The organism is Streptomyces sp. S07_1.15 (assembly GCF_020739505.1).
GTDB classification, from domain to species: Bacteria; Actinomycetota; Actinomycetes; order Streptomycetales; family Streptomycetaceae; genus Streptomyces; species Streptomyces xinghaiensis.
On the sequence record NZ_JAJBZK010000001.1, the window covers coordinates 6832029 to 6887918 of the forward strand.

Annotated in this window: 51 protein-coding genes and 2 pseudogenes (2 of these 53 running past the window's edge); 28 read left to right on the plus strand and 25 right to left on the minus strand. The window is 73.6% G+C overall.

The window, feature by feature from the left end; genetic code table 11:
* Both LIX60_RS29355 and LIX60_RS29360 read left to right on the plus strand, forming a co-directional pair.
* Positions 1-75 carry the end of a transglycosylase family protein gene (locus LIX60_RS29355; protein WP_227962236.1) on the plus strand. Its footprint begins 1140 nt before the window's first position, so 75 of the gene's 1215 nt are visible here — the last part of the coding sequence; its start codon lies off the left edge, out of view; the stop codon is at positions 73-75.
* A 383-nt stretch (positions 76-458) separates the two neighbouring features.
* The gene (locus LIX60_RS29360; protein ID WP_227962237.1) at positions 459-1850 is read left to right on the plus strand and encodes a transglycosylase family protein; all 1392 of its coding nucleotides are present in this window, start codon (positions 459-461) and stop codon (positions 1848-1850) included.
* Between the two features lie 77 nt (positions 1851-1927).
* On the opposite strand, the gene LIX60_RS29365 is transcribed toward LIX60_RS29360, so the two are convergent.
* From LIX60_RS29365 to LIX60_RS29380, 4 genes are all read right to left on the minus strand, one after another.
* Positions 1928-4165 (minus strand): xanthine dehydrogenase family protein molybdopterin-binding subunit, encoded by a 2238-nt coding sequence (locus tag LIX60_RS29365; protein WP_227962238.1) that lies wholly within the window; start codon positions 4163-4165, stop codon positions 1928-1930.
* Entirely contained in the window at positions 4162-5211 is a 1050-nt protein-coding gene (locus LIX60_RS29370) for a xanthine dehydrogenase family protein subunit M (RefSeq protein WP_227962239.1), read from the minus strand. Before LIX60_RS29370 ends, LIX60_RS29365 begins: the two co-directional genes overlap by 4 nt.
* Positions 5208-5792 (minus strand): 2Fe-2S iron-sulfur cluster-binding protein, encoded by a 585-nt coding sequence (locus LIX60_RS29375; protein ID WP_227962240.1) that lies wholly within the window; start codon positions 5790-5792, stop codon positions 5208-5210. The genes LIX60_RS29370 and LIX60_RS29375 overlap by 4 nt, the downstream gene beginning before the upstream one ends.
* A gap of 244 nt (positions 5793-6036) precedes the next feature.
* Positions 6037-7062, minus strand: coding sequence for a PHP domain-containing protein (locus tag LIX60_RS29380; RefSeq protein WP_227962242.1), 1026 nt, complete (start codon positions 7060-7062; stop codon positions 6037-6039).
* A 156-nt stretch (positions 7063-7218) separates the two neighbouring features.
* Between LIX60_RS29380 and LIX60_RS29385 the strand changes: the two genes are divergently transcribed.
* On the plus strand, positions 7219-7755 hold the full coding sequence (locus LIX60_RS29385; RefSeq protein WP_227962244.1) for a cysteine hydrolase family protein: 537 nt from the start codon (positions 7219-7221) through the stop codon (positions 7753-7755).
* A gap of 62 nt (positions 7756-7817) precedes the next feature.
* The gene (locus LIX60_RS29390; RefSeq protein ID WP_227962246.1) at positions 7818-8636 is read left to right on the plus strand and encodes an SDR family oxidoreductase; all 819 of its coding nucleotides are present in this window, start codon (positions 7818-7820) and stop codon (positions 8634-8636) included.
* A gap of 22 nt (positions 8637-8658) precedes the next feature.
* Here LIX60_RS29390 and LIX60_RS29395 read toward each other — a convergent pair whose 3' ends face one another.
* Positions 8659-9441, minus strand: a complete 783-nt coding sequence (locus tag LIX60_RS29395) for a VOC family protein (RefSeq protein ID WP_227962248.1) — start codon at positions 9439-9441, stop codon at positions 8659-8661.
* Between the two features lie 227 nt (positions 9442-9668).
* Positions 9669-10673, minus strand: coding sequence for a non-homologous end-joining DNA ligase (ligD, locus tag LIX60_RS29400; protein ID WP_019706187.1), 1005 nt, complete (start codon positions 10671-10673; stop codon positions 9669-9671).
* Between the two features lie 113 nt (positions 10674-10786).
* On the opposite strand from ligD, the gene LIX60_RS29405 reads away from it, so the two are divergent.
* A complete protein-coding gene (locus LIX60_RS29405; protein WP_227962255.1) occupies positions 10787-11860 on the plus strand; it encodes an ATP-dependent DNA ligase in 1074 nt (357 codons plus the stop codon).
* On the opposite strand, the gene LIX60_RS29410 is transcribed toward LIX60_RS29405, so the two are convergent.
* Entirely contained in the window at positions 11818-12873 is a 1056-nt protein-coding gene (locus tag LIX60_RS29410) for a YihY/virulence factor BrkB family protein (protein ID WP_227962260.1), read from the minus strand. The genes LIX60_RS29405 and LIX60_RS29410 overlap by 43 nt on opposite strands.
* Positions 12874-13417: 544 nt before the next feature.
* The gene (locus LIX60_RS29415; RefSeq protein WP_227962261.1) at positions 13418-13975 is read right to left on the minus strand and encodes a DUF1990 family protein; all 558 of its coding nucleotides are present in this window, start codon (positions 13973-13975) and stop codon (positions 13418-13420) included.
* A gap of 263 nt (positions 13976-14238) precedes the next feature.
* Here LIX60_RS29415 and LIX60_RS29420 point away from each other — a divergent pair, with 263 nt between their 5' ends.
* The 8 genes and pseudogenes from LIX60_RS29420 (at position 14239) to LIX60_RS29455 (ending at position 21878) form a co-directional block, all read left to right on the plus strand.
* Positions 14239-15012 (plus strand): SDR family oxidoreductase, encoded by a 774-nt coding sequence (locus LIX60_RS29420; RefSeq protein ID WP_227962262.1) that lies wholly within the window; start codon positions 14239-14241, stop codon positions 15010-15012.
* A 238-nt stretch (positions 15013-15250) separates the two neighbouring features.
* A pseudogene (locus tag LIX60_RS29425) lies at positions 15251-15988 on the plus strand (nucleotidyltransferase family protein); the annotation flags it as partial.
* A gap of 143 nt (positions 15989-16131) precedes the next feature.
* The gene (locus LIX60_RS29430; RefSeq protein WP_227962264.1) at positions 16132-16431 is read left to right on the plus strand and encodes a BON domain-containing protein; all 300 of its coding nucleotides are present in this window, start codon (positions 16132-16134) and stop codon (positions 16429-16431) included.
* A complete protein-coding gene (locus LIX60_RS29435; protein ID WP_227962266.1) occupies positions 16428-17213 on the plus strand; it encodes a metallophosphoesterase in 786 nt (261 codons plus the stop codon). The genes LIX60_RS29430 and LIX60_RS29435 overlap by 4 nt, the downstream gene beginning before the upstream one ends.
* Before the next feature lie 90 nt (positions 17214-17303).
* The gene (locus LIX60_RS29440; RefSeq protein ID WP_019708501.1) at positions 17304-17501 is read left to right on the plus strand and encodes a DUF2795 domain-containing protein; all 198 of its coding nucleotides are present in this window, start codon (positions 17304-17306) and stop codon (positions 17499-17501) included.
* Positions 17502-17530: 29 nt separating this feature from the next.
* Positions 17531-18646 carry an NAD-dependent epimerase/dehydratase family protein gene (locus tag LIX60_RS29445; RefSeq protein ID WP_227962268.1) on the plus strand — a complete coding sequence of 372 codons (1116 nt, stop codon included), beginning with the start codon at positions 17531-17533 and terminating at the stop codon, positions 18644-18646.
* Positions 18647-18858: 212 nt separating this feature from the next.
* On the plus strand, positions 18859-20787 hold the full coding sequence (locus tag LIX60_RS29450; protein WP_227962270.1) for a carbamoyltransferase C-terminal domain-containing protein: 1929 nt from the start codon (positions 18859-18861) through the stop codon (positions 20785-20787).
* Positions 20784-21878, plus strand: a complete 1095-nt coding sequence (locus tag LIX60_RS29455; protein WP_227962272.1) for a glycosyltransferase family 2 protein — start codon at positions 20784-20786, stop codon at positions 21876-21878. Before LIX60_RS29450 ends, LIX60_RS29455 begins: the two co-directional genes overlap by 4 nt.
* A 190-nt stretch (positions 21879-22068) precedes the next feature.
* Here the strand turns inward: LIX60_RS29455 and LIX60_RS29460 are convergent, their stop codons facing one another.
* Genes LIX60_RS29460 through LIX60_RS29475 form a run of 4 tightly spaced genes read right to left on the minus strand, consistent with a single transcriptional unit; the run spans position 22069 to position 26447 of the window.
* The gene (locus LIX60_RS29460) at positions 22069-23100 is read right to left on the minus strand and encodes a tripartite tricarboxylate transporter substrate binding protein (RefSeq protein WP_227962274.1); all 1032 of its coding nucleotides are present in this window, start codon (positions 23098-23100) and stop codon (positions 22069-22071) included.
* Entirely contained in the window at positions 23097-24815 is a 1719-nt protein-coding gene (locus tag LIX60_RS29465; RefSeq protein WP_227962277.1) for a tripartite tricarboxylate transporter permease, read from the minus strand. The genes LIX60_RS29460 and LIX60_RS29465 overlap by 4 nt, the downstream gene beginning before the upstream one ends.
* Positions 24816-24829: 14 nt before the next feature.
* Complete coding sequence (locus LIX60_RS29470; protein ID WP_227962279.1) at positions 24830-25423, minus strand: tripartite tricarboxylate transporter TctB family protein; 594 nt, start codon at positions 25421-25423, stop codon at positions 24830-24832.
* Between the two features lie 16 nt (positions 25424-25439).
* Positions 25440-26447, minus strand: a complete 1008-nt coding sequence (locus LIX60_RS29475; protein ID WP_227962281.1) for a tripartite tricarboxylate transporter substrate binding protein — start codon at positions 26445-26447, stop codon at positions 25440-25442.
* Positions 26448-26666: 219 nt separating this feature from the next.
* Here LIX60_RS29475 and LIX60_RS29480 point away from each other — a divergent pair, with 219 nt between their 5' ends.
* Complete coding sequence (locus tag LIX60_RS29480; RefSeq protein ID WP_227962282.1) at positions 26667-28295, plus strand: sensor histidine kinase; 1629 nt, start codon at positions 26667-26669, stop codon at positions 28293-28295.
* A complete protein-coding gene (locus LIX60_RS29485) occupies positions 28292-29059 on the plus strand; it encodes a response regulator (protein WP_227962284.1) in 768 nt (255 codons plus the stop codon). The genes LIX60_RS29480 and LIX60_RS29485 overlap by 4 nt, the downstream gene beginning before the upstream one ends.
* A gap of 114 nt (positions 29060-29173) precedes the next feature.
* On the opposite strand, the gene LIX60_RS29490 is transcribed toward LIX60_RS29485, so the two are convergent.
* The gene (locus LIX60_RS29490) at positions 29174-30115 is read right to left on the minus strand and encodes a DUF5996 family protein (RefSeq protein ID WP_227962286.1); all 942 of its coding nucleotides are present in this window, start codon (positions 30113-30115) and stop codon (positions 29174-29176) included.
* A 168-nt stretch (positions 30116-30283) separates the two neighbouring features.
* Between LIX60_RS29490 and LIX60_RS31645 the strand changes: the two genes are divergently transcribed.
* On the plus strand, positions 30284-30412 hold the full coding sequence (locus LIX60_RS31645; RefSeq protein WP_265584958.1) for a hypothetical protein: 129 nt from the start codon (positions 30284-30286) through the stop codon (positions 30410-30412).
* Positions 30413-30459: 47 nt separating this feature from the next.
* Here LIX60_RS31645 and LIX60_RS29495 read toward each other — a convergent pair whose 3' ends face one another.
* Positions 30460-31248, minus strand: a complete 789-nt coding sequence (locus tag LIX60_RS29495; RefSeq protein WP_227962288.1) for a helix-turn-helix domain-containing protein — start codon at positions 31246-31248, stop codon at positions 30460-30462.
* Positions 31249-31428: 180 nt separating this feature from the next.
* On the opposite strand from LIX60_RS29495, the gene LIX60_RS29500 reads away from it, so the two are divergent.
* Positions 31429-32184 carry an SDR family NAD(P)-dependent oxidoreductase gene (locus LIX60_RS29500; protein WP_227962290.1) on the plus strand — a complete coding sequence of 252 codons (756 nt, stop codon included), beginning with the start codon at positions 31429-31431 and terminating at the stop codon, positions 32182-32184.
* Between the two features lie 35 nt (positions 32185-32219).
* Here the strand turns inward: LIX60_RS29500 and LIX60_RS29505 are convergent, their stop codons facing one another.
* Positions 32220-33212, minus strand: a complete 993-nt coding sequence (locus LIX60_RS29505; RefSeq protein WP_227962291.1) for a helix-turn-helix transcriptional regulator — start codon at positions 33210-33212, stop codon at positions 32220-32222.
* Between the two features lie 548 nt (positions 33213-33760).
* Entirely contained in the window at positions 33761-34564 is an 804-nt protein-coding gene (locus tag LIX60_RS29510; RefSeq protein ID WP_227962294.1) for a M23 family metallopeptidase, read from the minus strand.
* A 372-nt stretch (positions 34565-34936) separates the two neighbouring features.
* On the opposite strand from LIX60_RS29510, the gene LIX60_RS29515 reads away from it, so the two are divergent.
* The 3 genes from LIX60_RS29515 to LIX60_RS29520 all read left to right on the plus strand — a co-directional run bounded on the left by LIX60_RS29515 (position 34937) and on the right by LIX60_RS29520 (position 37934).
* Entirely contained in the window at positions 34937-36178 is a 1242-nt protein-coding gene (locus LIX60_RS29515; protein ID WP_227962296.1) for a hypothetical protein, read from the plus strand.
* Positions 36179-36204: 26 nt separating this feature from the next.
* Positions 36205-36333, plus strand: coding sequence for a hypothetical protein (locus LIX60_RS31650; RefSeq protein ID WP_265584959.1), 129 nt, complete (start codon positions 36205-36207; stop codon positions 36331-36333).
* Positions 36334-36545: 212 nt separating this feature from the next.
* Positions 36546-37934, plus strand: coding sequence for an N-acetylmuramoyl-L-alanine amidase (locus LIX60_RS29520; RefSeq protein WP_227962298.1), 1389 nt, complete (start codon positions 36546-36548; stop codon positions 37932-37934).
* A gap of 217 nt (positions 37935-38151) precedes the next feature.
* On the opposite strand, the gene LIX60_RS29525 is transcribed toward LIX60_RS29520, so the two are convergent.
* The gene (locus LIX60_RS29525; RefSeq protein ID WP_308102113.1) at positions 38152-38373 is read right to left on the minus strand and encodes a PIN domain-containing protein; all 222 of its coding nucleotides are present in this window, start codon (positions 38371-38373) and stop codon (positions 38152-38154) included.
* A 163-nt stretch (positions 38374-38536) separates the two neighbouring features.
* On the opposite strand from LIX60_RS29525, the gene LIX60_RS29530 reads away from it, so the two are divergent.
* Positions 38537-39832, plus strand: coding sequence for an aminotransferase class I/II-fold pyridoxal phosphate-dependent enzyme (locus LIX60_RS29530; RefSeq protein WP_227962300.1), 1296 nt, complete (start codon positions 38537-38539; stop codon positions 39830-39832).
* A 196-nt stretch (positions 39833-40028) separates the two neighbouring features.
* Here LIX60_RS29530 and LIX60_RS29535 read toward each other — a convergent pair whose 3' ends face one another.
* Entirely contained in the window at positions 40029-40673 is a 645-nt protein-coding gene (locus LIX60_RS29535; RefSeq protein WP_265584960.1) for a DUF4396 domain-containing protein, read from the minus strand.
* 440 nt (positions 40674-41113) lie between these two features.
* Here LIX60_RS29535 and LIX60_RS29540 point away from each other — a divergent pair, with 440 nt between their 5' ends.
* Complete coding sequence (locus LIX60_RS29540) at positions 41114-42406, plus strand: Ig-like domain repeat protein (RefSeq protein WP_227962302.1); 1293 nt, start codon at positions 41114-41116, stop codon at positions 42404-42406.
* A 189-nt stretch (positions 42407-42595) separates the two neighbouring features.
* Here the strand turns inward: LIX60_RS29540 and LIX60_RS29545 are convergent, their stop codons facing one another.
* Positions 42596-43510 carry an AraC family transcriptional regulator gene (locus LIX60_RS29545; protein WP_227962303.1) on the minus strand — a complete coding sequence of 305 codons (915 nt, stop codon included), beginning with the start codon at positions 43508-43510 and terminating at the stop codon, positions 42596-42598.
* A 110-nt stretch (positions 43511-43620) separates the two neighbouring features.
* Positions 43621-45066: an aldehyde dehydrogenase family protein gene (locus LIX60_RS29550; protein WP_227962304.1), complete on the minus strand. Its 1446-nt coding sequence runs from the start codon at positions 45064-45066 to the stop codon at positions 43621-43623.
* Positions 45067-45208: 142 nt separating this feature from the next.
* On the opposite strand from LIX60_RS29550, the gene betA reads away from it, so the two are divergent.
* The 4 genes from betA to LIX60_RS31865 all read left to right on the plus strand — a co-directional run bounded on the left by betA (position 45209) and on the right by LIX60_RS31865 (position 49451).
* A complete protein-coding gene (gene betA, locus LIX60_RS29555; RefSeq protein ID WP_227962305.1) occupies positions 45209-46867 on the plus strand; it encodes a choline dehydrogenase in 1659 nt (552 codons plus the stop codon).
* 3 nt (positions 46868-46870) lie between these two features.
* A complete protein-coding gene (gene betT / locus LIX60_RS29560; protein WP_227962306.1) occupies positions 46871-48997 on the plus strand; it encodes a choline BCCT transporter BetT in 2127 nt (708 codons plus the stop codon).
* Between the two features lie 104 nt (positions 48998-49101).
* The gene (locus tag LIX60_RS31860) at positions 49102-49287 is read left to right on the plus strand and encodes a hypothetical protein (protein ID WP_308101943.1); all 186 of its coding nucleotides are present in this window, start codon (positions 49102-49104) and stop codon (positions 49285-49287) included.
* On the plus strand, positions 49287-49451 hold the full coding sequence (locus LIX60_RS31865) for a hypothetical protein (protein ID WP_308101945.1): 165 nt from the start codon (positions 49287-49289) through the stop codon (positions 49449-49451). The genes LIX60_RS31860 and LIX60_RS31865 overlap by 1 nt, the downstream gene beginning before the upstream one ends.
* A gap of 45 nt (positions 49452-49496) precedes the next feature.
* Here LIX60_RS31865 and LIX60_RS29570 read toward each other — a convergent pair whose 3' ends face one another.
* The 5 genes from LIX60_RS29570 to LIX60_RS31990 form a co-directional block, all read right to left on the minus strand.
* On the minus strand, positions 49497-49715 hold the full coding sequence (locus LIX60_RS29570) for a hypothetical protein (RefSeq protein ID WP_227962308.1): 219 nt from the start codon (positions 49713-49715) through the stop codon (positions 49497-49499).
* A gap of 277 nt (positions 49716-49992) precedes the next feature.
* Positions 49993-50736, minus strand: a complete 744-nt coding sequence (locus LIX60_RS29575) for a bifunctional 2-polyprenyl-6-hydroxyphenol methylase/3-demethylubiquinol 3-O-methyltransferase UbiG (protein ID WP_227962310.1) — start codon at positions 50734-50736, stop codon at positions 49993-49995.
* Between the two features lie 327 nt (positions 50737-51063).
* On the minus strand, positions 51064-52581 hold the full coding sequence (locus LIX60_RS29580; protein WP_227962311.1) for an ATP-binding protein: 1518 nt from the start codon (positions 52579-52581) through the stop codon (positions 51064-51066).
* 346 nt (positions 52582-52927) lie between these two features.
* Positions 52928-53323: a GDSL-type esterase/lipase family protein gene (locus LIX60_RS31985; protein ID WP_374117998.1), complete on the minus strand. Its 396-nt coding sequence runs from the start codon at positions 53321-53323 to the stop codon at positions 52928-52930.
* A gap of 5 nt (positions 53324-53328) precedes the next feature.
* The gene (locus LIX60_RS31990) at positions 53329-54360 is read right to left on the minus strand and encodes a hypothetical protein (protein ID WP_374117943.1); all 1032 of its coding nucleotides are present in this window, start codon (positions 54358-54360) and stop codon (positions 53329-53331) included.
* A 719-nt stretch (positions 54361-55079) separates the two neighbouring features.
* Between LIX60_RS31990 and LIX60_RS29590 the strand changes: the two genes are divergently transcribed.
* Together LIX60_RS29590 and LIX60_RS29595 are read left to right on the plus strand one after the other, a co-directional pair.
* Positions 55080-55769 carry a D-glycero-alpha-D-manno-heptose-1,7-bisphosphate 7-phosphatase gene (locus LIX60_RS29590; protein WP_374117999.1) on the plus strand — a complete coding sequence of 230 codons (690 nt, stop codon included), beginning with the start codon at positions 55080-55082 and terminating at the stop codon, positions 55767-55769.
* Positions 55769-55890: pseudogene (locus LIX60_RS29595) on the plus strand (glycosyltransferase family 9 protein) (its annotated part continues 874 nt past the right edge of the window); the annotation flags it as partial. The gene LIX60_RS29590 and the pseudogene LIX60_RS29595, both read left to right, overlap by 1 nt.

Consider the following 55890-nt stretch of genomic DNA (forward strand, 5'->3'; position numbering starts at 1 on the left):
GTCCGGACCGGCCAGGGCTACGGCTCCGACGTGGACCCGCTGGCCTACCTGCGGGGCAAGGGCGTCTCCATCTGACCTCCCCGCACCGCACAGCACCATCCGAGGTGCCCGTTCCCGCCCCGCGGGAACGGGCACCTCGCCCGTTTCCGGCCGGGCGCGCGGGCCGGTGGCCGGAAAAGGAGGGGAAGCCGCCGCGGAATTCGATCTTCCGGGGCGAAGAGCGGACGGCCGGCCGGCAGCTGCCGGCGCACCAGGGATCAGCAGGGGTTACACCGGGAAACAGGCCTTCCCCCGCAGCGCTCCTTTTCAAGATTCACTTCTTCGAAATCCGATAATCGTCCCGCAGATTCCCGGAATCGGTTGTGACGCGGAATGCGCCCGCCTATCTTGGGCACGGCCCGCGAACTCCCTTGCGCGGCCGCCTTTTTCGGCCCCAGCGCAGGAGAGGACCCCAGCCGATGCCCCCCACCCGCGGACGGCACCGCCGGCACCAGCCGAGCCGTATCTCCCAGGCGTCGTTGACCGTCACCGCCGGAGGCGCGGGCATCGCCCTCCCGCTGGTGGCCGCCGCGAGCGCGAGCGCCGCCTCCGCCGACACCTGGGAGCGGGTCGCCGAGTGCGAGAGCGGCAACGACTGGGACATCAACACGGGCAACGGCTACTACGGCGGCCTCCAGTTCTCGCAGAGCACCTGGGAGGCGTTCGGCGGCACCCGGTACGCGCCGCGCGCCGACCTCGCCACCCGGGCGGAGCAGCTCGCGACAGCCGAGAAGGTCCTCGACGGCCAGGGCCCCGGCGCATGGCCGAACTGCGGGCCGCGGGCCGGCCTCGCCCGCGGCGGCGACGGTCCGGACACCGCGCCGGCCGCGGACCGGTCCGGCCCGCGCGCCGAGGACGCGCGGCAGAAGGAGAAGGCCGCCGGAGCGGCCGGGGCGGAGCAGCGGCAGCAGCAGCGTGCGGAACGGAAGGCGAAGGACCCGGCCCAGGCCGCCTCCGCCACCCGTGCCCCCGGCTCCCGCACCACCGACTCGTACCGCGTCGTCAGCGGTGACACGCTCTTCGGCATCGCCCGCGGGAACGACGTCGACGGCGGCTGGCAGCGGCTCTACGAGGCCAACCGCGAGGTCATCGGCGAGGACCCGGACCTGATCCTCCCCGGCCAGCGGCTCTCCCTGCGCGGGCAGGCGTCCGGTGCCGGGAGCCCTCCGGAGACTTCGGAACGCGAGACCTCCGAACGCCGGGCGGCCCCCGCCCCGGCCCCGGAGAAGAAGGCCGGGAAGCACAAGGCCGACAAGAAGGCCGACAAGAAGGCGGAGAAGAAGGCGGAGAAGAAGGCCGAGAAGGCCGAGAAGGCCGAGAAGAAGAAGGCCGCCCCGGAGAAGAAGAGGGCCGAGCGGAAGCAGGAGCGCTCCGGCGAGCAGCGGAGCTCCCGCTCCGGCTCCGGCGCCTTCTCCGCGCCCGTCCCGGGCGTCTCGCCGAGCACCCCGTACCGGGCCTCGGGCGGCAGCTGGTCCAGCGGTTACCACACGGGCGTCGACTTCCCCGTCGCCACCGGCACCTCGGTCCGGGCCGTGGCCTCCGGCCAGGTCGTCTCCGCGGGCTGGGCCGGCGCCTACGGCTACCAGGTCGTCCTGCGGCACAGCGACGGCCGGTACAGCCAGTACGCCCACCTCTCCCAGCTCTCCGTACGGGCCGGACAGCAGGTCCCCGCCGGGCAGCAGCTCGGCCGCTCCGGCTCCACCGGCAACAGCACCGGGCCGCACCTGCACTTCGAGGTCCGTACGGGACCGGGCTACGGCTCCGACATCGACCCGCTGGCCTATCTGCGGGGGCGCGGGGTCGCGATCTGATCCGGGGCGGGCGGGGGCCCGTAGGCCCGTCCCCCGCCTGCCCCGGCGTCGCGCCGCCCCGCCGCGACGGCCCGCCGTTACGGAGGAGTCGTTCCCTCCGCGCCCCGGACCTCCGCGTCCCGCGGCCGTGCGGCCAGGCCCGGCAGCAGCTTCTCCGGGAGGACGGGCAGGGCGCGGACCCGCACCCCCGTGGCGTGGTGCACGGCGTTCGCCACCGCCGCCGCCGTGCCCACCGCGCCGATCTCCCCGATGCCCTTGGAGCCCATCGGGTTGAGCCGGCTGTCCTCCTCCGCCAGCCAGCGCACCTCGATGTCGGGCACGTCGGCGCAGGTCGCCACGGGGTACATCGCCAGGTCCCGTTCCGCGAAGTCCCCGAAGTCCGGGTCCAGGGTGCTGTGTTCCATCAGCCCCATCGACAGGCCCATGACCATCCCGCCGGTGAGCTGTGAGCGCGCCGTGCGCGGATTGAGGACGCGCCCGGCCGCGAACACCCCGAGCAGCCGCCGCACCCGGGTCTCCCCGGTGTCCCTGTCCACCTGCACCTCGGCGAACTGGGCCCCGAAGGCCCGCCGCGCGTACTCCCGCGTGCGGGCCGCGACCTCCTCCGCCGTATCGGCGTACACCGACAGACCGGTCTCCGGCGGTGTCCCGCCGTGCCGCGCCAGCTCGTACAGCAGTTCCCGGCAGGCCTTGTGCACCGCCCAGCCCCAGGACGCGGTGCCCGAGGAGCCGCCCGCGACCGGGGCCTGCGGCAGATCGCTGCTGCCGATCTCGATCCGCACCCGGTCCAGCGGCGCGCCCAGGGCGTCGGCCGCGATCTGCGCCAGCACCGTTCGGGCCCCGGTGCCGATGTCCGTCGCGTTGATCCGCACCCGGTAGCCGTCCGCGCCCGCGTGGGCCTCCGCCGCCGCGGGGGAGACGCTCGCCGGATGGCCGGATGCGGCGACCCCGGTGCCGATGAGCAGCCGCCCCTCGGCGCGCGTGCCCGGCCGCGGATCGCGGTCCCGCCAGCCGAACCGGTCCGCGCCCTCGCGCAGGCACTCGGCGAGCATCCGGCTGCTGAACGGGCGCCCGGAGTCCGGCTCCTTCGCGGTCTCGTTGCGGAGCCGGAGCTCCACGGGGTCCAGCCCGCAGGCGATCGCCAGTTCGTCCATCGCCGACTCCAGGGCGAACATGCCGGGGCACTCGCCGGGGGCGCGCATCCACGACGGCGTCGGCACGTCGAGACGGGTGAGCCGGTGCGTCGTACGGCTGTGCGGACTGGCGTACATGAAGCGGCCCGGGGTCGCGGCCTGCTCGGTGAACTCCTCCAGGGTGGAGCTGTAGGTGAACACCTCGTGCGAGAGCGCCGAGATCCGCCCCATGCCGTCGGCACCGAGGCGCACCCGGTGCTCCGTCGCCGGCCGGTGGCCCACGACGGCCGCCAGCTGGTTCCGGGGGAGCGCCAGTTTGACGGGGCGGCCGGTCTCCCGCGCGGCCATCGCCGCCAGGACGGCGTGCGGGCGCGGTGACCCCTTGGAGCCGAAGCCGCCGCCGACGTGTTCGGAGACGACCGTGATCAGCTCCTCGTCCGTCCCGAACAGAGCGGCGAGGGCCTGCCGCACCGGGGCCGCGCCCTGGCTGGAGTCGTAGACGCGCAGCCGCGGGCCGATCCAGAGCGCGGTGGCGGCGTGCGGCTCCAGCGGATGGTTGTGCAGCGGCGGTACGCGGTACGCGGCGGCGAACCGGACCTCCGAGGCGGCGAACGCCATGCCGACGTCGCCGCGCACCCGGTCGGACGGGAGGCCGCCGTTGACCCGCTCCGGCGTGTACATCCCCGGATGGTCCGCGGTGAAGCGCGCGTCGTGCCGCTCCGGCGCGTACTCCACGCGGACCGCGGCGGCCGCCTCCCGCGCCGCCTCCAGCGTCTCGGCCACGGCGAGCGCCACGTACTGCCCGCGGTGCGCGATCCGCGGCGACTGGAGGACGAGCAGGGTCGCGTCCCCCGGATCTCCGAGCCGGGGCGCGTTCTCGTGGGTGAGCACGGCCAGCACACCGGGACCGGCCAGCGCGGCGGCCGTGTCGACCGCCGTGATCTCGCCCCGGGCGACGGCCGCGGGCACCGGCCAGGCGTACGCACAGCCCTCGACCGGGTGTTCGGTGGCGTACCGGGCGGCACCGGTGACCTTCTCGCGCCCCTCCAGCCGGACCACGGGCTCACCGAGCGCGCTGCCGTGCCCGCGCCGCGCCCCGCCGCGGGTGCCGGGGCCGGGGGCGTCCCCGTTCCCGGGGCCGGGCCCGTCTCCGTAGCCGTCTCCGCAGCTGTCTCCGCTCATGGCGTCTCCCACGGCCCCTCCGGATGCGGGCCGCCGTCCCCGGTCCGGCGGCCGGCCGGTTCGGCCGGTTCGGCCAGCTCGGTCAGGGTGCGCACGGTCAGCGAGCGCAGCAACGGCACCTTGAAGGCGTTGTCGCGCAGCGGCTCGGCCGGGGCGAGCTCGGCGTCGACGGCCCGCGCGAAGGACTCGGCGGTGGCCGGTGCCCCCAGCAGCCGCTCCTCGGCGGTCCGGGCGCGCCACGGCCGGGCGGCGACCCCGCCGAACGCCAGCCGCACCCGGCGGACGTACCCTCCGTCCACGAGGAGGGCCGCGGCCACCGAGACCAGCGCGAAGCTGTACGAGGCCCGGTCGCGCACCTTGCGGTAGACCGAGTCCGCCGCCTCCGGCACGGCACCCAGCTCCACATGGGTGATCAGATCGCCGGGGGCCAGCACGGTGTCGCGCTCCGGGCTGCCGCCCGGCAGCCGGTGCAGCTCGGTCACCGGGACGGTCCGCGTCCCCGACCGGGTCAGCACGTGCACCCCGGCGTCCAGCGCGGCCAGGGCGACGGCCATGTCGGAGGGGTGGGTGGCCACGCAGGACGGCGAGGCGCCGAGCACCGCCAGCTCGCGGTGCACTCCCTCGCGCGCCGGGCATCCCGTCCCCGGCTCCCGCTTGTTGCAGGGCTTGCCGGGATCCTGGAAGTACGGGCAGCGGGTGCGCTGCAGCAGATTCCCGCCGACCGTGGCCGCGTTGCGCAGCTGACCGGACGCGCCGGCCAGCAGGGCCTGGGACAGGACGGGATAGCGGGTGCGCACGGCGTGGTCGGCGGCCAGCTCGCTGTTGCGGACGGCGGCGCCGACCAGGAGGCCGCCGGCGGAGGTGTGTTCGATGGCGGTGTGCGGCAGCGCGGTCACGTCCACCAGCAGGTCGGGCTGCTCCACCCCGAGCTTCATCAGGTCCACGAGGTTGGTGCCGCCGCCCAGGTAGCGGGCGCGGGGCGAGGAGCCCAGCGCGGTGACGGCCGCCCCGGCCTCGGTCGCGCGTTCGTAGCGGAACGGCTTCACCAGGCGCCGCCCTCGGCGGTACGGCCGCCGGGCGCGGTTCCGGTGTGCGCCACGTCGCCCACCGCGCGGACGATGTTCCCGTACGCGCCGCAGCGGCAGAGGTTGCCGCTCATCCGCTCCCGGATCTCCGCGTCGTCCGCCGGCACCGGCAGACCCGACGGATGGTCCGCCGGGGTCACGGCGCTCGGCAGGCCCGCGCCCATCTCCTGGAGCGCGCCGATCGCGGAGCAGAGCTGGCCGGGGGTGCAGTAGCCGCACTGGTAGGCGTCCCGGTCGAGGAACGCCTCCTGCAGCGGGTGGAGCGGGCCGCTCCGGGCGGGCCCCCCGGCCAGCCCTTCGACGGTGGTGATCCGGGCCCCGTCGTGGGCGACGGCCAGCAGCAGGCAGCTGTTCATCCGCGTGCCGCCGACGAGCACCGTGCAGGCACCGCACTGCCCGTGGTCACAGCCCTTCTTGGTGCCCGTCAGATCCAGCTCCTCGCGCAGGACGTCGAGCACGGTGGCCCGGTTGTCGACCACCAGTTCCCGCAACTCCGCGTTGACGTGGAGGGTGACGGGGGTGGTGTGCGCCGGTGCGGTCATGGGGCCTCCCGGTCGCCCGGCCGGAGGGGCGGGGCCGGGCGGACGGCGTCGGACGGAAAGGGGCGGAACGGATCAGCCGAACGGAGCAGCCGAACGGAGCAGCGGGTGGATCGGCGGAACGGGCCGGGCAACGGACCACCGGACCGGGCGGGCCCGCGAGCCCGGCACCCCGGCCGCACCGGCCCGCCCCGGACAGGGAGTCGGTAACCGCGAACGCCCCGTCCGAAACAGCGGCCGCCGCCCGTCACCCGCCGGGCGGCCGCCGGGTGCGGGTCCACTCCAGCAGGCCGTCCGCCGTCCAGGTGTTGACGACCCGTCCGGCGGGGACGCCGCACTCCTCGGCCCGGGCGCAGCCGTAGGGCTGCCAGTCGAGCTGGCCGGGCGCGTGGGCGTCGGTGTCGATCGAGAAGAGCACCCCGGCGTCCACCGCCCGGCGGAGCAGCGCGCGCGGCGGGTCCAGCCGTTCCGGGCGGCAGTTGATCTCGACGGCGGTGCCCGACTCGGCGCAGGCGGCGAAAACCTTCTCCGCGTCGAAGCGCGAGGGCGGGCGGCCCCGGCCGGAGAGCAGCCGCCCGGTGCAGTGGCCGAGCACGTCGACGAGCGGGTTCCGCACCGCGCGGACCATCCGGCGGGTCATCGCGGCCTCGTCCATGGCCAGTTTGGAGTGGACGGAGGCCACCACCAGATCCAGCCGCTCCAGCAGCTCCGGCTCCTGGTCGAGCGAACCGTCGGTGAGGATGTCGCACTCGATGCCCGTCAGCAGCCGGAACGGCGCCAGCCGCTCGTTCAGCTCCGCGACCACACCGAGCTGTTCGCGCAGCCGTTCGGCGGACAGGCCGCGGGCGACCGTCAGCCGGGGGGAGTGGTCGGTGAGCACCGCCCACGCGTGGCCGAGGGCGGCCGCGGTGAGCGCCATGTCCTCGATCGGGCTGCCCCCGTCGGACCAGTCGGAGTGCAGATGGCAGTCGCCGCGCAGCGCCGCCCGCAGCTCCGCGCCGCCCTCGGCGAGCGGGCCGCCCGACTCCGCTTCCAGCCGCTCCAGATAGCCCGGCACCCCGCCGGCGAGCGCCTCCCGCACGACCTTCGCGGTCTTGGGCCCGATGCCCCTGACCGTCTCCAGCGAACCGGCCGCCGCCCGCCGCGCCACGTCCTCGCCGGGCATCTCCGCGAGGACGGCCGATGCGGTGCGGAACGCGCGTACCCGGTAGGTGGGGGCCTGCGCCCGCTCCAGCAGGAAGGCGATCCGGTCCAGTGCCGCCACCGGTTCCATACCGTGTTCCCTTCCGTCTTCCGGCTTCCCGCGTCCGCCCGCTCTCCGTCCACCGTCGCGCACCCGGGGCCCGTTCGCGCGCCGAGCGGTTGCCCGCCATGAGCCGGGGAATACGCTGATCCGCACCGGCCGCACGACAGGAATCGGGACGCGCGTATGCGGAAATCGGCCCTCGTGGTCATCGACATGGTGAACACCTACGACCATCCGGACGCGGACCGGCTCATTTCCTCGGTACGGGAAACCCTGCCCGCGATGAGGGAGCTGATCGAACGGGCCCGGGACGAGGACGTCGACGTCATCTATGTCAATGACAATTTCGGCCGGTGGCGTTCCCACCACGACGAAATCCTGGACACGGCGCTCTCCGGCCCGTACGCCGATCTGGTGGAACCGGTCCGGCCCGACAAACAGTCGCTCTTCGTCCTCAAGGCACGGCACTCGGTTTTCTTCCAGACACCGCTGGAATATCTGCTCACCCAGTACGGCATCGGCCGTATCGTGCTCTGCGGCCAGGTCACCGAGCAGTGCGTGCTGTATTCCGCGCTCGACGCGCACATCCGTCATCTCACCGTGGCCGTTCCCCGGGACGCTGTCGCCCATATCCACCCCGATCTCGCGGACGCCGCGCTGCGCATGATGGAGCGCAATATGGGGGCCGAGATCTGCGACGCCGCGAGTGTCCGTTTCTGACGGCCCGCCGGGCCCTTCTTTCTCCCGCCGTGTTCCACGGCACCGCCCGAGGAGGTCCTTCCTTGACAGCGCAGAGCAGTTCCGAGAACACCGCCCGCCCGGTCGCCGTGATCACCGGCGCCGACTCCGGGATCGGCCGCGCCACCGCCGCACGCCTGGCCGCGCAGGGCATGGACATCGGCATCACCTGGCACGAGGACGAGGAGGGGGCGCGGGAGACGGCCGGGGAGGTGCGCGGCCTCGGCCGCCGCGCCGCCGTGCGGCAGGCCGATCTGACCCGGCTGCCGGAGGCCGCCGGCGTCATCGACGAACTCGCCGGGGAACTGGGGCGGATCGACGTCCTCGTCAACAACGCCGGCACCGGCACCGCCACCCCCTACCTCGACATCGACCTCGCCACGGTGCGGCAGGTCCTCGACGTCGACCTGGTGGGGCCGTTCCTGTGCGGGCAGCGCGCCGCGCGCCGGATGATCGGTCAGGGCGGGGGCGGCCGGATCGTCAACGTCACCAGCGTCCACGAGCACCAGCCGCGGGTCGGCGCCGCCCCGTACTGCGCCGCCAAGGGCGGGCTCGGCCTGCTCACCCAGGTGATGGCGCTCGAACTCGCCGAGCACGGGATCACCGTCAACTCCGTGGCGCCCGGGGAGATCGCCACCCCGATGACCGGCCAGGAGGACACCGACGTGCGCACCGAATCCCGTCCGGGGGTGCCGCTGGGCCGGCCCGGGGACGCCCGTGAGGTGGCCGCGGTGATCGCCTTCCTCGCCGGGCCGGACTCCGGCTACGTCACCGGCGCCTCCTGGGCCGTGGACGGCGGGATGCTGCGGATGGGCCCGATGGCCGGCTCGCACCTGGAGAGCGACGCCTGGCGCCGGGGCTGAACCCCGCCGCGTCGGCCGGGCGTCAGTTCTCCCGCGACATCACCGTGAACAGCCCGCCCTGCCGGTCCCGCAGCGTCGACTCCCACCCGTGGTGCGTCTCCTCCGGCGGGGTGACGATCTCCCCGCCGGACGCCGCCGCCTGCTCCGCCGCGGCGGGCACGTCCTCCACGCAGAAGTACACGTGCCAGCGCGGCCGGATGCGCGGGTCCGGCGCGGACTCCAGCGCCCCGCCGCGCAGGCTGCCCACCGAGCGCCCCTCGATCCGGACGAGCACCTGCTCGTCCGTGTACCGCACGTCGCAGCGCTCGGGCGGCTCGGTGTCCCAGCCCAGCACCTCGCTGTAGAAGATCGTCGCGGCGAATATGTCCCGGGTGCGCAGCTCGATCCAGGACGGGAAGCCCGGCCCGCGCCGGACCGGCCACTCCGGTTCGGTGTACCCCTCCCAGATGCCGAAGGGGGCGCCCATCGGGTCGGCCGCCCACGCGACCCGCCCTGGGCCGAACGGGATCGGGCCGACGGCGACCGTCGCCCCCCGCTCCCGGATGCGGTCGGAGACCTTGTCGGCGCTCTCCACCGCGAAGTACGGGGACCAGGCCACGGGGAAGCCCATGGAGCGGGCCAGCGCCCCGATGCCGGCGACGGGTGCGCCGTCCTTGTACGCGACCACGTACTCCTTGCGGTGGAAGGCGGGCCGGAACTCCCAGCCCAGCAGCCCGTGGTAGAAGTCCTGCGCAAGCCGGAGATCACTCGTGATCAGGCTCACCCAGCAGGGTGCGCCCTGCACCACGGGGGTTGTGGCCGACATTCCGGCTCGCCTCGCTCTCTCGGGGTGCCGTCGGTGCCGCCGGGGACACCTGCCGTCTGCCACTGTGCCATCCGTTCCGGCACGGCGCTCCGTGGCGCACGCGGGGACACCGGCGGCCCGGAGACGCGCCGCGCGCGGCAGGAGCACGGCAGGCGAGGGGCACGCGGCCCGGAGGCGGGCGGCGGTCCCGGCGGGCCCGCCCGGACGGCGGGCCGCCCGCCCGGGGTTCACCGCCGGGCCCGGCTGGGCTGGACCCGCTTCGGCTCTCCCGCCATCTTGGGGTGGTCCGGCGGATACGGCAGGTCCTCCAGGCCGTGGTCGCGCTCGTCCCGCTCGGCGAGTTCCAGCGCGGCCTCCAGCCGGCAGGGGTGCTTCTCCATGTCCGCGTGCACATCGCCCAGGTCCGCGTACCGCACCGGCATGGTCGCCAGGTCGAAGTCCTCCGGCACGGCGTGCGGCAGCTCCTCCCACAGCAGCGGTGCGGAGACCGGCGCGTGCGGCCGGGGACGGACGGAGTAGGCGCCGGCGATGGTGCGGTCGCGGGCGGTCTGGTTGTAGTCGACGAAGATCTTCGGGCCGCGCTCCTCCTTCCACCAGGCGGTGGTGATCCGGTCCGGCGCACGCCGCTCCAGCTCCCGGCCCACCGCGATGGCGGCGCGGCGGACCTGCGTGAACGTCCAGCGCGGCTCGATGGGCACGAAGACGTGCAGCCCGCGCCCGCCCGAGGTCTTCGGCCAGCCGCGCAGGCCCAGCCCGTCCAGGACGTCCCGCAGCTCCTGCGCCGCGCGGACCGCCTCCCGGTAGCCGGTGCCCGGCTGCGGGTCGAGGTCGATCCGCAGCTCGTCCGGGTGATCGGTGTTCCCGCGCCGCACCGGCCACGGGTGGAACGTCAGACAGCCGAGGTTGGCCGCCCACAGCACGGCGGCCGGCTCGGTGGGGCAGATCTCGTCCGCGTGCCGGCCGCTGGGGAAGGAGATGCGCGCCGTGGGAATCCAGTCGGGGAGGTTGGCGGGGGCCCGCTTCTGGAAGAACGACTCGCCCGTCACCCCGTCGGGGTAGCGCTCCAGGGTGGTGGGCCGGTTCCGCAGGGCCCGGGTGATGCCCTCGCCGACCGCCAGGTAGTAGCGGGCGACGTCGAGCTTGGTGAAGCCGCGCTCCGGGAAGTACACCTTGTCCGGATGGGACAGCTGTACGACCCGGCCGCCGACCGTGAGCTGCGCCGTCTCTGCCATGCCGCCACGGTAGGCCGGGGCGGCGCGCCCCGCCTCCCGGCGGGCTCCGCCCCGGGTGCCCCGGGTGCCCGTTCCGGCGCGCGGGGGACCGCGGACGGCCGCAGAATCGGCTCATGGACCTCCCGGTGATGCCGCCCGTGCGCCCGATGCTGGCGAAGAGCGCGGCCCGCATCCCGGCGGACATGCTGTACGAGGCCAAATGGGACGGCTTCCGCGCCCTGGTCTTCCGCGACGGCGGCGAGATCGAGATCGCCAGCCGCTCCGGAAGACCGTTCAACCGCTACTTCCCCGAACTGGTGGCGGCCTTCCGGGAACGGCTCCCGGAGCGCTGCGTCCTCGACGGGGAGATCGTCGTCGCCCGCGGCCCGCGGCTGGACTTCGACGCCCTGCTGGAGCGCATCCATCCGGCCGACTCGCGGGTGCGGCTGCTCGCGGAGCGGACCCCGGCGGGCTATGTGGCCTTCGACCTGCTGGCCCTCGGCGACCGCTCGTTGCTCGAAACCCCGCAGCGGGAGCGGCGCGACGCACTGGTCGCCGCCCTGGAGCAGGCCGGCGACCCCGTCTTCACGGCCCCGGCGACCTACGACATCGACCTCGCGCGCCGCTGGTTCGAGCAGTTCGAGGGCGCGGGCCTGGACGGCGTCGTCGCCAAGCCGCCCGGCCTCGGCTACCGGCCGGGGGAACGGGTCATGGTCAAGGTGAAGCACGAGCGGACCGCCGACTGCGTGCTGGCCGGTCTCCGCCCGCACAAGAGCGGCCCCGTCGTCGGCTCCCTGCTGCTCGGCCTGTACGACGACGCGGGGCGGCTCCAGCACGTCGGCGTCTGCGCGGCCTTCACCATGCGGCGGCGGGAGGAGCTGATGGCGGAGCTGGCGCCGCTGCGGATGGAGTCGGCGGAGGGCCACCCCTGGGCGGACTGGGCCGAGGAGGAGGCGCACGAACGGAGCCGGATGCCGGGCGCGCCCAGCCGCTGGACGGGGACGAAGGACCTCTCCTGGGTGCCGCTGCGCCCCGAGCGGGTCTGCGAGGTGGCGTACGACCACATGCAGGCCGGGCGGTTCCGGCACACGGCCCGGTTCCGCCGCTGGCGGCCGGACCGCGTCCCGGAGTCGTGCACGTACGCGCAGCTGGAGGAGCCGGTCCGCTACGACCTGTCGTCGGTGCTGTCGGGCCGGCCCTCCGGGTGACGGCCCTCGTGCTCGCGCTGGAGGTCGTCCGGCCACTTCCGGGTGTCGCGCGGCTCCACGTACGGCTCCACGTCCTCGGGGTGGCCGGCCTGGACGGCCCGCTCCCGGGACAGCTCGGCGTCGAGCTCCAGGCCGAGCAGAATGGCCAGATTGGAGATCCAGAGCCAGACCAGGAAGATGATGACACCGGCCAGGGTGCCGTACGTCTTGTTGTACGAGCCGAAGTTGGCCACGTAGAACGCGAAACCGGCCGAGGCCAGCAGCCACACCACCACCGCGATCAGGCTGCCCGGGGTCACCCAGCGGAAGCCGCGGCCCCGGACGTTGGGCGCGGCCCAGTAGAGCAGGGCGATCATCAGCACGACGAGGATCAGCAGGACGGGCCACTTGGCGATGGACCACACGGTCATCGCCGTGTCGCCCAGGCCGACCATGTCCCCCGCGCGCTGGGCGAGCGGCCCGGTGAAGACCACGATGAGCGCGCTCGCCGCGAGCATCACCATCAGGGCCACGGTCAGCACCAGCCGCAGCGGGGTGATCTTCCAGGCGGGACGGCCCTCCGGCAGGTCGTAGACCGCGTTCGAGGTGCGGATGAACGCCGCGATGTAGCCGGACGCCGACCACACCGCGGCCGCCAGGCCGATGAGGGCGAAGACGCCGCTGGTCGAGCTGTTGTCCTGGAGCTGGGTCACGGCCCGGTCGAGGATGTCGCGGGCCGCGCCGGGGGCCAGGGACTGCACATTCTCCAGGATCTTGTCCGTGGCCGACTTGCCGACCACCCCGAGCAGCGAGACGAGGACCAGCAGCGCCGGGAAGATCGACAGCACCCCGAAGTAGGTCAGGGCGGCCGCCCGGTCCTGGAGGTCGTCCTCCTTGAACTCCTTCAGGGTCCGGCGCAGCACCCCCTTCCAGGAGCGGGAGGGCAGTTCGCCCGGCCCCTCCGGGGCGGCGGATCCCTGCGGACCGCCCGTGGCGGCCCCGCGGGCCTCTTCGTGATCGTTCGTGGGTCGCATGTCCTCCGGGTCCCCCGGTCCGCCGCTGTCAACCCGGCCGGTTCGCGGAGCGCACGTCGTACGGGGCGGGCCGGCGGGCGTCCGCGCAGGTCACGGAGGGTGTCCGGGCCCGGGCTCCGCGTGCGGACGCCCGGGAGGCGAACGCCTGTCCACCGTGGCCGTGTGAGCAAAGCCACCGCCGCCGCCGCGGGCCGGGCGCCCGGCGGGAGTTGGGCGGCCCGTGCCCCGCGGCGGCGCCGGCGCGGGTGCCGGGGGGCGGCGCCGTCTGTGAGGATGGCCGCCGTCGGCTCCGCCCCGCGGGCCGCCTCCGGGCGGGCCCGGCGGCCGGGGCCACATGCCGGACACCTCTCCCCGGCATCCCGGACCGGGGCCCGGCACCGCGAGAGCCGGGCCCCGGCCCGGGGATCACACCCCGGAGCGCACGGCCGCCCCGTCCGGGCCCGCCCCGCCCGTACGGCGGTGGCCCGGGCACGGCGGTGGGAGCGGCCGCCCCGCAACAGGTGCCCGCGGTTCACCCCTCACGCGCCGCCCGGACGCCGGCGGCTCACCCCTCACGTGCCGCCCGGGCGATGGAGCGCAGATAGCGGCCCAGGGCCAGCCGCTGGGCCGCCCGGGCGACCGGCCCGGCGAGCCGGGTGTACCGGGCCGCGGCGCGGGAGAACACGGCGATTTCGACCCGCACCGCGCCGCCGGCGTCCCGGATCACCGTGAAGGACTCCTCCCCGCACTCCGGATGCCCCGGCAGCGATCCGTACGCGAAGCCGGCCCGGTCCGGCCCGCGCTCCGTCCAGACCACCCGGCAGGGGATGAGCGGTCCCGGCAGCCGCAGCCCGCCGGGCCGGGGGACCAGCAGCACGGTGCCGCCCTCCTCGACCGGTGTACCGGGGTGGGGCGCCAGGCCGGCGGCGCGCTGCGGCCCCCAGTCCAGGACGAAGGCGGCGGCCCGTCCGAAGACCTCCGGGCCGCGGCCGACCGGCAGGGAGCGCCGGACGCGCAGCGGGTATCCGGCGGGCAGCGGACCCTCCCGGGTGGCCCCGGTCTCCGCGTATGTGGGCTCGGCGGCGCACGCCGCTCGGTACACCTGCTCGAGGTCACGGGCCATGGACCGGACTATAGGACCGCCCGGACACCCGCAGGACCGCCCGGAGACCCGCACCGGCCGGCGGCGCCCGCCGCGGAGACGGCGGGGCATCCCCGGTGGGAGGCGGCGGCCCGCGGCCACGCGCCGTGACGTCCGCCCGTCATATCGGTGATATTCGGTTTGTCCTGTTCTGCGAGGGTTACCGCGACACCGCAGGCCCCACGAGCCGGGCCCGGCGGACACCCCGGCCGGGCAGGCCGCCGAGCACATCCGGGAGGACCCCGATGGGCAGCACAGTGCAGAAGACCGCGACGCACGGCACAGCACAGGTGGATCTGGCGGGGAAGAACGCCATGGTGACCGGCGGCGCCCGCGGCCTGGGCGCCTCGATCAGCCGGGCCCTGGCGCGGGCGGGGGCCGCCGTCGACGTGGCGGACGTCCGGCGCGAACTCGCCCAGGACCTGTGCCGCGAACTCAAGGCCGAGGGCCACCAGGCCCGCTACACCGAACTCGACGTCCGCGAACCGGCCGTGGCGGCACGGTTCTTCCGCGACCTCGACCAGGTGGAACGGCCTCTCGACATCCTCGTCAACAACGCCGCCGTGGACGTCTCCAAGCCGATCGAGCATCTGTCGGCCGAGGAGGTCACCCGGGTCGTCGGCACCAATCTCCTCGGCCCCATGTACCTGTGCCTGGAGGTCTACCGGCGGATGGTCGCCCGCGGCAGCGGCCACATCGTGAACATCCTGTCCACGGCCTCCAACCGCACCTGGACCGAGGCCGGCCCCTACGCGGCGGGCAAGTCGGGGCTGCGCGCCTTCACCCACACCCTCTTCAAGGAGGCGCAGCGCGACTGCCTCGGGATCGGCGTCACTGGCGTCATCGCGGGCGGTATGGAGACCCCGTTCGTCCTCGACCGCTTCCCGGACGCGGACACCACCAAGCTGCAGAGCCCCGACATCGTCGCCGACGCGGTGCTCTACGCCCTGTCGGTGCCGCACGGCAGCGTCATCCCCGAACTCGTGGTGGTCCCGCGCTGCGAGACGTCCTGGCCGTGACCCGCGGCGGCCGGGCCGGCCATCGGCACGGGAACCGGGACGACGGGCGGGACGACGGGCGAGGAGAGGCGGAGTGACGGTGGACCGGAAACCGCGGAGCGCCCCGCGCACGGGCCGCGCCGGCGCGGACCCCCGGCCCGGCCCCGGCGCCGGGCCCGGGACCCCGCCGGCTCCCGACGCGCCCGCCGCTCCGGGGGCGCGGGCCGGGCCCGGCGGCGATCCGCCGTGGAGCGGGCCGCTGCCGGGCGGCGGCGACCCCTCGGGGTACGGCGGCTGGTACCGGCACGGCGGAGGCCCCGGCCGGGAGGCGCCGTACGGGCAGGACGGGCAGGACGGGTCGTACGGCCACGGCAGCCACGGCGGACCGTACGGGCACCTCCACGAGTACGGGGAGTCCCGCGGCCACGAGGCCCCGGCCCCGGACCGCATGCAGGCGATCCTGGAGGCCACCAAGCAGGTGGCCGGGCTGCTGAAGGCGGCCGGCCACCCCTTCGCCCTGGCCGGCGGCGTGGCCGCGTACGCGCACGGCAACATGGCACGGCTCGAACACGACGCCGACTTCTGCGTGCTGCCCGAGGACGCCGGGGCGGTCGCGGGCACGCTGCGGAAGGCCGGCATCCCGGTCTACGACCCGCCCGAGGACTGGCTGTTCAAGGCCCGCTGCCGGGGCCAGGACGTCGACCTCATCTACGAACTCAAGCAGCAGCCGGTGACCAGGGAACTCCTGGACCGCGCCGAGATCCTGCCGGTGGACTCGGTCGTGATGCCCGTGCTGGCACCGACGGACCTCCTCATCGGGCTGCTCAACGCCCTCTCCGAACACCACTGCGACTTCAGCGGAGTGCTGCCGCTGGCCCGCACCCTGCGGGAGAAGATCGACTGGGACCGGGTGCGCCGCGTCTGCGGGGACGCGCCCATGCCCGACGCCTTCCTCTTCCTCCTCGAACGCCTCGGCGTCATCGCCCCCCGCGGCCCGGGCACACCGGGCGGGGCCGGAGGGGCGGACGGGCACGGGGGCGCACCCACCGCACACGGACAGCCGCACGCGACGCCGCCCGCACCCCAGCCCGGGACGGCGGCACCGGGCGGACGGCGGCAACGGCCGGAAGGACACCGGGCATGACGGACCACCACACGGGGCCGGCCACCGGCGGCGACCGGGACCCCGGCGCCACCGCGACCACCGAGTACCGCCTCGCCCATCTCCAGGAGCGGCTCGCCCGGGAGGGCAGCGGCGACATGGGCATCCGCCTGGAGATGCGCGGCGGCAGCCTGCTGCTGACCGGCACCGTCCCCTCGGCCGCCAACCGGGAGGAGATCCTCCGCATCGTGGCGGAGGTCCTGCCGGACGTCCCGGTGCGCAGCGACATCGGCCTGACCGACCACAGCGCGCCCGACCGCCCGGAGGAACTGTCATGATCCGCGTCGCGGCCGTCGGCGACATCCACATGGCCCCGGACAGCCGCGGGCTGCTCCGCCCGGCCTTCGAAACCCTCGGCGACCGCGCCGACCTGTTCCTGCTCGCGGGTGACCTCACCCGGCACGGCACCCCGGAGGAGGCCCGCGTCGTCGCGGAGGAGATCACCGGTCTCCCCGTACCGGTCGTCGCCGTCCTCGGCAACCACGACTACCAGGACGACCGGCCGGAGGAGGTCGCGGACATCCTCCGCTCCGCCGGCGCGACGGTGCTGGAGGGCGGCAGCACCGTGCTCCGCGTCAACGGGACGGCCGTCGGGATCGCCGGCGTGAAGGGCTTCTGCGGCGGCTTCGCGGGGCGCAGCGCGGGGGAGTTCGGCGAGCCGGAGATGAAGGCGTTCGTCCGCTCCACCCGGCTCAGCGCGGACAGCCTGCACCGGGAGCTGGAGGCCCTGGCCGGGCGGGAGTGCCTGCTGCGGATCGCGCTCACCCACTTCTCGCCCGTCCGCGACACGCTCGCCGGGGAGCCCGAGGAGATCTACCCGTTCCTCGGCAGCTACCAGCTCGCCGAGGCCATCGACGGTGCCGGTGCCGACCTGGCCGTGCACGGCCACGCCCATCTGGGCACCGAGCACGGCATGACGGGCGGCGGGGTGCTGGTGCGCAACGTCGCCCAGCCCGTGATCCGGCGCGCCTTCGCGGTCTACCACCTGGCGTGCTCCACGGACGCCGGGGCAGCCGTGGAGGAGGGACGGCCCGCGTACGCCGACCGGGGTATGTCCTGAGAATCGCTGATTGGTCCGTTCCGGTCCGGGTACTGCGGACGGGCGGCCGTCACCCATGACGCCGCGCACTCCGTACCACCAGGAGGAGACATGGCCGAGAAGGTCAACCCGATCGAACTGCAGAAGGCCCTCAAGGGCGCCGACTACCCGGCGGACCGCAAGTCCCTCGCCTCCCTGGCCGAGAGCAACGGGGCCGACCGCAAGATCGTCGAGAAGATCGAGAGTCTCGGGCAGAAGAAGTTCACCGGCCCCGACCAGGTCGAGAAGGCCGTGGCGCAGGAGCAGTGAGCAGGCCGGTGCGGAAAGGAGACCTCCCCATGGACGCCGCCGACAAGGCAGCGATACCCGGATCCGGCGGGCCCGCCGGGCCCGCCGGCCCTTCCGGACCGGGCGCCGCCGCGCCGCCCGCGGAGAGGGCCGCCGCACGGCCCGCGACACCGGCCGGGGCCGTGCCGGGTGACGGCGGCCGCCGCTGGGACCACGCCGTCGTCACCGGTGGGGCCGGCTTCGTCGGTTCCCACCTGTGCACGGCCCTGCTGGCGGAGGGCACCGCCGTCACCTGTGTGGACGACTTCTCCACCGGAACGCCCGGCAACATCGCGCACCTGCGGGACCACCCCGGGTTCACACTGCTGCGGGCCGATGTCAGCGAACCGTTCGCCGGGCACGTCCCCGGACCGGTGGATCTCGTCCTGCACTTCGCTTCTCCCGCCTCGCCCGCCGACTACCTCCGGCTGCCGCTGCACACCCTGGACACCGGCAGCCTCGGCACCCGGAACGCGCTGGCGCTCGCCCGCGAACGGGAGGCCCGCCTCGTCCTCGCCTCCACGTCGGAGGTCTACGGCGACCCGCTCCAGCATCCGCAGAACGAGCGCTACTGGGGCAACGTCAACCCGGTCGGCCCGCGCAGCGTCTACGACGAGGCCAAGCGCTTCAGCGAGGCGCTGACCACCGCGGAGGCCGCGGCCCGCGGCACGGACGCCGGCATCGTCCGGCTCTTCAACACCTACGGCCCGCGGATGCGCGGTCACGACGGGCGCGCCGTGCCCACGTTCATCCGCCAGGCGCTGGCGGGTGAACCGCTGACGGTCACCGGCGACGGCCGGCAGACCCGCTCCCTCGCCTACGTCGACGACACCGTCCGGGGCATCCTCGCCATGGCCGCGTCCGACCTGCTCGGGCCGGTCAACCTCGGCAACCCGGACGAGATCACCATGCTCGACCTGGCGCACCAGGTCATCGACCTCGCCGGCTCCCCGTCCACGGTCCGCTTCATCGAGCGGCCGACGGACGACCCGGCCGTGCGCTGCCCGGACATCACCCTGGCCCGCGGCAAGCTCCAGTGGGCGCCGCTCGTCGACGCCCGGGAGGGGCTGGCCCGCACGATCGAGTGGTACCGGCAGCGGGCCCGGCCCGGGGCGGAGGCCGCCTGAGCGGCGCGGCACCGGCGCCGGCCGCGGGGCGCGGCGCCCGCCGCGCCCGGGTTCGCCGCGGCAGCTGCCGGTCCGAGCCGGTCCAGGAGCTCAACTCCCCGAGCCCACGCGGCCCTTGAGCCCCGCAGGGCCTCCTTCCGTCCCGCACCCGGTGCCCTTCCCCCTGTCCACCGAGACCTTCGCGGCCCCGGCCGCCGAAAGAGCGGAAACCCATGCGCATCCTCGGAATCAACGCTCTCTTCCACGATCCCGCCGCGGCGCTCGTCATCGACGGTCACACCGTCGCCGCCGCCGAGGAGGAACGCTTCTCGCGGCGCAAGCACGGCAAACGACCGCTCCCCTTCTCCGCCTGGGAACTTCCGGAGAAGGCCGCCGCCTGGTGCCTGGCCGAGGCCGGGCTGCGCCCGCAGGACCTGGACGCGGTCGCGTACTCCTTCGACCCCCGGCTCGCCCGGCCCGCCGACACCATGGGCCTGGACGACCCCTGGGACCATCTGCGCCTCGCCTACGCCCGCGAGGCCCCCAACTTCCTGCACGCCGCGCTCCCCGGACTCGACCCGGAGAAGGTGCGGTTCGTCCCGCACCACATGGCGCACGCCGCCTCCAGCGCGCTGGCGGCGCCGGGCGCCGAGACCTCCTCCGTGCTCGTCCTCGACGGCCGCGGCGAGGCCACGTCCCACCTGGCCGGACGGCGTGTCGGCGACCGCATCGAGCCGCTGTGCGGGCAGGAGCTGCCGCACTCGCTCGGCCTCGTCTACGAGGAGCTGACGGAGCATCTGGGCTTCCTGCGCTCCTCCGACGAGTACAAGGTGATGGCCCTCGCCTCCTACGGGACCCCCCGCATGCTCGGCGAACTGCGGAAGCACGTGTACGCGACCGGCGACGGCGGCTTCCGTGCCGCCGGGGTTCCCTGGGCCGAGCTGTGCCCCCCGCTCCGCCCGGGTGAGGCGTGGACGCAGGACCACGCCGACCTGGCCGCCAGCGCGCAGGCGTGCCTGGAGGAGACGCTGCTCGACCTGGTGCGCTGGCTGCACGGCCGGACGCACGACTCCCTGCTGACGATGGCCGGGGGAGTGGCGCTCAACTGCGTCGCCAACTCCCGCATCGCCCGCGAGGGCCCCTTCGACCGGGTGTGGGTGCAGCCCGCCTCCGGCGACGCCGGTACGGCCCTGGGCGGCGCGCTGTACCTCGCGGCGAGCGGCGGCGACCGCACCGAGCCCCTAGCCGGGGCCGACCTCGGCCGCCGCTGGTCCGACGCCGAACTGGAGGGCCGGCTGAAGACCGCCGCCGTCCCGTACGAGCGGCCCGCCGACGTCGCGGAGACGGTGGCCGAGGCGCTGGCGGACGACCAGATCGTCGCCTGGTTCCAGGGACGCTCCGAATACGGGCCGCGGGCTCTCGGGCACCGCTCCCTGCTGGCCCACCCGGGCCGCTCCGGCAATCTGGAGCGGCTGAACGACGTCAAGGGCCGCGAACAGTTCCGCCCGGTGGCGCCGATGGTCCTCGCCGACCGCGCCCCCGAGATCTTCGACGGGCCGATGCCCAGCCCGTACATGCTCTTCGTGCACGAGGTGGCCGAGGAGTGGCGGGACCGCATCCCGGCCGTCGTGCACGTCGACGGCACCGCCCGCATCCAGACCGTCGACCCGGTGAACGAACCCCTGGTCGCCCGGATGCTGGGCTCCTTCGAACGGCGGACCGGACTGCCCGTCGTCGTCAACACCAGCCTCAACACGGCCGGCCGCCCCATGGTGGACGACCCGCGCGACGCCCTGGAGTGCTTCGGCTCCTCCCCGGTCGACCTGCTCGCCATCGGCCCCTTCGTGGTCCGGCGCGGCACGTTCTTCGCGGGCGGGCAGCCGGACGCGACGGGCGCGGCGGAGCCGCTGTCCGCGACGGACGCCGAGGGCTTCGCAGCCGTGGGCTCCGTCCCCTCCTACGGCACGCCGGACGGCGTGTCGGCCCGGCCGGTCCGCACGGCTCCGGTCCGCGAGCCGGTGGCCGGCAGCGGGGCCGCCGCGGCGGGCATCGCCGGTACCGGACCGGGTCTCCCCGGAGCCGGACCGGGCGGAGTCACCGGGGCGGCCGGCCCGGAGGGGGCACCGGGCGGCGGCGCGGACACCCCGGGGGTGCCCCGGTGAGCGGCCCCGACGCGAGGAACACGGGGAGCCCGGGGGACCCGGAGTACGCGGTCGTCATCCCCACTCTCGGCCGGCCCAGCCTCGGCGCCTGCCTGCGCGCGCTCGCCGCGGCCGTCGACGCCGGCGGGCCGGCCCCCCGGCGGATCGTCCTCGTCGACGACCGGCCCCCGTACGACTGCACCCCCCTGACCGTCGACATCCCGGACCGGTTCCTGGAACTCGTGCGGAGCATCCCCGGCAGCGGGAGCGGGCCGGCCGCCGCCCGCAACACCGGCTGGGCGACCGCCCCCGAGCCATGGATCGTCTTCCTGGACGACGACGTCCTGCCCGGTCCCCGCTGGGCGGCGGACCTCGCGGCCGACCTGGCCGCCGCCGGCCCGGCGACGGCCGGAATCCAGGCCCGGATCACCGTCCCGCTCCCGCGGGACCGCCCGCCGACCGACTGGGAGCGCAACACCGCCGGGCTCGCCACCTCCCAGTGGATCACCGCCGACATGGCCTACCGGCGCGCCGCCCTCGAAGCCCTCGGCGGCTTCGACGAGCGCTTCCCGCGCGCCTTCCGCGAGGACGCCGACCTGGCCCTGCGCGCGCTGGACGCCGGCTGGACCCTGACGATGGGCAGCCGCCGCACCACCCACCCGGTGCGCCCGGCCGACCGCTGGGTCTCCGTGCGCACCCAGGCCGGCAACGCCGACGACGTCCTGATGAACCGGCTGCACGGCCGCGCCTGGTGGGCCCGCGCCGGAGCGCCGCGCGGCCGGCTGCCCCGGCATCTGGCGGTGACCGCCGCCGGCGCGGGCGCCCTGGCCCTCACCGCCGCGGGACGGCCCCGCGCGGCGGCGGTGTCCGCGGCGCTGTGGCTGGCCGGCACGGCGGAGTTCGCCGCCGCCCGCGTCCTGCCCGGGCCGCGCACCCCGGACGAGATCACCACCATGGCGCTCACCAGCACCGTGATCCCACCGGTCGCCGCCTGGCACTGGGCGAGGGGCCTGCTGCGCCACCGCCGGGAGCAGCCGCGCGAGCGGGGCGCGCCCCCGCCCAACGGCGCCGGACACGCGGACCGGAAGCGGATGGACGGCCCCGTCCGCTGACCGGCCGGTGCGGGCTGGGCACACCAGGCGGGCACACAGGCGGGGGAGAGACCCCGGGCTCGGTGAACCCGGTGGCAAGGGTGAGAGCCGGGTGCGGCGACAACGGCGCCGCCGCACCCGGCCTCGGCCGTACCGCCGCACCCGGCCTCGGCCGTACTCCGGCCTCGCACACCGCCGGGGAGCGGGCCCGTCACCCCCCGGCGCCGTCCGCTTCCCCGGCCAGGCCCAGCCGGTCGATGACCCTGCCGACCCGCCGGTTCTCCGCGGCGAGGAACGCGGAGAACCGGTCGCCGGTCAGATAGGCGTCCGTCCACCCGTTCTCCCGGAGGGCGCGCTGCCACTGGGGTGTCGCCCGCAGCCGGTCCAGCAGCCGTGTGACCTCGGTGCGCTGCCGCTCCGTGAGGCCGGGCGGTGCCAGGAGCCCGCGCCAGTTGACGACTTCCAGGGGGTACCCGGCCCGGCGCAGGGTCGGGGCATCGACGCCGCTCACCGGGCGCGGGCCCGTCACGGCCAGCACCCTGAGCTGCCCGGCGGCGATCGCGTGCCGGTATTCGCCGACCCCGGTGAGCGCGAAGTCCACCCGGTGGCCGAGCAGAGGGGCCAGCATCTGGCCGCCGCCGTCGTAGCGGTCGAAACCGACCTCCGCCGGGGCCAGCCCGACGGCCTCGGCGATCAGCATCAGGGCCAGGTGGTCGGGGCCGCCGACACGGGAGCCGATTCCGGCGACCAGACCTCCGGAGCCGCTCCCTTCGCTCTTCTTCCAGGCCCGCACCAGCTCCCCGAAGGACGCGTAGGGGGAGTCGGCCGGCACCACCACCGCCTCCGGTTCCGCGATCAGCCTGGCCACCGGCGTGGCCTCGTCGATGCCGTGCGGAACCCCCTGGGACAGGACGCTGCCGACCAGCCCCAGACCCATCTGCAGCAGCATCCGGTCGTTGCCGGTCTCGTGGAGGAGCCGGGTCAGTGCCACCGTGCCGGAGGAGCCGGGGAGGTTGAAGACCTCGACCTCGCCGGCGAGACCGGTGTCCCGCAGGGTCACCGCGACCGTGCGGGCCGTGTAGTCGTACCCGCCGCCGGCGGGAACGGGCACCATGAGACGGAGCGGCTCCGGTGCCGGCGCCCCCGGGGCGCAGCCCCCGACCGGCAGCAGGCAGGCCGCCGCCAGCGCGGCGGCCAGTCCCGGCCGCCGCGCCCGCCGCGCTCCGCCCGCTCTCGTGATCATCCGTCCCGGTCTGTCCCGCTGCTGGTGACGCCGCCCATGAAAGCATCCGGGTCCCGTGCCGCACCATCGCCGGGAGCCGCCGGGCGGTCCCCGGATTCCGCGCTCCCCGGTTCCGGGACGGCCTCCGCGCCCTCGGCGTCCGCGCCCCCGGCCGCGGGGCCCGCCGCGGGGCCACCGCTCTCCCCGGGCGGGCCGCTGGCCGGAAGCGGCGCCCCGCCGGCCGCCGCCCGGCGCGCCGCCGCCCGGCGGCGCCACGGGCCCGCCACCGAGCCCAGCAGCGACAGCGCCGCCACCGCCAGCAGCGCGGCGGAGATCGGCTTCGTCAGGAAGGTGCCGAAGTCTCCCGAGGAGATCAGCAGCGCCTGCCGCATCGAGCGCTCCATCAGGCCGCCCAGAATCAGCCCGAGGATCAGCGGGGCCGCGGGGAAGCCGTTGCTCCGCATCAGGAAGCCCAGCACGCCGAACCCGGTCAGCAGCCACAGGTCGAAGACGCTGAAGCTCTGCCCGTACACGCCGACGACGCAGAAGACCACGATCAGCGGCACCAGCAGCGTCTGCGGGGTCCTGAGCACCTTGGCGAACAGCGGGATCAGGGGGAGGTTGAGGATCAGCAGGACGAGGTTGCCGACGTACATGCTGGCGACCACGCCCCAGAAGATCTCCGGCCGCTCCTCCAGCATCAGCGGGCCGGGCTGGACCCCCAGGACGAGCAGTGCCCCGAGGAGGACCGCCGTGGTCCCGGAGCCGGGCACGCCCAGCGTCATGAGCGGGACGAACGAGCCTACGGCCGCCCCGTTGTTGGCGGACTCCGGCGCGGCGACCCCCTTGATGTTGCCCTTGCCGAAGGTGTCGCCGTCCTTGGCGATGCGCTTCTCGAAGGAGTACGCCAGGAACGAGGCCACCGTGGCGCCGGCGCCGGGAAGGACCCCGACGAGGAAGCCGAGCACGGAGCCGCGCCCGGTGGGCCCGCTCATCCGCCGGATCTCGCGCCGGTTCAGCCGCAGCGAGGTGAGCGTTCCGCTCCGGGCGTCCCGCCCCCGCCGCAGGACCATCACGAAGACCTCGGCGAGTGCGAACACGCCGAGCGCCACGATGAGGAACTGCACGCCCTCGTACAGTTCCGGGCGGCCGAAGGTGAAGCGGAGGGTCGACGTCTGGGAGTCGATGCCGACCAGGGCGATCATCACGCCCACCGTGGCGGAGACGAGGCCCTTGGTCAGATTCTGCCCGGAGAGCGAGACGACGGCGGTCAGCCCGAGCACCATCAGGGCGAAGTACTCGGCGGGCCCGAAGCTCACCGTGAGCGCGGAGAGGGAGGGCGCCACCAGCATGAGCCCGATGACACCCACGGTGCCGCCGGTGAAGGAGGCGAACGCGGCGATGGCGAGCGCCTTCCCCGCGGCCCCCTTGCGGGCCATCGGGTACCCGTCGAAGGAGGTGGCCACCGTTCCGGCCACGCCCGGTGCGTTGAGCAGGATGGACGAGGTCGAGCCACCGAAGATGGCTCCGTAGTAGACCCCGGCCAGCATGATGATGGCCGAGGCGGGGTCGAGGGTGAAGGCGACCGGGATCATCAGCGAGATGGCGCTGATCGGGCCGAGGCCGGGCAGCATGCCGATGACCGTGCCGATGAGGCATCCGAGGAAGACGAAGGCCAGGTTCTCGGGGGAGAGGGCGACGCCGAACCCGTAGAGCAGTTGGTCGAAGGTGTCCATGGAGACTCCGGGGGTCAGAAGGGCAGCGGCCCGGTGGGCAGGGCGACGCCGAGCCCTTCGGACATGCCGAGGTACAGGCCGGCGGCCAGGCCCGTGCCGGTCAGCGCGTTGGCCCAGTGCCGGCGGTAGCCCAGGTACCAGGCGGTGCCGGTCACGTACAGCGCGGTGGACAGAACGAAGCCGAGCGGCACGAACAGCACCACGTAGAGGCAGATCGAGCCGAGCAGGGCCAGCAGCTCCAGCCGGTCGTCGGCGAGCCGGCCCAGCGTCGCCGCCGGCGGGGCCGGCCGGCGGGGACCGGCCCCGCCGGCCTCACCGGCCATGGCGTCCTCACCGGTGCTCCCGCCGGCGCCGGCGCCGTCCGCCCCGGCCTCCTCCGCCCCCGCGTCCGGCGGGCCGTCCCCGGCCGGCCCGGAACCGGACTGGAAGAAGAGCGCCACGGAGAGCACCAGCAGGAGCAGTCCCAGGGCACGGGGCAGCGTGCCGGGCTGCACCGGCACCTGCACCGCGGCGAATTCGGGGATGCGGAAGGCCAGCACGGTGTACGCGGCGGCCGGCAGTCCGATGGCACAGGCAACTGTGCGGTGGGAGAAACGAAAGTGATGCATGACCGGAACCGACCGCCTACTTCTTGATACCGACGTCGGAGAGGATCTCGGTGAATTCCTGCTCCTGGGCGTCGAGGAACTCGCCGAATTCGGCACTGCCCATCCAGGCGTCCGTCCAGCCGAGCCGGTCGCGCTCCTTCTTCCAGCCGTCCAGGTCCAGCATGTCGGCATAGGCCTTCTCGTAGTAGGCGACCTGCTCGTCCGTCAGCCCCGCCGGTCCCATGACCCCCCGCCAGATGTCGAACTGGTAGTCGGTGCCGGATTCCCGCAGGGTCGGTGCGTCGGGCAGCGTCGCCACCCGCTCCTCGGAGGAAACGGCCAGGACGCGGACATCCCCGGACCGCACCAGCCCCTGGGCCTCCGAGGCCCCCGCGACCGCGACGTCGACGTGGCCGCCGAGCAGTGCGGTGATCGCTTCGCCGCCGCCGTCGAACGGCACGTACTTCACCTTCGCCGGCTCGGCGCCCGCCGCCTGCACCGCGCCCGCCAGGCCCACGTGGTCCAGGCTTCCCGGGCCGGAACCTCCGGCCACGCTGAGCTTCTCCGGGTCGGCCTTCAGTTCGTCCGCGAAGTCGCCGAAGGTCTTGAGCGGCGAGTCGTCCTTGACCACGTAGGCGAGCGGTTCGCTGATCAGCCTGGCGATGGGCGTGAAGTCCCGGTGGGAGTGGCGGGACTCGCCGGCCAGGGGCACGAGGACGATCGGCGGGCTGGTGACGAAGAGCTTGTGCGGGTCCTTCGCGTGACCGGCGACATAGGCCCAGCCGATGGCGCCGCCGCCGCCCGGCTTGTTCACCACCCGCATCGGCCGGTCCACGACCTCGCCCTCCTCCATGACCCGGGCGGTACTGCGGGCCAGGGTGTCCCAGCCGCCGCCGGTGTTGGCCGGGGCCACGTACTCGATGGGCTTCGTCGGCTTCCAGGGGCCGCCGGCGGCCGCGCCGGTGCCGCCGCCGCACGCGGTGAGCAGCAGAGCCGCGGTCGTGGCGGCGGCCGCGGTGAGCAGCCCGGGACGTCTGCGGGACATGTTTCCTCCAGGGGGTTCTCGGGGGGAGCCCACAGGGAAACAGCGCGGGAAGCGGGGGGAAAGGCGGTGCGGGGGTTGTGCGCGTATTGGCTGAAAGGAAAGTTTTGGCCATAGTGTTCACGGCCGGGAAACGGCATTCCGGCAGCACAATGGCTCGCACGCCGGCGGACGGGATCTCCGGGCCCGGCGGGCGGAAGCCGGAACGAGGAGGGCGGTCCTGTGCGCCGCACGGCTCCCGTTCTCCGGCCCGGATTCCCCCGCCTGTCGCTCACGGGCCAGTTCCTCGCGCTCCAGCTCGGCCTCGTCGTGGTCGTCCTGGCCGTGGTGGCCGCCGTCTCCGTGGCCCAGTCGGACGCGGAGTTCCGCCGGACCGAGGGCCGCCGGCTGCTGAGCATCGCCGAGACCGTGGCGTCCCTCGACGCGGTACGGGCCGGGCTCGCCGACGGGGAGCGGGCGGACATCCTCCAGCCGACGGCGGAGAGCGTGCGCAGTGTCTCCGGGGCGTCGTACGTCATGATCACGGCAGCGGACCGGCGCATCCTGACCTCCGCCGACCCGCGGCGGATGGGCGAGCTGCTGCCGCTGGGCGACAGCGAGGTGCTCGACGGCCGGTCGTGGATCGGCACCACCGCCTCCGGCGGGTCCCCTTCTCTCGTGGCGCATGTGCCGGTCTTCGGCGAACAGGGCCGGATGCTCGGTGTGGTCGCCGCCGGGCGCGAGTACCGGGGGATGCGGGAACGGCTCGCCACCGCGACCCCCAATCTGCTGCTGTACCTCGGACTCGCCAGCGCTCTGGGAACGGCCGGATCGGTGCTGCTGGCCCGCAGGATCAAGCGCCAGACGCTCGGCCTGGAGCCGGAGGAGATCACCGCGCTGGTCGAGCACCGGGAGGCCATGCTGCACGGCATCAAGGAGGGCGTCGTCGGCCTGGATCCGGCGGGCCGGCTGACGCTGGCCAACGAGACCGCCATGGAGTTGCTGCGGCTGCCCGATGACGCGGTCGGCCGGACGCTGGAGTCCTGTGCGGTGGAGCCGCGGCTCCACGACGTCCTCACCGGCCGGGTGCAGGGCCGTGACCAGGTCGTGTTCACCGGCGACCGGATGGTGACCCTCAACCGGATGCCGCTGCTCACCCACGGGCGGGCCGTGGGTTCGGTGACCACCATGCGCGACCTGACCGAACTCGTCGCCCTCCAGCACGAACTCGACACCACCCGCAGCGCGACCGACACCCTGCGGGCGCAGGCCCACGAGTTCAGCAACCAGCTCCACGTGATCGCCGGGCTGATCGAACTGGAGGAGTACCCGGAGGTGGCGCGCTATGTGCGCGGTATCAGCGGAGCGCGGTCCCTGCGGACGGACGAGGTCGTCTCCCGGGTCGCCGACCCCTCCCTCGCCGCACTGCTGATCGCCAAGACGAGCCTCGCCGCCGAACAGGGCTCCGCCCTGCGGATCGGCCGGGGCAGCAGTCTGCGGCCGGTCGGGGAATCCCTCTCCTCCGACCTGGTGACCGTCGTCGGCAACCTGGTGGACAATGCGCTCGACGCGGTCCGCGGCGGCGGACCCGGCGGATGGGTGGAGGTCCACCTCTCCGAGGAGGCGACGGAGGTCCGGGTCCGGGTGCGCGACTCGGGGCCCGGAGTGGCCCCGGACCTCGCCGAGGAGGTCTTCCGGTACGGCTTCACCACCAAGGCCGCCGCCCCGCAGAGCTCCTCGCGCGGGCTCGGCCTGGCGATCACCCGCCTGGTCTGCACCCGGCGGGGAGGCAGTGTGAGCGCGGACGGCGCGGTCTTCACGGCCCGGCTGCCGCGGAACGAGAACGAACGGAACAACGGGACCCAGGCATGATCCGCGTACTCGTCGTCGACGACGACTTCATGGTGGCCCGGCTGCACGGCAGGCAGGTCGAGCAACTGTCCGGCTTCACGGTCGTCGGAGAGGCCCGCAGTGGCGCGGAGGCGCTGGCGGCGGTCCGGGAGCTGCGGCCGGACCTGGTCCTGCTGGACATCTACCTGCCCGACATGGGCGGGCTGGACGTGCTGCGCGCACTGCGGCAGGGCGGCTCCCCCGGTTCGGAGACGGACGTGCTCGTCGTCACCGCGGCCAGGGACGCGGAGACGGTGCGGGGCGCCCTGCGGGGCGGGGCGGTGCACTACATCATCAAGCCCTTCGAAGCCGGTGTGCTGCACGAGCGGCTGCTGCACTACGCCCGGCGGAACCGGGAACTGCGGACGTTCACGGCCCCGGGCCAGGACGACGTGGACCGGGTCTTCGCCGTGGGCCCGGCCGCACCGGCCACCGGGCCGGCGCCGCCGGGAGCCGCGCCGGCGGGAGGAGCGCCGCCGGCGGTTCCGGGGGCCGGCAGGACCCGCCCGGTGGCCGGTGCCGCGCGGCTGCCCAAGGGGGTCACCGAGCAGACGGCCGCCCTCGTACGGGAGGCCGTCACCGACGCCGGGGACGGTCTGTCCGCCTCGGAGTGCGCGGCCCTCACCGGCCTGTCCCGGGTCAGCGCCCGGCGGTACCTCGAGTACTTCGTCACCGCGGGCCACGCCGAGGTCAGGCTCCGCTACGGCACCGCGGGCCGCCCCGAGCGCCGTTACCACTGGCTCTGAGCGGCCCCCGCCGCGCGGATGGTCACCCACGGAGGGGCCGGGACCGGGTGTGCGACAACGGCGTCCCCGCCCCGGACCCCGGCTGCTTCCGGCCGGGGCTTCCCGGGCTTCCCGTCACGGGCGGTGCAGCTGCGGGTCGGTGATCCCCCCGGGGCAGGCGAGCCCGTCGAGGTCCCAGCCGGCCCGGCCCGCTCCGGCCCGGTACGCGCTCTCGTAGAAGGCGAGCACGGCGGCGCGCGGATCGCCCTCGGCGCGGGCGTCGTCGTAACGGAGCACCGCCAGATGGCTGTCCCCGCGCTCGACCCACCGGGCCGGAGCCGGAGCGAGCGGTTCCCCGGCCAGTCCGGCGGGCTCCGGCGTGGTGTAGGAGTAGAACGCGGGTTCGGCGAAGCTCTCGTCCCCGAACCAGAAGCCGAAGCTGACCACTTCCCGCGAGTACGCCTCCCGGGTCACCGGGTCGTTCTCGGGCGGCTGCTCGACACGGCGCTCGGAGAACCGGGTGTGGGCGATGTCGAAGGTGTGCCAGAAGTGGTGCACGGGGCTGGCCTTGCCGGAGAACCGCGCCGCGAACTCCTCCAGGACGAGCGCCACTTGACTGAGGACGCACCAGTAGCGATGGGCCTGCACGGGGTCATACCGCGCGTGCTCGGTGTCCTCGCTGAACAGCCGGGCCGAGTCGGGAAGGTCGAACGGCCGGGGGATGCGGATCTCCGTCCGGACGCCGAGCGCGTCCAGGGCGGCCAGGGTCCGGTCGTGGAACGACGCCACGGACTGGCCGTAGAGGGGGAACGACGACGCCCGGCCGTCCAGCGCCGCGACGACCAGCTGATGGTCCACGAAGTCGAAGTCGATGGTGAAGACCGGATTGCCGTCGGCCTGCCCCATCGGACGGGTGGTGATCCCGCGCCCGGTCAGATGGAACGGGACGTTCCACCAGTGGTTGCGCCGGATGCTCGCGGCAAGCCGGATCTTGCCGACGACCTGCGCGAACCGGTGCAGCGTCTCCTTGGTGTCCCGCCACTCCGCGAGCGGCATCGGCGGAAACAGCTGCGTCATCGGGACCCTCCGTCCACTCCCGCCCGGCCGCCCCGGGTCCGGCCGGCCTTCCGGCGGCCCGGTATGGGCCGGTTCCCATGATGGCCACCCCCGCCCCGGCTGGCACCCGGCCGGACCCGGAAGGCCTAACGGAACGGCGGTTCGCCGGCGGCGTCCGGCACCGGACCCGTGCACCCGCGGCGCGAGCAGGACGCCGGCCATCTCCGCACCGGGACCCGGCTGCTCCTCGACGGCCTGTCCATCGCCGTCGCCGGACGGGCGGAGAGCGCGTTCCCGCCCTCGCGCGACGGGAACTGACGGGCAGCGCGGCGGCCTCAACGGCCGTGGCCGCTCGGCGCTTCGGGTCAGGTGGCGGGCGCGTAGATGACGATCCAGTGATCCCGTGCGGTGTCGTGCAGCATTTCGCTCTGGAACGTCAGCCATCCGCGTGTCGGATGGCGCAACCGCTTCACCCCGGACCGTTCGGCGGCGACCTCGCCCTGTGCCCAGTAACGGCAGAAATCGCCGCTGGTGGCGGACAGTTCGGCGACGAGACCGCGGAGGCGCTCGTCGTCGGGATAGCGGCCGATGGCGGAACGGAGCTCCGCGGTCGCCCAGCGGGCGTAGCGGTCGGCGCCCTCGCTGCCGAGGATGCGACGCGCCGTTGCCGCGAAGCCCTGGTAGACGATGTTGCGGCCGTACCGGCCCGCGGTGGGAGGCTCCCCGAGGATCTCGGTCGCCGCGGCATTGCGGGCCAGCACGTCCAGGCGCCCATCGTGGACGGTGACAGGGACGGAGCTCCCGAAACTGCGTAGCAGGCGGTCAAGCCCCGGACGGATCTCGCTGTCCGGCGCCGCAGGCTCGGGCGGTAGCTCGCCCGCAAGCCGGAACAGGTGGTCCCGCTGCGCCGAGGAGAGGCCGAGAGCCCTGGCCAGTGCGGCCAGTACCTCTCTCGAAGGATGCGCCACCCTTCCCTGTTCGAGGCGCGTGCAGTACTCGACGGAGATCCCCGCGGCCTCCGCCAGCTCCTGACGTCGCAGTCCGGGAACCTGTCGCCGTGAGAGGCGCCGGCCGTCCGGCCGTTCGGGCGGTGTCGCCTTCGACCGTCGTTCCCGGAGGTAGCTTCCGAAGTCCACCCTGGTTCTCGCCGACATGATCCCCATTCTCCTCCCAGCAGACCCAACCGACCCAACCGCGCGGGGTGGCCCTCCCAGGACCACTCCTCAGCAGGTCTTCCCGCCCCGCCGGAGGCACCCGACAGTTGTTCAGGAGCGCGATGTGCCGGACAGCACGAGCGCTCGTCCACCGCAATCGCACCACAGAAGGAGAGTCCCGTGCCCATTGACCGCATCGCTCTTGTCACCGGAGCCAACCAGGGCATGGGCAAGTACGTGGCGAGGGAACTGGTTTCCGACGGCGTGGCCGTATTCGTCGGCTCCCGCGACCTCGCTCGCGGTGAGGCAGCGGCCCTGGAGATCGGCGGTGGAGCTGTCGCACTGCCATTGGACGTGACCGACGCCGCGTCGATTGCCTCTGCCGCTGACCGCATCCGGGAAACGGCAGGGCGGCTCGACCTCCTCGTCAACAACGCCGCGATCTCCACCACTCGCAACGACATTCGTGACATGTCCCGGTTGCGCGCCTTGTCGGCGCCGAGCACGGTCTCCGTCGATGAGGTGCGAGCCGTCTGGGAGGTCAATGTCTTCGGCCCTCTGGCCGTCTACCAGGCGATGCTCCCGTTGCTTCGCGACTCGGCAGACGCGCGTATCGTGAATGTCACGAGCGCCCTGGGATCACTGACGACCATGGCCGATCCGGCTTGTTCGTTCCATGCCGCGTTCGAACCGGTTTACGCCGCGTCGAAGTCCGCGCTCAACGCGATGACACTGTCGATGATGACCGAACAGGAAACCACCGGCATCAAGGTCAATCTCGTCTCACCGGGATTCGCCAACACCGCTCTCGTCAATTTCGAGGGAACGGAGTCGGTCCAGGACGCTGCGAGGGAGATCGTCCGGGTGGCCCGTCTCGGACCGGACGGCCCTTCCGGAACCTTCACGCTCTGGGAGGGCGTCGACGTCCCCTGGTGAACCGTTCCCCGGGCTCGGCCGGGCCGGGGCGGATGTCACCGCAACGCCCCCTCCAGGAGTGCCTCGCCCAGCGGGGTGCGGCGGTGCAGCACGCACAGGCCGCTGCGGCGGGAGGTGAGCAGGCCCGCCTCGCGCAGGACGGAGGTGTGGCGGCTGGTCGTCGACGGGGCCAGGTCCAGGGCCGCGGCCAGGCCCGTCGTCGTCATCGGGCGGTCGAGGAGCCCGAGGAGCTGGGCGCGCGAGGCGCCGATGAGCTGGGCGGCGGGTGGTGTGCTCTCGCTCGGCCGGGAGCGTTCCAGCCAGCCCGGGGCGGGGGAGAGCGGGTGGACGAGGACCGGCGGCAGTTCGTCGTCCGCCAGGGCCAGCGGCGCCCGGACGCAGAAGAAGCCCGGGACCAGGGTGAGCGTCCGCCCGTCCAGCCGGATTTCGCGGTCCATGGGGTACGGGGCGCGGAGCGCGGTGCCCTCGCAGCGCCACTCCGGCAGCACGCCGTAACTGGCGAGCAGCCCCTCCGCGCCGCCGGTCAGGGCCGCCTCGGCCCGCTCGGAGCGGTCGGCGGCGGCCTCGGTGCGGATGGCCGGGAGGTACGGCGCGACGGCCACCGCGTAGTACCGGCGCAGCGCCGTGCCCAGCCAGCGCAGGGCCTCCGGGCTGCCCTCGGCCAGCCGCCGCACGCCGCTGGGCAGCGGGGAGCCCGCGTACAGCCGGGAGAGTTCGGCGGCCAGCCGCTGCCGGGGCGTGGACATCACCTTCTGCAGACCGGTGTCGAGGTCCGGTTCGCCGCCGGGGGTGAGGAAGTCGGGGAAGTAGGCGGCGGGCGGGCAGAGCAGCATCAGGCCGCGCACGGCCGCGGTCAGCCCGGACCGTTCCAGGGCTCCGTGCACCTCGCGGCGCCAGGGGTCGAAGACCAGCGCCGCCTGGCGGGTCTGGAGCATGTGCAGGCTGAGCGCGATCTCCCAGAGCGGATCGACGCTCCGCGCCATGCGCAGCCGGGCCAGTTCCCGTCCGCTGAAGTCCACACGCAGCACTGCGCACCCCCGGAATGCGTCGCGGGCCCGCCCTGGTCGGGGACGGGCCGGATCCGGCCGCCTCGGCTTGTCTCGCGTAAAGCGTCGCGCGGGAGTCTACGCGGGTAGGCGTCCCGGCGTCAGGTCATCGGACGTGATCCTCACGGGTGTTGACGGTCACAGCGCGGCCCGCCCGGGAACGGCCCGGGAACGGGGGGAGAAGAGGAGGGGAGCGGCCGTCCGGGAGGAGCGGCGGAGGCCGAACGAGCCTGTACGGGTGGGCGGTCGGCCCGGGGCGCGGTGGCCGGGGGAGTGCGGCGTGCACCGGGGGAGGGGAGCGGGGAGCGGTCCGGTGGGGCCCCTCCGGTCGGCCGGCCCGCGTGCCCGCTTCCGCCTCCGCGCCGTCCCGCGACCGGAACGGCCGCAGGGGCCCCGGAGATCCGGAGCCCCTGCGGGCCGTGCTCGCCGTCCCGCACGGTTGGTTTACGTACGGCCCCCGTGCGGTCCCGTACGGCGCCGGTGCGCCGCCGTACGGCCCCCGTTCGCCGGCCGTCCGGGCCGGCGCCGGGTCAGCACACCGGTACGCCCGGCAGTTTCGAGGCGGGGTGGTCGATGTAGATGTTGCTGATGAAGCCGCCCTGGTCACGGAGCTTGCTCCACCAGTTGTTGGTGTAGCCCTCGGCGTTCACGGTGTCGCCCTGCTTCTGGCAGAGCACGCGGACGCTGGTGGGCCCGGAGAGCACGGTCACCACGGAGGCGTTGAGACGGGCGTCGGCGCGGACGCGGACGTCGGTGCCCCAGGTGGTGAACGGCGAGCCGGCGCCGCCGCAGCCGTTGTCGCTGGTCAGGTAGTACTGGTTGTAGCTGCCGGGGTAGGCCAGGCCGGAACCGTTGATCCTGATGTTCTGGCCGGTGCCGTTGTAGAGCTGCTCGTAGTGGATGTGCGCGCCACTGGAGTTGCCGGTGCTGCCCGTGACGCCGATCTGCCGGCCCTGGGCGACCGACGCGCCGTTGGCCACCGAGTAGCTCGACAGGTGGAAGTAGTAGGTCTTCCAGCCGCCGCCGTGGTCGATCACGATGTAGTTGCCGGCGCCGCTGGGCTGGCTGTGCCGGGTGGCGGTGCCGGCCGCGGAGGCCAGGACGGGTGTGCCGGCCGTGGAACCGCCGTCCGAGCGGACGAAGTCCAGGGCGCGGCGCACCTCGGCCGAGTGGTGGCTGTAGGTCCACTTCTGGCCGCAGGGGTAGGGGGCCTTGAAGTTGGGCGCGGCGGCCTTGGCCGCGCCCGTGGTCTCCGCCTGGGCGGGCAGGGCCAGCAGGCCCACCAGTGCGACGAGCGCGGTGGCGAGTGCGGCCGGAAGGCGTCTGAGGTTCACGCATGCTCCTTGGTCGGGGAGGCGGACCGCGGGCCGGCCGGCCGTGCGGTCGCTGCGGGACGCCGGAAACGTAAGCGGGCCGTCCCGCCGCTGACAACGAACTCCCGGAGCTCTTCGCTTGAGGTCGAATGCCTTGCCGCCGTCGGAAACACTCCGTCAGCCTGTGCGCTGATCAGCGCTTCTGCGTCCGTGTTCCCTTCCGTACGGCCCCGAGGAGTCGGCAGACCGATGCACGCGGAACCACCAGGAACCACTTCGGCCCCCACGCCCGCCTGCCCGCCCGGCGGCCCCGCCCCCCGCACGGCCGGCCCCGCGCACGCTCCGGCCCCGCCGCCACCGGCCGCTCGTCCGGCCGCCGCGCGCACCCGGTGGATGCGGAGACCGCTGACCGGGGTCGCCCTCGCGCTGGGGCTGCTCGGCGCCTTCCTCGCCGCCCCGGCGAGCGCCGGACAGCCCCGCCAGTCGCCGCCCGCGGCGCCCGGCGCGGACATCCCGGCGGACGTCACGGCCGGTGTGGCCGTCTTCGACCGCCGCACCGGCAGCTTCACGGAGCGCGTCAACGCGGATCACCGCTTCCGGTCCGCCTCCATCGTCAAACTGCTGCTGACCCTGGACTTCCTCTGGGACCGCGGCCCCGGCTACGACATCCCGCAGCAGGACCGCGGCCGCCTCGAAGCCATGCTCCGCAGCAGCGACGACGACGAGGCGAGCCACTACTGGGGCCTCCGCGGCCGCAGCGCGATCATCGAGCGGATGGTCCCCCGGCTCGGGCTGACGGGCACCGCGCCGCCGCCCGCGGCCTACCCCGGCTACTGGGGCTACACCTCGCTCACCGCCGCCGACACCGTGCGGATCTACCGTTACATCCTCGATGAATCCCCGGTCCCGGTACGGGACTTCATCATGGGCAACCTCCACCGGGCGACGCGCTGCGCCAACGACGGCTACGACCAGTACTTCGGCGTCCCCTCGGCCTTCGAGGGGCCGTGGGCGGTCAAGCAGGGCTGGTCCGGCTTCAGTTCGGGCGGCTGTACGGCGGACGGGACCCCGGCCGCGGCGGATACGGCCGCCCGGGCGGGCGCGGCGGACCCCGGCGGCGCGGTCCGCCCGTCCACCGCCGGCGCGGAGGACATGCCGCCCGTTTCCCCCGCGTCCCCGGCCCGCTCCGCCGCCGGCGTGGACCTCGTCCGCGAGGCCCTGCACACCACCGGCACGGTCGGTCCCGACGACCGCACCATCGTGGCCGTCCTCTCCCTCCACCCGGACGGGACCCCGTACGGCACCGCGTACTCCGGCCTCACCCGGCTCGTCGGCTCCCTGGACGTCCCCGGTGCCCGGCGGCCCTCCGGAACGTGGTTCGAGACCTGGGGCGACGGGGTGCGGATCCGAGCGGGGGCCACGACCTCCTCGGCGGTCGTCAGCACGCTTCCCGCGGGCGCGGACGTCCTCGTCTCCTGCCAGAAGCGCGGGCAGGTGATCTCCGACCCTCCGCACAGCAGCCCCTGGTGGGCCTATCTGCCGCAGTACGGGGGCTATGTGACCACCGTCTACATCGACGCCGAGAGCAGGCTGCCGGGTGTCCCGGAGTGCACGGAGACCGGCGGCCGGCGGTGACCCCGCCGAGCGGATTTATCAGGTGCATGACAAATGGCCGCCGTCGGGGACGCGGCGGCGACGCCTGGTCGCATCTCCCGGACCACGGCGGCTATCCCTCCACCATCTTCGGCGATGTGGCGGACGCCTGGCTTCCGGGTGTGCCGAGCTGCTGAACTCGTATGCCGGTGACGGAAATCCGTGCGAATCCGCCACCCGTGTACGCACGACCGGATCCGGGCTCCGGCCCCGCGTACCGGCGCACGCGCGCCGGCGCCCGGATCCGCTCCCCCCACCCGTCCGCGCACCACCGCACCACCGCACCACGGGCCCACCGGCCCAGCCACCACCCCCCTCACCCACGCGCCGGAGAGCGGAGAGAGATCCGATGAACGCGTTGATCCCGGCCACCCCCCGTCACCGCCGGCTGACCGTCCTGACCGGTACGGCGGTCGCCGCCGCGCTGGTCCTGGCCGGCCAGCCCGCCTCGGCCGCGCCCGAGCGGCCCGGCTCCGGCGAGGTGAACGCGGCCTTCGCCCGGGCGGCGGCCGAGTACGACGTCCCGCGCGACCTCCTGGTGGCCGTCGGCTACGGCGAGACGCACCTGGACGACCACGACGGCGCCCCGAGCCACGCCAACGGCTACGGTGTCATGCACCTGGTGAGCAACCCCGAACACCGCACCCTGGAACGCGCCGCCCGCATCACCGGCGAACGCGTCACCGACCTGAAGAAGGACACGGAGGCCAACATCCGCGGCGGCGCCGCCGTCCTGCGCGCCCTCGCCGACGACCTCGGCCTGGACGCCGCCGAGCGCGACCGGCTCGGCGCCTGGTACCCGGTCACCGCCCGCTACGGCGGGACGGACGGCGAGCGGGCCGGCCGCCTCTACGCCGACACCGTCTACGAACTCCTGGCCACCGGCATCCGCGGCCACGCCGACGGCGGCGAGCAGGTCCGTGTCACACCGCTGAAGGTGGCGCCCGAACGCGGCACCTACGCCGACGTGGACGTGACCGGGGAGACCGGTGAGACCGGCGCCCAGAGCCCCGACTACCCGCCCGCGCAGTGGGTCCCGGCCAGCTCCGCGAACTACGCCACCGGCCGCTCGCAGTCGATCAGCGCGGTCGTCGTGCACGTCACGCAGGGCTCGTACGCCGGTACGATCAGCTGGTTCCAGAACCCGGCCTCCGAGGTCAGCGCCCACTACGTGGTCCGCTCCTCCGACGGCCAGGTCACCCAAATGGTCCGCGACAGCAACACCGCCTGGCACGCGCGCTCCGGCAACGCGTACTCCGTCGGCATCGAACACGAGGGCTGGGTCGACGACCCCTCCTGGTTCACCGACGCCATGTACCGCTCCTCGGCCGCGCTCACCCGGCACCTGGCCGACAAGTACGGCATACCGAAGGACCGGGCACACATCGTCGGCCACCACGAGGTGCCCGGCAACGACCACACCGACCCCGGCCCGCACTGGAACTGGTCGTACTACATGGAGCTGGTGCGCGGCGGCAGCAGCGACGGCACCAAGTCCTTCCCGACCTGGGGCAGCGACGTCAGCATCCGGCAGGCCGCGACGACGAACTCGACGCGGGTGGCCAGCCTGGCCGGCCCGACGACGGTCCGGGTGCGCTGCCAGGTGCGCGGCCAGAAGGTGACGTACCAGGGCTACACCAACGACGCCTGGGCCTACCTGCCGGACTACGGGGGCTACGTCTCCAACATCTTCATCGACGTCCCCGAATCCTGGCTCCCGGGGGTGCCGACCTGCTGATCCGCCCCGCAGGACGGGGGCACGGGGGACGGCCGGCCCGCACGGGCACCGGCCGTCCGCCCGGCCCGGGGCATCGGGCGGGCCGGGCGGAAACGGGCTCCCTCGGGGAACGGGGCGAGGCTTGCCCAGGCCCGGTACGAGGGCTCCCGCAGTGGCACACTCGGGAACTCGCACCGCACCACACCGCGCGGAAGTGCCAGGAGCTCACCGGAGCCGCTCAGAGTCCCGGGATGTTGCGCACATTGCGCTCACTGACGTCGGGCAGAAAGCGGGCCACGGTGACGAAATCGGCGTCGTCGTGCAGGACGATCAGCCCGTGGTGCGCGGCGGTCGCGCAGATCATCAGGTCAAGTGGCCCGGCCGCGCCGAGGGCCCCTTTTCCGGCGAGAGCGTACTGCGCCGAGTCGACCCGGTCCCACAGTCTCTTGGGGAGCGGGATCCTCTATTCACAGGCAATGTCCATCACATATACCGCTGAGGTGCCGGTCATCCCCTCCCGGCGTCCCGAGCCGGGCCCGGCGCCCGAACCGAGAGAGGCTCCACGCTCCCTTGGTACATTGGCGGCTGCCCTGCTCAAGCACCATGTGCGCTGGAGGAATACCGTGTCGTCTGGGTCCGTACAGGAATCCGCCCCCCTCTCCGGGGCGGCGGGGCTGGAGGCCGCCCGCAAGGAGTACGCCGAGCTGCGTGCCCGGGGTCTCAGCCTGGATCTGACGCGGGGCAAGCCCTCGCCCGAGCAGCTCGACCTCGCGGGCGATCTGCTGTCCCTCCCCGGAGCCGGGGACGTCAAGGCCGCCGACGGCACCGACACCCGCAACTACGGCGGCCTCCTCGGCCTCCCGGAGCTGCGCGAGATCTTCGCCGGGCCCCTCCAGGTGCCCGCCGGGCAGCTCCTCGCGCTCGGCAACGCCAGCCTCACGCTGATGCACGACAACGTGGTGCAGGCGCTGCTCTCCGTCGTCCCGGGCGGCGAGCGCCGCTGGGCGGACGAGCCGCGGGTCCGCTTCGTCTGCCCCGTCCCCGGCTACGACCGGCACTTCGGGGTCTGCGAGCGGTACGGCATCGACATGGTGCCCGTCCCGCTCACGGGCGAGGGCCCGGACATGGACGTCGTCGAGGAGCTCGTCGCCTCCGACCCGACCATCAAGGGCATGTGGTGCGTGCCCAAGTACAGCAACCCCACCGGTGAGGTCTACAGCGACGAGACCGTGCGCCGGCTCGCCGCGATGCGCACCGCCGCGCCCGACTTCCGCCTCTTCTGGGACAACGCCTACGCGGTGCACCACCTCACCGGGGAGCGGGTCGAGATCCTCTCGATCCTCGACGCCTGTGCCGAGGCCGGGAACCCCGACCGCGCGTTCGTCTTCGGTTCCACCTCCAAGATCACCACGGCCGGCTCCGGGGTCGCCTTCGTCGGCTCCTCCCCGGCCAACGTGGCCTGGATGAAGGAGCGGCTGCTCAAGCAGACCATCGGCCCCGACAAGGTCAACCAGCTGCGTCACGTCCGCTTCTTCCGGGACGCGGACGGCGTGACGGCCCACATGGAGCGCCACCGCGCGCTTCTGGAGCCCCGCTTCGCGGCGGTGTACGAGGTGCTGGAGAGCGAGCTCGGACCGCTCGGCATCGCCGAGTGGACCCGGCCCAAGGGCGGCTACTTCGTCAGCCTCGACGTCCCCGACGGCTGCGCGAGCGAGGTCGTCCGCCTCGCCAAGGAGGCGGGCATCGCGCTGACCCCGGCCGGTGCCGCGTTCCCGTACGGCAAGGACCCCCGCGACCGCGAGATCCGGCTGGCGCCCAGCTTCCCGTCGGTCGAGGAGGTGCGCGAGGCCATGCGCGCCGTCGCCGTCTGCGTGCGGCTGGCCGCCGCCGAGCAGGAGGCCGCCGGCACGGCCGGCTGATCCACCGGACCCCGTTGCGGAAGACGGGCCGGTATCCCGGGCACCACCGGGATACCGGCCCGTCCGCGTCCCCGTGCCCGTGCCCGTCCGCGTCCCCGTCCCCGTGCCCGGGGCCGGGTGAGCGCGCTCACCGGGAGCCGCACGGCACCCCCGGACGGGCCGGAGGGCCCGCCCCGGTGCCGCGCCCGTGCCGCCGTCAGTGATGGTGGTGGGCGTGGACGACCGCGTGCCCCCGGCCGCGGGCTATGAGCCAGCGGTTGACCGGCACGGTCAGTACGAAGGCGACGGCCAGCGCGAAGGCCAGGGCGGCCCAGAAGAGCCAGCTGGCGAGGCCCGCCTCCATGGCCCCGGGCACACCGACCATGACGGCGTTGTCCACGATCTCCATCACGAGGATGGAGACGGTGTCCGCGGCGAGGGCCACTCTCAGCGCCTCGCGGAAGCTCAGCCCCGCGCGGAGGACGCCCCGCATGGTCAGCGCGTACCCGAAGAAGAAGGCGAGGGCGACGGCCAGCGCCACGGTGGCCCCGGCGGACAGCCCGGCCGCGGTGCCGATGACCATGCCCAGGACCTCGCCGATCGCACACCCGGTGAGGCAGTGCAGCGTGGCCTGCGCGGCGGTGCGCCATGACACCGGGACCGTGCCGTGGCCGTGGCCGCTCCCGGCCGGCGGGTGAGCGGTGTGGGATTCCGCCGGTTCTCCTGTCGCGCCGTGCGGCTGCCCGGTGTGAGCGGTTCCCTCCGGGCCGGTGGTGTGTCCCACCCGGGCGGTGTGCGCGTGGCCGGACCCGGTGTGGCTCTGCTCGCCGGTGCCGTGGGTGTGCTCGTGCGCATGCTTCATGACGATCCCTTCCCGGCAGCGCGGCCGGTGCCGCGGCCTGTCAGAAGATATGTATACCCCCATGGGGTATGTGTGTCGAGGGGTGGGGCGGCCCGGCCCTCGGTGATGGCGGCCCCGGGGCGGGTGCGCCCGGGCGTGCGGGAAGTGCGCCCGGGGTCGCGGGGCCGCGTGAACCGGCGCGTCGTATAAGACGTTTGACTCTTGTTGTCGCCCATCGCCTCTCATGTCCCGGTTGGCGCCTTATGGGTCCGGGGATGACCAGAAGGTCCAGAACGCGTGGCTGCTTCCCGGGCCGGAGGACACCGGCAGCCCGCCGCATCATGGCGCCCGGGGCCGGGCGAGCCGGATGTTTCGCGGCGCCTTCCGCAAGCCGGTACCGCGCACGGCCCCGTCCCGGCCCGGGCCAGACCCATCGCATCCGCAGGAGACGGGAGATCGTCATGGGTTCGCCCATTCAGCGCGGCCAAGCCCGCATTCCCCGGCCGGGCGGCCCGGGGCCGTCGGGCAGCAGGCTCCACACCACCGCCCGGGCGGCGGACGGCACCGGGGCGCTCCAAGCCGCCCCCACGGTCACGGGCTTCACCCCGGCCACCGGTTTCCCCGGCGGGGGGACACCGGTGTCGATCACGGGCACGGAGTTCGTGAACGTCCAGTCGGTGACCATCGCCGGTGTGGAGGCCGCGTCCTTCACGGTGGACAGCCCGACGAACATGACGGCGACCACGGCTGCGGCAGCGGCGGGGACATCGGGCCCGGTGGCGGTCACCACGCCGTCCGGCAGCGGGAATTCCGCCGGGTCGTTCAGCTACGTCTCCGAGCCGACCACCACGACCGTGGCCGTCGAGACCGTCCCGGCGTACTGCGGGGACGACGTCGTCATCACCGCGACGGTCACCTCGCCGGCCGGCCCCGTCACCACGGGCACCCTCACCTTCCTCGTCACGGAGAACGGCCCCGTCCAGGTCCTCGCTCCCGACGGGTCGGGCCAGGCCAGTGCCACGTTCACGGACCTGGCCGTGGGGCTCCACCACGCCGTGGCCGTGTACGAGCCCGCGGACGGCTATCTGAGCTCCGCCTCCGCCGTGACTCCGGTCACCGTCAGCGCGGCGCCGACCACCACGACGGTGACCGCCGTCCCGAACCCCGCCGGCCCCGCCGAGAGCGTGCTCCTCACGGCCACCGTGGCCGGTCCTCCCGGCCACCCGGGCATCCCCACCGGCACGGTCACCTTCAGCGCCGTCGGCGGCGGCGTCCTCGGCTCGGCCGGACTGACCGGCGGCCAGGCCCAGATCACCACCTCAGGCCTGCCCGCCGGAACGACCACCGTGCAGGCGGACTACGAGGGCGACACCTGCTTCGGCGCCTCCTCCGGGACCGTCGACGTGGTGGTCAACCCGCCGGCTCCCACCACGCTGACCGCGACACCGGCCACCATCAGGCTCCGCAGCAACGGGACTTTCGTGATCCGGAACGTGAGTGCCACCCTCACCGGTGGCGGGAGCCCGCTGCCGGGGCGGACGATCGACTTCGCGATCAACACGGGCACCGGGACTCACCCGCTCGGCCAAGCCGTCACGGACGCCACCGGGAAGGCCTCCCTGCCCGACACCACCGTGCCGAACGCCCTGGCCACCTCGCAGACGTACCAGGCCGAGTTCCTCGGAACCGCGACCTACGCACCCTCGTCCGCGACCGGGAGCATCACCTTCCAGCCGTTCCCCATCCTCCCCTGACCCCTGACCCCTGACCCCTGACCCCTGTCCGTACGGGACCGGGGGCCCGGGCTCACGCCCGGCGGCCCCCGGAGCCCGCGATCCTCCCTTCCACCGCGGGGCCGTGCCGGATCTTCTCCGGCCCGGCCCCGCCGGCCGTCCCCGGCCCGGCCCCGTCCCGCGGCACGGCACGGGGCCGGACCGGCCCTCTCAGACTGCGGCCCCCCGCGCCGCCTCCCGCCGGTCCGCCCCCTCCGGCTCCACCGGGATCCACAGCTCCGCGTCCGCCGTGGCCCCGTCCTCCGACAGCCGGGTCCGCAGGATCTCCGGCCCGGGCCGGCTCCGGTACGGATTGGACGGGAACCACTGGGTGAACACGTCCCGCCACAGGGACTGCAGGGCCTGCGGGAACTCGCCCGAACTCTCGAAGACCGCCCACATCCCGGCCGGAACGGCGAGGGAGTCCATCCCCTCCGGCACATCCGTGCCGGTGTCCGTCACCACGCCGTGGTAGTAGTCGAGTTCGGTCCCCTCCACCCGTTCGCCGGGGTCGGCGGGCAGACGGTCGGTGACCCCGACGATCCCACGCGGCTCCCGGCCCGGCAGGGCCTCCAGCCGCCGCAGCGTGTCCTTGCCGATGCCGCGGATGAACGCGGCGATCTCCGGATTCACCCCCTCGTGCACCAACGGCACCCGGGCCCTCTTCCCGGCCACGGTGAACCCGGTCTTCTCCACGATCCGGTAGCGCATACTGCTGTTCCCTTCGACGACGAGCCGGAAGGACATCCGGGGCTGCGAGCTGAGCACCGCGCCGGTCCGCCGGGCCTCACCCGGCCCGACGCCGTGCACGGCGCGGAACGCCCGGGCGAACGCCTCTCCGGAGCCGTAGCCGTAGCGCACCGCGACGTCGAGCAACGTGCCGTCCCCCGCGAGCACTTCGGCGCCCGCGACGGTCAGCCGCCGGCGCCGGACGTACTCGGACAGCCCGATCCCCGCCAGCGCGGAGAACAACCGCCGCAGGTGGTACTCCGAGGTGGCCGCGATCCGCGCCAGCTCGGCCGGCTCGATGGGCCGGTCGAGGTTGCGCTCGATGTACTCCAGGGCCTCGTTGAGCCGTTCCAGCACCGCCGGATCCCCTTCCCTCTGACACGCTTCACGCTAGGGAGGAGACACCCTGCCGCACCCGACATCCTGTGCCCGGTCCGGTCGGGCCCGTGAACCGGCCCGCCGGCCGGTCAGCGGGCGAACCAGCGCTGCGGCGTGGGGGAGGTGTTCTCGTAGATGTGCTTCGCCTGGCGGTACTCGGCGAGGCCGTCGTGGCCGAGTTCCCGGCCGATGCCGGAGCGCTTGAAGCCGCCCCATTCGGCCTGGGGCAGGTACGGGCCGAAGTCGTTGATCCACACCGTGCCGTGGCGCAGCCGCCGGGCCACCCGCTCGGCCCGGCCGGCGTCCTTCGTCCACACGGCGCCGGCGAGCCCGTAGTCGGTGTGGTTGCCGAGCTCGACCGCGGCCTCCTCGCCGGTGAAGCGCTCGACGGTCAGGATGGGCCCGAAGGTCTCCTCCTGCACGATCCGCATGTCCCGGGTGCAGTCGTCGAACACCGTCGGCCGGTAGAAGAACCCGTCCCGGAGGCCGGGTTCGTCCGGGCGGCGGCCGCCGGTGAGGAGGGTCGCGCCCTCCCGGAGGCCGAGTTCCACGTACGACTCGACCTTGTCCCGGTGCCCGGCGGAGACGAGCGGGCCGCTCTCGGTGTCCTCGTCCAGTCCGTTGCCGAGCCGGATGTGCTCGGCGCGGGCGACGAGTTCGGTGACGAACGCGTCGTGCAGCCCGTCCTCCACGATGAGCCGGGTGCCCGCCGAGCACACCTGCCCGGCGTGGAAGAAGACGGCCATCAGGGCGTAGTCGATCGCGGCCTCGAAGTCGGCGTCGGCGAAGACGATGTTGGGGTTCTTGCCGCCGAGTTCGAGGGCGATGTTCTTCACCGTCCCGGCCGCCGACCGCATGATCTGCCGGCCGGTCTCCAGACCGCCGGTGAAGGACACCAGATCGACCCGGGGATCCTCCACCAGGGCGGCGCCGACGGTCCCGCCCGGGCCGAGGACGAGATTGACCACGCCCGCGGGCGCACCGGCCTCCTCGAACAGCTCCACCAGCCGGATGGTGGTCAGCGGGGTGATCTCGCTGGGCTTGATGACCACGGTGTTGCCGGCCGCCAGCGCGGGCGCCACCTTCCACGACACCTGGAGCAGCGGGTAGTTCCAGGGCGCGATCAGCGAGCAGACACCGACCGGCTCGTGGACGACGCGGCTGCGGATCCGGGGGTCGCCCGCGTCCACCAGCCGCCCGGAGTCCGCCACGGCCTGGCCGGCGTAGTACTCGAACACGGCCGTCACATCGTCCACGTCGATTCCGGACTCGACGAGTGTCTTGCCGGTGTCGAGCGTCTCCAGCCGGGCGATCCGCTCCCGGTCGCGCTGGAGGAAGCCGGCCACCCGGCGGAGCAGCTCGGAGCGCTGCCGCGCCGTCCACGCCGGCCAGGCGCCGCCGTCGAAGGCGGAGCGCGCCGAGCCCACGGCGGCCCGGGCGTCGGCTTCGCCCCCCTCGTCCACGGTGCGGACGACGGACTGGTCGTAGGGGTTGATGACGTCACGGGTGGCGCCGCCGGTAGCGGCGCTCCACACCCCGTCGATGAAGAGACTGGACGTGGGAATTCCTTTCCCGGGCGAGCGGCGAAGGCCGCCACACCGTTATGCGCAGGAATGCACCACTTTCTACGTTAGGTTTCAGCGCCGTGGAGTGCCATTCGACAATGAGGAGCCCAGCATGAGCCGAGCGGAGTACGACTACGTCATCGTCGGCGGGGGGTCGGCCGGCTGCGCCCTGGCCAACCGGCTCAGCGCCGACCGGGAGAACAAGGTCCTGGTGCTGGAGGCGGGCCGGCCGGACTGGATCTGGGACGTCCTCATCCACATGCCCGCCGCCCTGACCATGGTCATCGGGAATCCGCTGTACGACTGGCGCTACGAGTCCGAACCGGAGCCGCATATGGGCGGCCGGCGGGTCAGCCACGGCCGCGGAAGGGTGCTCGGCGGGTCGAGCTCCATCAACGGCATGATCTTCCAGCGCGGCAATCCGATGGACCTGGAGCGCTGGGCGTCCGACCCGGGCATGGAGACCTGGGACTACGCGCACTGCCTGCCCTATTTCAAGCGGATGGAGCACTGCGTGGCCGGGGCCGACGACTGGCGCGGCCAGGGCGGCCCGCTGTGGCTGGAGCGCGGGCCGGCGGCCAACCCGCTGTTCCACGCCTTCCTGGAGGCGGCGCAGCAGGCCGGCCACCAGCTGACCCCCGACGTCAACGGCTACCGGCAGGAAGGGTTCGCCCGCTTCGACCGCAACATCAAGAAGGGCCGCCGCTGGTCGGCCGCGCGCGCCTACCTCCACCCCGTCATGAAGCGGCCGAATCTGACGGTGCGGTGCTTCACCCAGGTGGACCGCGTGCTCTTCCGCGGAAAGCGGGCCGTCGGTGTGGAGTACCGCCGGTTCGGACGGCAGCGCGGACGGGTGTCCGCCGGAGAGGTGATTCTCTGCGGCGGCGCGATCAACACACCCCAGCTGCTCCAGCTCTCCGGCATCGGGAATCCCGCCGAGCTCACCCCGCTGGGCATCGGCATGGTGCACGAACTCCCCGGGGTCGGGGAGAACCTCCAGGACCACCTGGAGGTCTATGTGCAGCACGCGTGCAAGCAGCCGGTGACCTACAACCCGGCGCTCAAATGGAGCCGCCGGCCCGGGATCGGCCTGCGGTGGCTGCTGTTCCGCAGCGGCCCGGCCGCGACCAACCACTTCGAGGCGGGCGGCTTCGTCCGCGGCAACGACCGGGTCGGCTACCCGAACCTGATGTTCCACTTCCTGCCCATCGCCGTGCGCTACGACGGCACCCCGGTCGGCGCCGAGCACGGCTACCAGGTGCACATCGGACCCATGTACTCCGATGTGCGCGGCTCGGTGAAGATCAAGTCCGCGGACCCCCGCGAACACCCGGCGCTGCGGTTCAACTACCTCTCCACGGAGAACGACCGCAGGGAGTGGATCGAGGCCATCCACGTCGCCCGGGACATCCTCGGACAGCCCGCCTTCGCCGTCTTCGACGCGGGCGAACTCTCACCCGGCCCCGGGGTCGTCACGGACCAGGAGATCCTGGACTGGGTCGCCCGCGACGCCGAAACCGCCTACCACCCCTCCTGCACGGCCCGGATGGGCACCGACGAGATGTCCGTGGTCGACCCGCTCTCCATGCGCGTCCACGGGGTGGAAGGGCTCCGGGTCGCCGACGCCTCCGCGATGCCGTACCTCACCAACGGCAACATCTACGCCCCGGTGATGATGCTCGCCGAGAAGGCCGCCGACCTGATCCTCGGCAACGCCCCGCTGCCGCCGGCCACGGCCGGCTTCCACCGGCACCGCGCCCAGGAGGGATGAGACATGACGATGAACGGCGCGAGCGCGAGCGGAAGCGGGCGGGGCGGCGACACGGGCGCCCTCACGGCCGCGGAGCAGGGCCCGGGCGGGGGCCCGCGGGTCCACGGGGAGAGCCGGCTCAAGCCGGTCGTCTTCATCGGCTCGTCGGTGCTGATCCTGGCCGTCTCGATCTGGGCGATCATCACCCCCGGCGGCGCCGAGGACACCATCGGCGTGGTGGTCGACTGGATCTCCACCGGATTCGGCTGGTACTACTTCCTCGCCGCCACCCTGTACCTGCTGTTCGTGGTGTACGTGGCGGTGTCCCGCTACGGCGGCATCAAACTGGGCCCGAAGCACTCCACCCCCGACTACGGGGTGTTCGCCTGGGCGGCCATGCTGTTCGCGGCCGGCATCGGCATCGACCTGATGTTCTTCGCCGTCTCCGGCCCGGTCAGCCACTACCTCGCACCCCCCGAGGGGGACGCCGAGACCGTCGAGGCCGCCCGGCAGGCGGTGGTGTGGACGCTGTTCCACTACGGCATCACCGGCTGGGCCATGTACGCCCTGATGGGCATGGCGCTGGGCTACTTCTCCTTCCGCTACCGCCTCCCCCTGGCGATCCGCTCGGCGCTGTACCCGGTCATCGGCCGGCGCATCCACGGCCGGATCGGCGACACGGTCGACCTCGCGGCCATCATCGGCACGGTCTTCGGCATCTCCGTGTCCCTGGGCATCGGCGTCGTCCAGCTCAACTACGGGCTGAACTACCTCTTCGGCATCCCCGAGGGGACGGCGGCGCAGATCGGCCTCATCGCCGTCGCCGTCGTCATGGCCACGGCCTCCGCCGTGGCGGGCGTCGACCGCGGCATCCGGCGGCTGTCCGAGCTCAACGTCCTCCTCGCCATCCTGCTCATGAGCTACATGCTGTTCGCGGACGACCCGATCCGGCTGCTCAACAGCCTCATCCTCAATATCGGGGACTACGTCAGCCGTTTCCCCTCGATGACCCTCAACACCTTCGCCTACGACCGGCCCACCGAGTGGCTCAACTCGTGGACGCTGTTCTTCTGGGCCTGGTGGGTGGCCTGGGCGCCGTTCGTCGGCATGTTCCTGGCCAGGATCTCCAAGGGGCGGACGATCCGTCAGTTCGTCGCGGCCACGCTCGTCATCCCGTTCCTCTTCACCCTGACCTTCCTCTCCGTCCTCGGCAACAGCGCCCTGAACCTGGTGCGGGAGGGGAACACCACGTTCGGCGAGACCGCCATGAACACCCCGGAACAGGGCTTCTACGGGCTGCTCGACCAGTTCCCCGGCGCCACCTTCAGCGCCGGCCTGGCGACCCTCGTCGGCCTGCTGCTCTACGTCACCTCCGCCGACTCCGGCGCGCTGGTGATGAGCAACCTGTGCTCGCACCTGCCCACCCCGCTCACCGACGCCTCCGCCTGGCTGCGCGTCTTCTGGGCGTCCGCGACCGGCCTGCTCACGCTCGCCATGCTCCTCGTCGGCGGAGTCGACGCGCTCACCGCCGCGACCATCATCATGGGACTGCCCTTCTCCTTCGTGATGTTCCTCATCATCGCCGGGCTCTACAAGGCGCTGCGCCTGGAGACGATGCGGGAGGAGGCCGTGCCCACCGTCCCCCCGCAACACCTGGGCTGGCGGCAGCGGCTGGCCCGGGCGACGTCCTTCCCCGGCCGGACGGACGCCATCCGGTTCGTCGACGAGGTGTGCCGCCCCGCCTTCCAGGAGGTCGCCGCGGAGCTGCGCGGGCAGGGCGTGGAGGCGGAACTCACCGAGGTGACGGAGGAGGAGCTGCGGATCCCGTCCGTGGCGCTCCGGGTGCCGATCGGCCCGGGGGAGGAGTTCGTCTACCGGGTGTGGCCCGCCGAGACGGCCGTCCCGGCGTTCGCCACCCGCTCGGTCACCGAGCACGACACCTATGTGCGCTTCGAGGTCCAGCTCGCCGAGGGCAGCCAGGGCTACGACGTGATGGGCTACACCAGGGAGCAGCTCATCCACGACATCCTCAGCCACTACGAACGGCACCTCGAATTCCTGCGCCTCCACCGGGAGTCGGCGGCCCGCTCCACCCTCCCGGACCACCGGCCCGACACGGCGGGCGTGCACCCTCCGGAGGACGGACGCTGACAGCGGCGGACGCCGGCCCGGCCCGCCGGGCGGTATGGCCTCGTGGTGCACCGCAACGCACCGCAACGCACCGCATCCCCCTGTCGCGCGGCGAGTGAGGCCGAGTGAAAACGAGCACCGCACGCGCCTGGCCTCGCGTGGGGCTGTCCCTGATCGTCAATGTCCTGCTGGGCGTCCCCGCCGTCGTGCCCGCGTTCCTGCTCTGGTACTTCGCCTCGAACTGGCCGCTCGCGGAACTCGCTGGACCCGGCGGGAACCCACGGAGAACGACGGCGTCCTGCCCTGGGTGATGCCGGCCACGCCGGTCCTCATCCTGTTCGGCCTGATCTGGTGGCTCGCCAACTGGCCGCTCAGGCGCAGGACTCCGCTGACGCGGGGCACGTACTGGCTCCTCAGCGCCGTGGCCACCGCACTGCCCACGTTCACTCTCGTCGTGATCAGCGCAGGGAACTGATGGCGTTGCCCGCACGTCCGGCGGAAGCCGGGTTCTGCGGGCGGCTCAGCCCGCTGCCCAGATGACGGCGTCGAACGTCGCTCGCCGGTCGACGACCTCCAGTTCGGTGAGCTGGAGCCGGGCGATGTTCCCGTCACTGGTGCGAACGCACAGCACCGCGTTCCTGGCGAGCCGCGCGGTGTCGGTCCCGGCCGCGCCGACCGTGCTCGCACACTCCTCGTAGCCCGGCAGACTCGCCGTCTTCCCCGACCAGAGCGAGATCACCGTGCCGTTCCAGCCCCGATCTCGTCCGTGCCGATCGTGGATCGTCGGTCGCCACGCCTCAACGTCCCCGCTGCTGCCGCTGGTTCCACGTGCGTCGCCGAGAGGCCACCAGCCCGTTCGGGCGCGTGTACCGACTCTGTCCCAGGACCGCACCGCGTCGGCCAACAGGTCGCTCGCCGAGACGAGTTGACGAGTCGCCGCAGGCGCCGGGCGGGCGAATCGCCCTCTGTGGCGAAGGTGATGGGCAACGCCGCCGAATGACCCCGGACGCGCTCGTCTACCGCTCTCGCGGAACGCGGTAGACGGAGACGTGGGAATCGGACTCGGCGGTGAACTCGGTGCCGCTCCAGTCCGCGTGCCGGGTCTCCAGCTCGAAGCCGGCGAGCTGAGCCATGAGGTCCAGCTCGGCCGGCCAGATGTAGCGGTGCGGGCTGCGGAACAGCTCCGCGCGCCGGGTGTCGTCGAACCGGAAGTGGTGCGACACGACCTGCTGGCGCAGGACATCGTAGGTGTCCAGAAGGATGTAATCCGGCTCGGACAGGCACACCATGGCCGTCTGCCCCGGAGGAAGCTTGCGCAGCTCCGGTACCCACAGCTCGATCACGAACCGGCCGCCGGGTGCGAGATGGCGTGCCGCGTTGCGGAAGCATTCGACCTGCTCGGCCTGGGTGAGCAGGTTGGAGATGGTGTTGAACACGAGGTAGACCAGGGAGTACGCCCCCGGGGCGGTGGCGGTCGCCATGTCACCGACGACCACGGGGACCGCCGACTCGTCTGCCTTGGTGCGCAGTTGCTCCACCATCGGCCGGGACAACTCGATGCCGGTGACGGGAACCCCCCGCTCCGCGAGCGGGACGGCGACCCGTCCGGTCCCGATGGCGAACTCCAGCGCCGCCCCACCGTCCGCGAGCTCCGCGAGACGCTCCACGGCCGGGTCCAGGACCTCGGGCGCGAACATGCCGGTGCCGGGTGTGTCATACCGCTGCGCAGCATCGGCGTCCCAGATGCTCTCCTGCTCCATTCCCCCAACGCTCGCCGCCGGACCCTGGGATGTCCACCGGATTTCCGCCCTCGTGGGGGCGGGAACTCGGAGTGCCGGGATCCTCTCCTGCGGAACGGCACAAAAGGCTTGGCGTAGCGGCAAGTTCGGGTCATTCGGATGGGCGAGGTTCCGGCTGTTCCGGCGGGTCGGCCTTCCGGTGTGCATAGCACGACCGCAGGGACGGACGGTTACCGACAGGTGCGCTGGGCGGGCGGCGCAAACGGCCGGGAGCGAGTGCGGAATCTCGGTCGGCCAACGGGGCCGACCGCAAGGAGTCTTCGTGCGTCGCCCGCGACCGGGGCCGTGTCATGCCAGGCCGCGGATGGGCCCGTCGCCGTACAGCGCAGCGATGTCGACCAGGAGGACATCGCGGCGGCGGTCGGCGGCGTCGATGACATCGGGATGGAAGCCGTGCAGGGAGAACAGGGCGAGGGCCGCGTCATCGGAGCGGTGCCCTTGATCGGCGAGGAGGGCACGGATGTGTTCGAGGCGATCGAGGTCCTTGAGCCCCCGGGGCTGCACGGTGGCCTTCGCCTCACCGATCAGGGTGATGGCCGCCCGCGGGCTCTGCGGTCGCTCGCCGGGGGCCAGGGCGAGCAGGTCGACCTCGTGCTTGGTCCGGGCGGCCGGGTCGGCGATCTCCGCGGTGCCCACGGCGCCGAGCGACAGCCCCGTTTCGTCCAGGGCGAAGGAGCGGGCCCATTCGCGCACGGTCTCCTCGAAGTGAGGGCCGAGGATCTTCGAGTGATACGTCGGCCCGGACGACTGCCACACCTGGCCTCCACGCCGCCGTTCCACCAGGTCCACCATGGGCAGGGTGATCAGCTGGTTGAAGCGGATCACCGGGTCCGCCACGCTGATGACCGGATGGCGGGCCTTGAGCAGGTCCTGCTCCTTGCGCACGTAGCCGGTGGACTCCAGTACCTCCAGCGGGGCGACCATGGCCGAGCGGGACCGCTCCAGCATCGAGCCGGCCTTCGCCGGGGTCGAGGCGCCCCGGGCGATGGCGGACAAGACGTCGTAGTACAGCGTGCGGTGGGTGATCCGCGGGTCCTCGCGCAGCAGGAACTCCGCCTCCACGCGCGAGTACAGGGCCCGCCCCGGGTCCAGCAGGGTGCGTTCCACCCAGGGCCCGAAATCCGCCTCGCTCTGCGGCGCCGGCCCCGCGGCCAGCGGCCGGTAGCCGGGGGCACCTCCCAGGACGGCGTCGACCTGCAACGCCACCGCCGGGTCCTCGATCCCCCAATGGCTGCGCGCCGTGCGGTAGTCGAAGGCGGGCAGCCGCAGATCCAGCACAGCCCGGCCGCGCAGCGGCTTTGTACCGGACAGCAACTCGGACATCACACTCATCGCCGAGCCGCACAGCACGACCCGGCCACCGGGGGCCTTGCCGGACTGCGACTGGTCGTACAGCAGTTGCAGAAACCCGGGGATCTCGGGGGAGTGCTGCATCAGATAGGGCAGCTCATCGATCACGATCAGCGGCGCCCCCGAGGCCCGGTTGACCACATCCAGGGCGGCGGTGAGCACGTCCCGCCAGTCGTCCAGCCGCATCGCCCCGGGCCGCACCCCCGCGTGCGCGGCGATCGCCTCGGTGAACCGGTGCAGCGCGGGCACCCGGCCCTCCTCCTGCACCGCGGTCAGATACAGCCCGCCCACCGCTTCGGTGAGCGCCTCCAGCAGGAACGACTTCCCGTTCCGCCGCCGCCCGGAAACGATGGCCAGCCGCAGCTCGGGGGCCGGATCGGCGAGGAAGTCGTTCAGCAGCGCCCACTCATGATCACGGTCCAGCAGCCGCTCAGGCTTGCCCAGCTGTCCGGCCATGCCCCCTCCGATTGTGTTCAGGTCAACCTTAACGAGTTTCGTTTACCTGAACCTACCTGTATATCGCTGTGAGAGCCAGCCCGCATGAATCCGGATCGCCCGCTCGGCTGAAGTCCCAAGGTGATCGCGGACGCGGTCGTAGCCGCCGGTCGGCGCTGAGTGGTGGGGCCTTGGGTCAGGGCCCCTGAACCCGCACCTCCCGGCCGGGCATCCGGCCGGGAAGGCCGGTGAAGGATCGCGCCGCCTGCAATAAGAACGTCTATGTGTCCCGCGCCAAAACTGTCGGCCGGCTGGTGGGGCCTCCCGCCCTCGTGGGACGCCCCACCCGGTACGTGGTCCGTCGTGCTCAGTGGTGACCGGAGCCGGGAATCCGGTCGCGGCCGTGGGAGAGCAGCATGTCCAGGTCGACCGCCTCCGCCATGGCGCGGGTGCCGGCGTCGTTGGGGTGGAGGTGGTCGCCGCTGTCGTAGGCCGGGTTGAGCGTCAGCGGGTCGTCGGGGGAGGCGGTGGCCGCCGCGAAGTCGATGACGCCGTCGAACGCGCCCGAGGTGCGGATCCATTCGTTCACCGCGTCCCAGGTGGCCTGGCGGCTCTCCGTCCAGATGAACGAGCCGGCCATGGGCAGCAGCGTTCCGCCGTGGACCTTCACGCCGTGGCGGTGGCCCTCCTCGATGAACGCCTTGTAGCCGGCGATGAGTTCGTCCGCCGTGGCGTCGTAGCCGATGTCGTTGATGCCCTCCATCAGGATCACCGAGCGGACGCCGGCTGTTCGAAGGCGTCGCGCTCCATGCGGGAGAGGGCGGAGACGCCGTAGTAGGGCTCCCCCTCGCGGTCGGCGATGAGGCGGTTGCCGCCCAGGCCCGCGTTGACCACCGACAGGGTCGGGCCCTTGCGGGCCCGGAGGCGGCGGGCGAGGTGGTCCGGGTAGCGCTGGTTGGCGTTGCCGGTGGTGCTCGCGGTGTCGGTGATCGAGTCGCCGAAGGACACCACCGAGCCGACCGTGCGGCGGTCGCCGCGCACGTCCACGCCGCTGACGAGCATCCAGCACGGGGTGCCGGCGTAGTCGTCGCCGGAGGGGTCGGCCGCCTCGTCGCCCTCGGCCAGGTAGTTGCCCTGTGCGGTGAACGGGTGGTTGGTCACCGGGCCGGTCGCCTTGTCGACATGGACACTCACGAGGAGGGTGGAGAGGGCTCGTACGCGCATCCGGACCGGGTCGCTGAACCGTTCCTCGCCCGCGGCGAGCGTGGTGGCCCGGTGGCCGCCGAAGGTCAGGGTGTGCAGGGTGCCGGGGACGGCGTCGGCGCCCTCGTCCTGGAGCGCGACGGTCACCTTGTCGACCGTGACGGGCTCCGTCCCGAAGGCGTTGGTGACCCGGACCCGGACGCTGCTGCCGCCGCCCTTGACGAAGAGGACGTTGCGGACCGTCTGGTTCTCCAGGCCCTTACCGGCCGGGCAGTCGCTCCAGGGGATCTCGCTGCCGGCCACCTGGCTCGCGCCCCAGGCGGCCACCCAGCCGCGGGCCTTGGCCTCGCCCTGGCCGGCTTGGCCGGGTGCGTTCTGGGCGGCGGCGGGCTGCGCGGCCGCCGGGGCCAGTGCCACCGCCAGGGCGAGGGCGACGGCGGTGGCGAGGGGGCGGGCCAGGCGGCCGGGGGTGCGGGCCCCGGTTCGCCGGCGGGCGGAGTCGTGCCGGCCGGGTCCGGCTTCCCGCGAGGGGGATCTCCGGTGCGGCTTCCGGCCGCTGCCGGGAGTCGGAGAAGTGGGGGAGGGGACGGGGTTCATGGGGTGCTCCTGGTTCTCCTGATGAGGGCGGCCAGTGGCCGGTGGCCGGTGGTATGCGGTGGTGCCTGCTGGGTGGTCGGGGGCCTTGAGGCTGACAACGTTGTCTGCCGACCCCGCTCGGCGGCAGTGTGCTGTTTCCTGGCGGAACGGTGGTGTCGTTGCGGGATGCGGCCGTGGGGCACGGCGGGCTCGGGAGCCGCCAACGCCCCCTGGAATGCGGTCGGTTGGCCCGGCCAGATGCAAGCACCGATCCGATCACGTGGTCAAGGTGGCGGCGGGCCCCGGAGGGCGGATTGGCGGGGTGGCGGATCGGTGTGACGCCGTCCCGGCCGGGGCCGCCCCGCGCGTCCGGCCGCCCCGCGCGTCCGGCCGCCCCGCGCGTCCGGCCGTCCGGCCGTCCGGCCGTCCACCGTGCTCCATGCCGGCGGCTTCTCGTACATCCGTTCGTGGGGGCGGTGCCGTCTCTCCGGCCCTCGCCTCCGTCCGTTCCCGGCCCCCGCCTCCGCCCGTGGCGGCCCAGCCCGGCCGTCCGGGGTCGCGATCAGCAGACCGGAAGGAGTCTCCGGGGGCGGGGCGGCCGGGTGGGCGAGTGACTGGAATTGAACCCAGTTACTTTCGTGACCAGCACCGATGGCCTCAGCGAACCAGCCACAGTGACCCTTTGTGGCGTTTCAATGTGTTTGCGAAGCGGCTCTCGGGCTACCCGCGCCGTCGTGCCGATCACCACAGTCCCCCACAAGGCCTCGGTGCTGCCCGAGGGCCCGTGGCTGCTCGCACCGGGCGAGCCGCCGCGCCCCCCTCGCGCGCCCTCGGGCCCTCCGCGAGCCGTCCTGTTCGACCGCGATGGCACGCTCGTCGAGGACGTCCCGTACAACGGCGACCCCGCGCTCGTACGGCTGATGCCGCACGCCCGGGAGGCGCTGGCGGCGGTACGGGCTCATGGAGCCGCTGTCGGCGTGGTGAGCAACCAGTCCGGCGTGGCCCGCGGGCTGCTCACCCGGGGCCAGGTCGAGGCGGTGCGGCGCCGGGTCGAGGAGCTGCTCGGGCCGTTCGGCGTGTGGGCCGTCTGCCCGCACGGGCCCGGCGACGGCTGCGGCTGCCGCAAGCCGGCGCCCGGACTCGTGCTCGCCGCCTGCGCGCGGCTCGGTGTGACGCCGGAGGAGACGGTGGTCATCGGCGACATCGGCGCCGACCTGGGCGCGGCCCGCGCGGCCGGTGCCCGGGGTGTTCTGGTGCCGACCCCCGTGACCCGCTCCGAGGAGGCCGACGCGGCCCCGGAGCGCGCGGCCGACCTGCTGGCGGCGGTGCGCCTGGCGCTCGGCCGGCGGGCGTCCCGGCCGGACCGTCCGCCCCGGGAAGGTCCTTCGCGGCGGGACGCCCGGCCCTCCGGCGGGGGAGGTGCCGCGTGATACGCACCCTGGTCGTCCGTCTGGACAGCGCCGGAGACGTCCTCCTCGCGGGGCCCGCGGTGCGCGCCGCCGCGCACGGTTCCTCGTACACCGCGATGCTCTGCGGACCGCAGGGCGAGCA

What these genes read in the sequence shown, in the direction of transcription:
- LIX60_RS29360 (WP_227962237.1), top strand. Translation starts at nt 459, where the DNA reads ATGCCCCCCACCCGCGGACGGCACCGCCGGCACCAGCCGAGCCGTATC.
- LIX60_RS29365 (WP_227962238.1), bottom strand. Translation starts at nt 4,165, where the DNA reads ATGAGCGGAGACAGCTGCGGAGACGGCTACGGAGACGGGCCCGGCCCC.
- LIX60_RS29375 (WP_227962240.1), bottom strand. Translation starts at nt 5,792, where the DNA reads ATGACCGCACCGGCGCACACCACCCCCGTCACCCTCCACGTCAACGCG.
- LIX60_RS29380 (WP_227962242.1), bottom strand. Translation starts at nt 7,062, where the DNA reads ATGGAACCGGTGGCGGCACTGGACCGGATCGCCTTCCTGCTGGAGCGG.
- LIX60_RS29385 (WP_227962244.1), top strand. Translation starts at nt 7,219, where the DNA reads ATGCGGAAATCGGCCCTCGTGGTCATCGACATGGTGAACACCTACGAC.
- LIX60_RS29395 (WP_227962248.1), bottom strand. Translation starts at nt 9,441, where the DNA reads ATGTCGGCCACAACCCCCGTGGTGCAGGGCGCACCCTGCTGGGTGAGC.
- ligD (WP_019706187.1), bottom strand. Translation starts at nt 10,673, where the DNA reads ATGGCAGAGACGGCGCAGCTCACGGTCGGCGGCCGGGTCGTACAGCTG.
- LIX60_RS29405 (WP_227962255.1), top strand. Translation starts at nt 10,787, where the DNA reads ATGGACCTCCCGGTGATGCCGCCCGTGCGCCCGATGCTGGCGAAGAGC.
- LIX60_RS29410 (WP_227962260.1), bottom strand. Translation starts at nt 12,873, where the DNA reads ATGCGACCCACGAACGATCACGAAGAGGCCCGCGGGGCCGCCACGGGC.
- LIX60_RS29415 (WP_227962261.1), bottom strand. Translation starts at nt 13,975, where the DNA reads ATGGCCCGTGACCTCGAGCAGGTGTACCGAGCGGCGTGCGCCGCCGAG.
- LIX60_RS29420 (WP_227962262.1), top strand. Translation starts at nt 14,239, where the DNA reads ATGGGCAGCACAGTGCAGAAGACCGCGACGCACGGCACAGCACAGGTG.
- LIX60_RS29430 (WP_227962264.1), top strand. Translation starts at nt 16,132, where the DNA reads ATGACGGACCACCACACGGGGCCGGCCACCGGCGGCGACCGGGACCCC.
- LIX60_RS29435 (WP_227962266.1), top strand. Translation starts at nt 16,428, where the DNA reads ATGATCCGCGTCGCGGCCGTCGGCGACATCCACATGGCCCCGGACAGC.
- LIX60_RS29440 (WP_019708501.1), top strand. Translation starts at nt 17,304, where the DNA reads ATGGCCGAGAAGGTCAACCCGATCGAACTGCAGAAGGCCCTCAAGGGC.
- LIX60_RS29445 (WP_227962268.1), top strand. Translation starts at nt 17,531, where the DNA reads ATGGACGCCGCCGACAAGGCAGCGATACCCGGATCCGGCGGGCCCGCC.
- LIX60_RS29450 (WP_227962270.1), top strand. Translation starts at nt 18,859, where the DNA reads ATGCGCATCCTCGGAATCAACGCTCTCTTCCACGATCCCGCCGCGGCG.
- LIX60_RS29460 (WP_227962274.1), bottom strand. Translation starts at nt 23,100, where the DNA reads ATGATCACGAGAGCGGGCGGAGCGCGGCGGGCGCGGCGGCCGGGACTG.
- LIX60_RS29465 (WP_227962277.1), bottom strand. Translation starts at nt 24,815, where the DNA reads ATGGACACCTTCGACCAACTGCTCTACGGGTTCGGCGTCGCCCTCTCC.
- LIX60_RS29470 (WP_227962279.1), bottom strand. Translation starts at nt 25,423, where the DNA reads ATGCATCACTTTCGTTTCTCCCACCGCACAGTTGCCTGTGCCATCGGA.
- LIX60_RS29475 (WP_227962281.1), bottom strand. Translation starts at nt 26,447, where the DNA reads ATGTCCCGCAGACGTCCCGGGCTGCTCACCGCGGCCGCCGCCACGACC.
- LIX60_RS29485 (WP_227962284.1), top strand. Translation starts at nt 28,292, where the DNA reads ATGATCCGCGTACTCGTCGTCGACGACGACTTCATGGTGGCCCGGCTG.
- LIX60_RS29490 (WP_227962286.1), bottom strand. Translation starts at nt 30,115, where the DNA reads ATGACGCAGCTGTTTCCGCCGATGCCGCTCGCGGAGTGGCGGGACACC.
- LIX60_RS29495 (WP_227962288.1), bottom strand. Translation starts at nt 31,248, where the DNA reads ATGTCGGCGAGAACCAGGGTGGACTTCGGAAGCTACCTCCGGGAACGA.
- LIX60_RS29515 (WP_227962296.1), top strand. Translation starts at nt 34,937, where the DNA reads ATGCGGAGACCGCTGACCGGGGTCGCCCTCGCGCTGGGGCTGCTCGGC.
- LIX60_RS31650 (WP_265584959.1), top strand. Translation starts at nt 36,205, where the DNA reads ATGACAAATGGCCGCCGTCGGGGACGCGGCGGCGACGCCTGGTCGCAT.
- LIX60_RS29520 (WP_227962298.1), top strand. Translation starts at nt 36,546, where the DNA reads ATGAACGCGTTGATCCCGGCCACCCCCCGTCACCGCCGGCTGACCGTC.
- LIX60_RS29535 (WP_265584960.1), bottom strand. Translation starts at nt 40,673, where the DNA reads ATGAAGCATGCGCACGAGCACACCCACGGCACCGGCGAGCAGAGCCAC.
- LIX60_RS29540 (WP_227962302.1), top strand. Translation starts at nt 41,114, where the DNA reads ATGGGTTCGCCCATTCAGCGCGGCCAAGCCCGCATTCCCCGGCCGGGC.
- betA (WP_227962305.1), top strand. Translation starts at nt 45,209, where the DNA reads ATGAGCCGAGCGGAGTACGACTACGTCATCGTCGGCGGGGGGTCGGCC.
- betT (WP_227962306.1), top strand. Translation starts at nt 46,871, where the DNA reads ATGACGATGAACGGCGCGAGCGCGAGCGGAAGCGGGCGGGGCGGCGAC.
- LIX60_RS31865 (WP_308101945.1), top strand. Translation starts at nt 49,287, where the DNA reads ATGCCGGCCACGCCGGTCCTCATCCTGTTCGGCCTGATCTGGTGGCTC.
- LIX60_RS29575 (WP_227962310.1), bottom strand. Translation starts at nt 50,736, where the DNA reads ATGGAGCAGGAGAGCATCTGGGACGCCGATGCTGCGCAGCGGTATGAC.
- LIX60_RS29580 (WP_227962311.1), bottom strand. Translation starts at nt 52,581, where the DNA reads ATGGCCGGACAGCTGGGCAAGCCTGAGCGGCTGCTGGACCGTGATCAT.
- LIX60_RS31985 (WP_374117998.1), bottom strand. Translation starts at nt 53,323, where the DNA reads ATGGAGGGCATCAACGACATCGGCTACGACGCCACGGCGGACGAACTC.
- LIX60_RS31990 (WP_374117943.1), bottom strand. Translation starts at nt 54,360, where the DNA reads ATGAACCCCGTCCCCTCCCCCACTTCTCCGACTCCCGGCAGCGGCCGG.